At 70.1% G+C, this 55097-nt stretch carries 61 protein-coding genes, 1 tRNA gene and 2 pseudogenes (1 of these 64 running past the window's edge); 25 read left to right on the forward strand and 39 right to left on the reverse strand.

From position 1 onward, the window contains the following. Positions 1 to 110: 110 nt before the first annotated feature. From OTB20_RS11905 to OTB20_RS11990, 18 genes are all read right to left on the reverse strand, one after another. Positions 111 to 740: a phage portal protein gene (locus tag OTB20_RS11905; protein WP_267817145.1), complete on the reverse strand. Its 630-nt coding sequence runs from the start codon at positions 738 to 740 to the stop codon at positions 111 to 113. Then, entirely contained in the window at positions 737 to 901 is a 165-nt protein-coding gene (locus OTB20_RS11910) for a hypothetical protein (RefSeq protein WP_267817147.1), read from the reverse strand. Before OTB20_RS11910 ends, OTB20_RS11905 begins: the two co-directional genes overlap by 4 nt. 9 nt (positions 902 to 910) lie before the next feature. Further along, complete coding sequence (locus OTB20_RS11915) at positions 911 to 2455, reverse strand: terminase (protein ID WP_267817149.1); 1545 nt, start codon at positions 2453 to 2455, stop codon at positions 911 to 913. After that, positions 2421 to 2666 carry a hypothetical protein gene (locus OTB20_RS11920; protein ID WP_267817151.1) on the reverse strand — a complete coding sequence of 82 codons (246 nt, stop codon included), beginning with the start codon at positions 2664 to 2666 and terminating at the stop codon, positions 2421 to 2423. Before OTB20_RS11920 ends, OTB20_RS11915 begins: the two co-directional genes overlap by 35 nt. 601 nt (positions 2667 to 3267) lie before the next feature. Beyond that, on the reverse strand, positions 3268 to 3552 hold the full coding sequence (locus OTB20_RS11925) for an HNH endonuclease (RefSeq protein ID WP_267817153.1): 285 nt from the start codon (positions 3550 to 3552) through the stop codon (positions 3268 to 3270). A gap of 3 nt (positions 3553 to 3555) precedes the next feature. Further along, entirely contained in the window at positions 3556 to 3822 is a 267-nt protein-coding gene (locus OTB20_RS11930; RefSeq protein WP_267817155.1) for a hypothetical protein, read from the reverse strand. 139 nt (positions 3823 to 3961) lie between these two features. Beyond that, on the reverse strand, positions 3962 to 4225 hold the full coding sequence (locus OTB20_RS11935; protein WP_267817156.1) for a hypothetical protein: 264 nt from the start codon (positions 4223 to 4225) through the stop codon (positions 3962 to 3964). A gap of 164 nt (positions 4226 to 4389) precedes the next feature. Then, positions 4390 to 4569 (reverse strand): hypothetical protein, encoded by a 180-nt coding sequence (locus OTB20_RS11940; RefSeq protein ID WP_267817157.1) that lies wholly within the window; start codon positions 4567 to 4569, stop codon positions 4390 to 4392. A 14-nt stretch (positions 4570 to 4583) separates the two neighbouring features. After that, positions 4584 to 4841 carry a hypothetical protein gene (locus OTB20_RS11945; protein ID WP_267817158.1) on the reverse strand — a complete coding sequence of 86 codons (258 nt, stop codon included), beginning with the start codon at positions 4839 to 4841 and terminating at the stop codon, positions 4584 to 4586. 218 nt (positions 4842 to 5059) lie between these two features. Next, positions 5060 to 5704, reverse strand: coding sequence for a hypothetical protein (locus OTB20_RS11950; RefSeq protein WP_267817160.1), 645 nt, complete (start codon positions 5702 to 5704; stop codon positions 5060 to 5062). Between the two features lies 1 nt (position 5705). Next, positions 5706 to 6005, reverse strand: a complete 300-nt coding sequence (locus OTB20_RS11955) for a hypothetical protein (RefSeq protein WP_267817162.1) — start codon at positions 6003 to 6005, stop codon at positions 5706 to 5708. A gap of 10 nt (positions 6006 to 6015) precedes the next feature. Then, on the reverse strand, positions 6016 to 6180 hold the full coding sequence (locus OTB20_RS11960; protein ID WP_267817164.1) for a hypothetical protein: 165 nt from the start codon (positions 6178 to 6180) through the stop codon (positions 6016 to 6018). Between the two features lie 49 nt (positions 6181 to 6229). Then, positions 6230 to 6601, reverse strand: coding sequence for a helix-turn-helix domain-containing protein (locus tag OTB20_RS11965; protein WP_267817166.1), 372 nt, complete (start codon positions 6599 to 6601; stop codon positions 6230 to 6232). Then, positions 6595 to 6951 (reverse strand): DUF6907 domain-containing protein, encoded by a 357-nt coding sequence (locus tag OTB20_RS11970; protein ID WP_267817168.1) that lies wholly within the window; start codon positions 6949 to 6951, stop codon positions 6595 to 6597. Before OTB20_RS11970 ends, OTB20_RS11965 begins: the two co-directional genes overlap by 7 nt. After that, positions 6948 to 7166: a hypothetical protein gene (locus tag OTB20_RS11975; RefSeq protein WP_267817169.1), complete on the reverse strand. Its 219-nt coding sequence runs from the start codon at positions 7164 to 7166 to the stop codon at positions 6948 to 6950. Before OTB20_RS11975 ends, OTB20_RS11970 begins: the two co-directional genes overlap by 4 nt. Further along, positions 7163 to 7441: a hypothetical protein gene (locus tag OTB20_RS11980; protein WP_267817171.1), complete on the reverse strand. Its 279-nt coding sequence runs from the start codon at positions 7439 to 7441 to the stop codon at positions 7163 to 7165. Before OTB20_RS11980 ends, OTB20_RS11975 begins: the two co-directional genes overlap by 4 nt. After that, the gene (locus tag OTB20_RS11985) at positions 7438 to 7560 is read right to left on the reverse strand and encodes a hypothetical protein (protein ID WP_267817172.1); all 123 of its coding nucleotides are present in this window, start codon (positions 7558 to 7560) and stop codon (positions 7438 to 7440) included. Before OTB20_RS11985 ends, OTB20_RS11980 begins: the two co-directional genes overlap by 4 nt. A gap of 132 nt (positions 7561 to 7692) precedes the next feature. After that, positions 7693 to 8034, reverse strand: a complete 342-nt coding sequence (locus tag OTB20_RS11990) for an endonuclease domain-containing protein (protein ID WP_267817174.1) — start codon at positions 8032 to 8034, stop codon at positions 7693 to 7695. A 97-nt stretch (positions 8035 to 8131) separates the two neighbouring features. Between OTB20_RS11990 and OTB20_RS11995 the strand changes: the two genes are divergently transcribed. Next, positions 8132 to 8305 (forward strand): hypothetical protein, encoded by a 174-nt coding sequence (locus OTB20_RS11995; RefSeq protein WP_267817176.1) that lies wholly within the window; start codon positions 8132 to 8134, stop codon positions 8303 to 8305. An 11-nt stretch (positions 8306 to 8316) separates the two neighbouring features. On the opposite strand, the gene OTB20_RS12000 is transcribed toward OTB20_RS11995, so the two are convergent. From OTB20_RS12000 to OTB20_RS12050, 11 genes and pseudogenes are all read right to left on the reverse strand, one after another. Next, positions 8317 to 8964 (reverse strand): hypothetical protein, encoded by a 648-nt coding sequence (locus OTB20_RS12000; RefSeq protein ID WP_267817178.1) that lies wholly within the window; start codon positions 8962 to 8964, stop codon positions 8317 to 8319. After that, complete coding sequence (locus OTB20_RS12005) at positions 8961 to 9158, reverse strand: hypothetical protein (protein WP_267817180.1); 198 nt, start codon at positions 9156 to 9158, stop codon at positions 8961 to 8963. Before OTB20_RS12005 ends, OTB20_RS12000 begins: the two co-directional genes overlap by 4 nt. Beyond that, positions 9155 to 9379: a hypothetical protein gene (locus tag OTB20_RS12010; protein ID WP_267817182.1), complete on the reverse strand. Its 225-nt coding sequence runs from the start codon at positions 9377 to 9379 to the stop codon at positions 9155 to 9157. Before OTB20_RS12010 ends, OTB20_RS12005 begins: the two co-directional genes overlap by 4 nt. Positions 9380 to 9418: 39 nt before the next feature. Beyond that, positions 9419 to 9919, reverse strand: coding sequence for a single-stranded DNA-binding protein (locus OTB20_RS12015; protein WP_267817184.1), 501 nt, complete (start codon positions 9917 to 9919; stop codon positions 9419 to 9421). 50 nt (positions 9920 to 9969) lie between these two features. Then, positions 9970 to 11574, reverse strand: coding sequence for a DEAD/DEAH box helicase (locus tag OTB20_RS12020; RefSeq protein WP_267817186.1), 1605 nt, complete (start codon positions 11572 to 11574; stop codon positions 9970 to 9972). 369 nt (positions 11575 to 11943) lie between these two features. Further along, positions 11944 to 14622 carry a bifunctional DNA primase/polymerase gene (locus tag OTB20_RS12025; RefSeq protein ID WP_267817188.1) on the reverse strand — a complete coding sequence of 893 codons (2679 nt, stop codon included), beginning with the start codon at positions 14620 to 14622 and terminating at the stop codon, positions 11944 to 11946. Continuing rightward, positions 14619 to 14852 carry a hypothetical protein gene (locus OTB20_RS12030; protein ID WP_267817190.1) on the reverse strand — a complete coding sequence of 78 codons (234 nt, stop codon included), beginning with the start codon at positions 14850 to 14852 and terminating at the stop codon, positions 14619 to 14621. The genes OTB20_RS12025 and OTB20_RS12030 overlap by 4 nt, the downstream gene beginning before the upstream one ends. Continuing rightward, positions 14849 to 15046, reverse strand: a complete 198-nt coding sequence (locus OTB20_RS12035; protein WP_267817191.1) for a hypothetical protein — start codon at positions 15044 to 15046, stop codon at positions 14849 to 14851. Before OTB20_RS12035 ends, OTB20_RS12030 begins: the two co-directional genes overlap by 4 nt. Beyond that, positions 15043 to 15510 carry a hypothetical protein gene (locus OTB20_RS12040; protein ID WP_267817192.1) on the reverse strand — a complete coding sequence of 156 codons (468 nt, stop codon included), beginning with the start codon at positions 15508 to 15510 and terminating at the stop codon, positions 15043 to 15045. Before OTB20_RS12040 ends, OTB20_RS12035 begins: the two co-directional genes overlap by 4 nt. Next, positions 15507 to 16154, reverse strand: coding sequence for a DUF6907 domain-containing protein (locus OTB20_RS12045; RefSeq protein ID WP_267817194.1), 648 nt, complete (start codon positions 16152 to 16154; stop codon positions 15507 to 15509). Before OTB20_RS12045 ends, OTB20_RS12040 begins: the two co-directional genes overlap by 4 nt. Positions 16155 to 16273: 119 nt before the next feature. After that, positions 16274 to 16465 (reverse strand): annotated as a pseudogene (locus OTB20_RS12050) (helix-turn-helix domain-containing protein); the annotation flags it as partial. A 118-nt stretch (positions 16466 to 16583) separates the two neighbouring features. Here OTB20_RS12050 and OTB20_RS12055 point away from each other — a divergent pair. Then, positions 16584 to 17360 carry a helix-turn-helix domain-containing protein gene (locus tag OTB20_RS12055; RefSeq protein ID WP_267817196.1) on the forward strand — a complete coding sequence of 259 codons (777 nt, stop codon included), beginning with the start codon at positions 16584 to 16586 and terminating at the stop codon, positions 17358 to 17360. 89 nt (positions 17361 to 17449) lie between these two features. Further along, positions 17450 to 18124, forward strand: coding sequence for a helix-turn-helix domain-containing protein (locus OTB20_RS12060; protein ID WP_267817197.1), 675 nt, complete (start codon positions 17450 to 17452; stop codon positions 18122 to 18124). Here the strand turns inward: OTB20_RS12060 and OTB20_RS12065 are convergent. After that, positions 18121 to 19620, reverse strand: coding sequence for a recombinase family protein (locus tag OTB20_RS12065; protein ID WP_267817199.1), 1500 nt, complete (start codon positions 19618 to 19620; stop codon positions 18121 to 18123). The two genes, OTB20_RS12060 and OTB20_RS12065, sit on opposite strands and share 4 nt — an antisense overlap. Before the next feature lie 37 nt (positions 19621 to 19657). Between OTB20_RS12065 and OTB20_RS12070 the strand changes: the two are divergent. The 6 genes and pseudogenes from OTB20_RS12070 to OTB20_RS12095 form a co-directional block, all read left to right on the forward strand. Continuing rightward, positions 19658 to 20224: pseudogene (locus OTB20_RS12070) on the forward strand (ATPase, T2SS/T4P/T4SS family); the annotation flags it as partial. Then, on the forward strand, positions 20221 to 21105 hold the full coding sequence (locus tag OTB20_RS12075; RefSeq protein WP_267817201.1) for a type II secretion system F family protein: 885 nt from the start codon (positions 20221 to 20223) through the stop codon (positions 21103 to 21105). The pseudogene OTB20_RS12070 and the gene OTB20_RS12075, both read left to right, overlap by 4 nt. Then, on the forward strand, positions 21105 to 21881 hold the full coding sequence (locus OTB20_RS12080; protein ID WP_267817203.1) for a type II secretion system F family protein: 777 nt from the start codon (positions 21105 to 21107) through the stop codon (positions 21879 to 21881). The genes OTB20_RS12075 and OTB20_RS12080 overlap by 1 nt, the downstream gene beginning before the upstream one ends. A gap of 120 nt (positions 21882 to 22001) precedes the next feature. Next, on the forward strand, positions 22002 to 22199 hold the full coding sequence (locus OTB20_RS12085; protein WP_267751846.1) for a DUF4244 domain-containing protein: 198 nt from the start codon (positions 22002 to 22004) through the stop codon (positions 22197 to 22199). After that, positions 22186 to 22539, forward strand: coding sequence for a TadE family type IV pilus minor pilin (locus OTB20_RS12090; protein WP_267817205.1), 354 nt, complete (start codon positions 22186 to 22188; stop codon positions 22537 to 22539). The genes OTB20_RS12085 and OTB20_RS12090 overlap by 14 nt, the downstream gene beginning before the upstream one ends. 53 nt (positions 22540 to 22592) lie before the next feature. Then, entirely contained in the window at positions 22593 to 22898 is a 306-nt protein-coding gene (locus OTB20_RS12095) for an Rv3654c family TadE-like protein (RefSeq protein WP_420716377.1), read from the forward strand. Between the two features lie 230 nt (positions 22899 to 23128). Here the strand turns inward: OTB20_RS12095 and OTB20_RS12100 are convergent, their stop codons facing one another. Further along, positions 23129 to 25603, reverse strand: a complete 2475-nt coding sequence (locus tag OTB20_RS12100) for a DEAD/DEAH box helicase (RefSeq protein WP_267817208.1) — start codon at positions 25601 to 25603, stop codon at positions 23129 to 23131. An 81-nt stretch (positions 25604 to 25684) separates the two neighbouring features. On the opposite strand from OTB20_RS12100, the gene bldG reads away from it, so the two are divergent. From bldG to OTB20_RS12160, 12 genes are all read left to right on the forward strand, one after another. Continuing rightward, positions 25685 to 26026: an anti-sigma factor antagonist BldG gene (gene bldG, locus OTB20_RS12105; RefSeq protein ID WP_267751850.1), complete on the forward strand. Its 342-nt coding sequence runs from the start codon at positions 25685 to 25687 to the stop codon at positions 26024 to 26026. A gap of 101 nt (positions 26027 to 26127) precedes the next feature. After that, positions 26128 to 26568 carry an ATP-binding protein gene (locus tag OTB20_RS12110; protein WP_267817210.1) on the forward strand — a complete coding sequence of 147 codons (441 nt, stop codon included), beginning with the start codon at positions 26128 to 26130 and terminating at the stop codon, positions 26566 to 26568. A gap of 672 nt (positions 26569 to 27240) precedes the next feature. After that, entirely contained in the window at positions 27241 to 29652 is a 2412-nt protein-coding gene (locus OTB20_RS12115) for a sodium-translocating pyrophosphatase (protein WP_267817211.1), read from the forward strand. Between the two features lie 153 nt (positions 29653 to 29805). After that, on the forward strand, positions 29806 to 30372 hold the full coding sequence (locus OTB20_RS12120; RefSeq protein ID WP_267751853.1) for a small secreted protein: 567 nt from the start codon (positions 29806 to 29808) through the stop codon (positions 30370 to 30372). Positions 30373 to 30637: 265 nt separating this feature from the next. After that, positions 30638 to 32197 (forward strand): DUF7059 domain-containing protein, encoded by a 1560-nt coding sequence (locus OTB20_RS12125; RefSeq protein ID WP_267817212.1) that lies wholly within the window; start codon positions 30638 to 30640, stop codon positions 32195 to 32197. Between the two features lie 183 nt (positions 32198 to 32380). Next, positions 32381 to 32578, forward strand: coding sequence for a hypothetical protein (locus tag OTB20_RS12130; RefSeq protein ID WP_267817213.1), 198 nt, complete (start codon positions 32381 to 32383; stop codon positions 32576 to 32578). A gap of 498 nt (positions 32579 to 33076) precedes the next feature. Beyond that, positions 33077 to 35896, forward strand: coding sequence for a type I DNA topoisomerase (gene topA, locus OTB20_RS12135; RefSeq protein WP_267817214.1), 2820 nt, complete (start codon positions 33077 to 33079; stop codon positions 35894 to 35896). A gap of 265 nt (positions 35897 to 36161) precedes the next feature. Continuing rightward, complete coding sequence (tmk, locus tag OTB20_RS12140) at positions 36162 to 39368, forward strand: dTMP kinase (protein WP_267817215.1); 3207 nt, start codon at positions 36162 to 36164, stop codon at positions 39366 to 39368. A gap of 135 nt (positions 39369 to 39503) precedes the next feature. Continuing rightward, entirely contained in the window at positions 39504 to 40715 is a 1212-nt protein-coding gene (locus tag OTB20_RS12145) for a DNA polymerase III subunit delta' (RefSeq protein WP_267817216.1), read from the forward strand. A gap of 205 nt (positions 40716 to 40920) precedes the next feature. Beyond that, positions 40921 to 42492, forward strand: a complete 1572-nt coding sequence (locus OTB20_RS12150) for an alpha/beta hydrolase (protein ID WP_267817218.1) — start codon at positions 40921 to 40923, stop codon at positions 42490 to 42492. Between the two features lie 105 nt (positions 42493 to 42597). Further along, a tRNA-Thr gene (locus OTB20_RS12155) sits at positions 42598 to 42671 on the forward strand. 290 nt (positions 42672 to 42961) lie between these two features. After that, positions 42962 to 44188, forward strand: coding sequence for a DUF6236 family protein (locus OTB20_RS12160; protein WP_267751860.1), 1227 nt, complete (start codon positions 42962 to 42964; stop codon positions 44186 to 44188). 48 nt (positions 44189 to 44236) lie between these two features. Here the strand turns inward: OTB20_RS12160 and OTB20_RS12165 are convergent, their stop codons facing one another. Then, entirely contained in the window at positions 44237 to 45160 is a 924-nt protein-coding gene (locus OTB20_RS12165; protein ID WP_267751861.1) for an IS3 family transposase, read from the reverse strand. Continuing rightward, complete coding sequence (locus OTB20_RS12170; protein WP_267751862.1) at positions 45157 to 45660, reverse strand: transposase; 504 nt, start codon at positions 45658 to 45660, stop codon at positions 45157 to 45159. Before OTB20_RS12170 ends, OTB20_RS12165 begins: the two co-directional genes overlap by 4 nt. Here OTB20_RS12170 and OTB20_RS12175 point away from each other — a divergent pair. After that, positions 45586 to 47214 carry an IS4 family transposase gene (locus OTB20_RS12175; RefSeq protein WP_267751863.1) on the forward strand — a complete coding sequence of 543 codons (1629 nt, stop codon included), beginning with the start codon at positions 45586 to 45588 and terminating at the stop codon, positions 47212 to 47214. The genes OTB20_RS12170 and OTB20_RS12175 overlap by 75 nt on opposite strands. A 180-nt stretch (positions 47215 to 47394) precedes the next feature. On the opposite strand, the gene OTB20_RS12180 is transcribed toward OTB20_RS12175, so the two are convergent. Both OTB20_RS12180 and OTB20_RS12185 read right to left on the reverse strand, forming a co-directional pair. Further along, on the reverse strand, positions 47395 to 49011 hold the full coding sequence (locus OTB20_RS12180; protein ID WP_267751864.1) for a tyrosine-type recombinase/integrase: 1617 nt from the start codon (positions 49009 to 49011) through the stop codon (positions 47395 to 47397). Further along, the gene (locus OTB20_RS12185) at positions 49008 to 49667 is read right to left on the reverse strand and encodes a helix-turn-helix domain-containing protein (protein ID WP_267751865.1); all 660 of its coding nucleotides are present in this window, start codon (positions 49665 to 49667) and stop codon (positions 49008 to 49010) included. The genes OTB20_RS12180 and OTB20_RS12185 overlap by 4 nt, the downstream gene beginning before the upstream one ends. Positions 49668 to 49758: 91 nt before the next feature. Between OTB20_RS12185 and OTB20_RS12190 the strand changes: the two genes are divergently transcribed. Continuing rightward, complete coding sequence (locus tag OTB20_RS12190) at positions 49759 to 50049, forward strand: hypothetical protein (RefSeq protein ID WP_267751866.1); 291 nt, start codon at positions 49759 to 49761, stop codon at positions 50047 to 50049. Positions 50050 to 50249: 200 nt separating this feature from the next. On the opposite strand, the gene OTB20_RS12195 is transcribed toward OTB20_RS12190, so the two are convergent. The 3 genes from OTB20_RS12195 to OTB20_RS12205 form a co-directional block, all read right to left on the reverse strand. Then, entirely contained in the window at positions 50250 to 50579 is a 330-nt protein-coding gene (locus tag OTB20_RS12195) for a hypothetical protein (protein ID WP_267751867.1), read from the reverse strand. Between the two features lie 130 nt (positions 50580 to 50709). Then, the gene (locus OTB20_RS12200; protein WP_267751868.1) at positions 50710 to 51486 is read right to left on the reverse strand and encodes a hypothetical protein; all 777 of its coding nucleotides are present in this window, start codon (positions 51484 to 51486) and stop codon (positions 50710 to 50712) included. 237 nt (positions 51487 to 51723) lie between these two features. Further along, positions 51724 to 52746 (reverse strand): hypothetical protein, encoded by a 1023-nt coding sequence (locus OTB20_RS12205; RefSeq protein WP_267751869.1) that lies wholly within the window; start codon positions 52744 to 52746, stop codon positions 51724 to 51726. Between the two features lie 296 nt (positions 52747 to 53042). Here OTB20_RS12205 and OTB20_RS12210 point away from each other — a divergent pair, with 296 nt between their 5' ends. Both OTB20_RS12210 and OTB20_RS12215 read left to right on the forward strand, forming a co-directional pair. Further along, positions 53043 to 53216 (forward strand): hypothetical protein, encoded by a 174-nt coding sequence (locus tag OTB20_RS12210; RefSeq protein WP_267751870.1) that lies wholly within the window; start codon positions 53043 to 53045, stop codon positions 53214 to 53216. Between the two features lie 155 nt (positions 53217 to 53371). Next, positions 53372 to 54583, forward strand: a complete 1212-nt coding sequence (locus OTB20_RS12215) for a hypothetical protein (RefSeq protein WP_267751871.1) — start codon at positions 53372 to 53374, stop codon at positions 54581 to 54583. 130 nt (positions 54584 to 54713) lie between these two features. Here OTB20_RS12215 and OTB20_RS12220 read toward each other — a convergent pair whose 3' ends face one another. Then, on the reverse strand, positions 54714 to 55097 hold the 3' portion of the coding sequence (locus OTB20_RS12220) for a LuxR C-terminal-related transcriptional regulator (protein WP_267751872.1). The gene runs 90 nt beyond the window's last position; the window shows 384 of its 474 coding nt (coding positions 91-474); its start codon lies beyond the right edge, outside the window — the gene reads right to left on this strand; it ends in the stop codon at positions 54714 to 54716.

Here is a 55097-nt window from a genome sequence, read left to right on the forward strand (position 1 = left end):
CAGCCATGATGGCAGTACAGGCACAGGTCTCCCCGGTGATCACAGAGCGTCGCAACTCCATGATCGCCAAGACTTGTGCCTGCTCTGCTACCGAGATGGCGCCACCGCGCCTATCTGCGCGGCCTCTTAGCCGTGTTCTTCAGGTGCGCGCTGGGCACGGCCCCGTTGCCGAACCAGTCGAGTGCGAACTGCTGCACGGACAGGTACTCGCCGATGGACCACGCCGCGTAAGCGACCGGGGAAAGCCCGACCGCAAGACCAGCCATCGTGTACTGACGCTCGTGCCACACCTCGTCGGCCGTGTATACCTGCGACCCGATCCGGTAGGTGATCACGCCGTCGCGCTGCCGCACGGTCACGTCCGCGAGCGGCACTAGTTCGATGCGGGCCGGCAGGCCGAGACCGTCGCGCGCCGTGATCAGGCCGAAGCAGTTACCCGCACGGTCGAGATCGAACTGAGTGGAGTACAGCCACTCCATCATCCCGACCCGCTCGCCGCCGGGGTTAACCAGCACGGGGGGCTTGGGCACCTCCACCTTCATCTCACCGACCCGGCGGTACACATCCACCGGCATCGTCGACACCAGGTTGGCGCGCAGCCGCAGGCACGCCCACACCGCACTGTGGCGCAGCGCGGTCTCATCGGTCACAACCACCCCGCCCGCCCGTTGGGCTGGACGTGGGGGGATCAGCTCACCGGCCGTAGGACCCGCGACGCTGCGGCGCTTGAACAGGCTCATCCGCCATCACCCCTCGCCGACCACATCGAACCGGCAAGGATCACGGCGCCCGCGACCGAAAGCGCGAACCCTCCGATCCAAGGGGCCAGTCCCCACGCGGCTCCGGCCGCAAGGAGCAGCAGAGCGAGCGCGTCGAGCAGGGTCGTTACGACACTGCGCACGGCGCCTCCTCAGTAGATCGAATCGAGTACGTCGTAGTCCTCGCGCACCAGCGGCCCCCGGGTCAGCAGCGCCCACCGCGCCTGCACCGCAGCGACGAGCGGTGACACATCCGCCAGCGACTTGCGCCGGTCGAGGACCCACGCGTCACCCACCGGCCGGGTCATCGCCCCGTTCACCGCAGCGGTCAGCGGCGCCTGGTCGATGTGGCGGACGGTGCCCTGCGTCATGGCGTCGGCCATCTGCCCGGACGCCTCCACCATGTCGCCCGTGCGCATCACCACCAGGTGGCCCGGCGGCGGGTGCTCCTTCTCGTCACCCTCCGGCGCGCGGACGCCCGCGGCCACCAGGTCGTCGATCAGGGAGGACGAGGGGGAGCCGGTCGCCGAGATGGCCACGGCCACCGGGTCGTGCAGCTGCAGCAGCCGCACGACTGCGGGCACCACCCACGCCGTGCCGGCCCGCCGGTCGACGACCTCCAGGTGCACCCGCCCGTCGGCCCGCAGCCCAGCCATCGCGATCGTCGAGGTAGCCCGGTCCTGCGACACCTCGATCGCCAGGGCGAGCTCGGCGCCCGGCCGGGACTCCGCGTCGGCGAGCCCGGGCCACGCGGCCTTGGGCACGTTCGGGTCCGAGGGCGGCGCGGCCCTGCGCGTGCGGTTCAGGTAGGCCCGGTCGAACTCGCCGGGGTCGAGCTTGTCGAGCTCGCTGCGGATCACGGCCTCGGTGACCGTGTGGCCCAGAGCGGGCAGCGTCGCCGCCCACGTGGCCGGGTCGTCGCGCGGCATGTCGTCCGGGGCGAACCACTCGAAGTACGCCACGCTGGGCCGGCGCCCGGTCTCCCACATCTCTTCGACGAGGGCCCGCCCGGCGGCACGCTTCTTGTTCAGCCACACCGAGCGCTCGGTCCCGCCGGCGGACGCCCACCACAACTGGGCCATGGGCTTGGTCAGCATCGCGGGACTGAACGCCTGCTCCAGCCGATCGTCTTCAGCAGCGAAGGCCTCGTCGATGATGCCGAGATCCAACGGCGGTCCGTGCCCAGCCTTCTCCGTATTCGACGTGATGCCCAGCAGGCTGCGAGTGCTACCCCAGATGATGGCCTCGTTGCCCGTGGTCTTCCGCGGCCGGTACCTGCCGAACAACGACGACGCGTCCAAGGTCGCAAGGAACTCATCCTCCCAACGCTTCTTGGCCATCGTTCGGTTCTGCGCGGCATAGGTCACGTTCTGCCGTTCCCACGCCATGATCCGATGGACCATCACGGCGAGCATCTGCTGAGTCTTGCCTTGCTGGCGCGGGACGCTAAGCCCGACCTCGCGGTGCGCGAACACACCAGTCTCTGGGTCGATCTCCAGCCCCACGTCGAGGACGTACCGCTGCCACGGCATCGGCTCGAACCCGAGCCGGGACATGACCCTGGCTGCCTTGCCGCCGAGGGTAGGGAAGTCGGGGCGGCGAGGGGTACCCCAGTACGGAGCGCACTCCAGCCCGTACAACTCTCGCAGCTGGTCGCCGAATTCAGTCGGGGCTACCCAGATCTGCGAGGTCGTCATCTTCGTCCTCCGCTGGCCGCCCGTCGACGAGCTGCTTCAGCGTGGCCCGCAGCTCCTTGTTCAGCGCGGGCAGCAGGCGCCCGTCGTCGCCTCCACCCGCGTCCATGTCAGCCGCCAGGCGGTACGCCATTTCAGCGAGCGTCGGCTCGACACCGACCAGGCCGCCGATTGCGTCGATGTCCTCGCGGACGGCTGTCTCCACCGGGCCCATGGCGGCCTCCTCAAGATCACTAGTGAGGGTTTCGACCCTCACACGCAAAAATAAAAGCTGGGCGCGGGGCTGGGAAGATGATCTTCCCAAAAAATCGGGGCGGATCTGAGCGGAAATCTCGCATGATCTTGACGTTCTTGCTGGTCAGAGACCTAGAGATGGGCACGGTAAATCTGGCGTGGCATTTTATGTGTTGCGATGCTCTGACCTGCGGTTTTGTGCAGGTCGGGGCAAACGTGCAGGTCAGGGGCCCGCAAGTGGGGGCCTGTCGGGCTGCGCGGTGCGTGCAACGCTCTGACCTGCACGTTTGTCGGGAGTTGCGTAAACGTGCAGGTCAGAGCGTTGCAACTTGTCGCGCGAGTGCCCCGTTTCTGGGCGCCCGGGCATATGTGCACTCGGGCCCGAATCTGCACGCTTCTCGCGCGTGTTGCAGCGCTCTGACCTGCGCTTTTGTACAGTTGCCTGCAAAACCCCAGGTCAGGGGCCTGCCGGGCTGTCCGCGCTGAATGCCTGAATGCGCACCGCTCTGACCTGCGGTTTTGTCGAGAGATGCACATAAATGCAGGTCAGAGCGTTGCGGCTCCTGAAATCGGGGCCTGATTCATCCGCCCGCGTACCAATCCCGCGACGTCTTCAAGCCCTTGACCTGCGACGATGCGCCCTTCTCGCCGTTGCAGTTCCGGCCGCAGGTCGCACACCGGTTGACGCCGTGGGCGGGCATCCAGTTGTCCTGGTCGTCGGGGTCGGCGCCGGCGGAGACGGGCTGGACGTGGTCGACGACGTCGGCGCCGGGGTGGCCGCAGAGGTGGCAGACGTCGGACTCGGCGAGGAAGCGGGCGCGAGCCTTGCGGTACGCGTAGCCGGTGAGGTCGGCGCGCTTGGCCACGGCCTACTCCCTGTCGAGCGCTCGCTTGATGGTCTCTGCGAGGACCTCGCCAGCTCCTTCGAGCTGAACGGTGAAGGTGACAGGGCGCGCGAACGGGCCGTCGTGGGCGTGTGCCCGTCCGGTGTCGTGGGCCTCTTGGAGCGTGACGAAGCCGGTGTTGAGGCCGCATGGGCAGACGATGCAGGCCCTGCCGGTCTTCTCGGACCGGACCCATCCGTCTTCGGGCTCAAGGTCTCGGACCTCGGCAACGGCAACGATGTGGTGCTCCATGCTGCTCTCCTCGGCGGTTGGCGGGGTTGCCGCCCGGGGCCCTCGTCCCGGGCGGCTGCACCCCGCATCCACTCGCACCGAGTGGTCATGGGTGAGCCCGGCCGCGCGTAGGCGACGGCCGGGCTCGGGGGTGTGCTGGTTACTGGCGTCGGCGGAACAGGCAGATCAGTGCAGTCCGGTCGCCCGAGAGTGCCTTGCCTTCGGCGGCGGCCATATTGGTGAGGTGCCAGCCTTGGGCTTCGATGGCTTCGATCTGGTCGCCGACGCCAGTCATGAGCCCCGTGGCACGGTGGGCGGTGCTCGCCTCGATGATTTTGAAGGTGAGGATGTGGCGGCCCTGCTGGTACGCATCGGCTGCGGCCTTGGTGGCGACGTCGGCCTTGGCGTTGTTGATGAAGCCCATGGTGCCCCCTGGTGCGGTGGTGGAGCCGCATCGTTGCATCGGGGCGGTGGGGCTGTCTGGCGTGTGACGTACCCGTGACGCACGAAAGCCCCGCGCGTTGGCGGGGCTTCGGTGTTCAGGCACGCTGAACGTGCACCCACTGTTACACCTTGAACTATGTGTGGTCAAGCGGCCTGTTGGGCTTGGCGGGCTTGGAGTTCATGCAGGTCGACCAGCGTTCGGCCGGCCTTGTCGTGGCCGTGGTGGGTGAGGTGGCCGCGGTGGAGCCAGACGCGGATGGTGCCGGGTCGGATACCGGTGGCTGCGTGGGCGGCGTACAGGTCAACGGGGAGCGGTGCGGCCATGGCTCCAGTGTGGCTCAGAGGGGGAGTCCATAGGCGCGACAGTGGGCTTCGATGCGGGCGTGGATCTCATCGAGTCGTTCCCGCCCGCTGTCCTCGAGGCGCACGCTCATATCGTCCGCTTCCTCGTCGGTGTACTGGCCCGTGGCTACTTCCTCTTCGAGGGTCTCGCGGAGGGCGTCGTGAGCCTTGTTGGCCCGCCGGTACTCGTCCTTGAGCTCTTCGAGCCTGACCTTTTCCGGCGGGTCCTCGTCGGTTCCCAGCTCGTTCGTCACCGCGGCTCCTCCGGTTGGGGTGCCTGGATCGCACCACTCGCGATCCATCCTGAGTGATCACTGCCGGGTACGGAAGGCCGCATGTTCTCAGTGGGCGTGCGGCGGGTACCACCAGCCGCAGGTCGGGCAGTAGGTGTTGACGGTGGCGTTGCACAGCCTGTGGATGAGGGTGTGGATGTGGCGTCTCATGGGCTTGTCCTTGTGGTCTACGGCCCGCTCTACGGGCGGTCTACAGCCCCTTCCGGAGTGCGCTGACCTGCGTCTACATCTCCGGAAGGGGTGGGCGGGGTCTGGCAGGGGAGTAGAGGCTCAATGTCGGCGGCCTTGATGCCGGATCGGCCTGTGACGGCGCCGATGCGGATCTGGGCGATGGGGATCCCGCAGTGGGTGAGGAGCGCGCGGATTCGGGTGTCGTCAAGGTGCTGGCCGGCGGGGTGGGCTTGGAGGGTGTCGTACAGCTCGCGGAGGTGGATGCCGGGCCGGTCTCCGATCAGATCGAGGAGCGCCTCGAGGAAGTCGGCCCGCAGCTCCGCTGGGTCGGGCGGGACGGGGCGGCCGGCGCACCAGGCTGCGATGGTCAGGGTGGCGGCGGCCGCGGGCCCGGCGAGGGGCAGCTGCGGCAGGGCCTGACCGGCGACGCCGAGAGCGTAGGCGGCCGCCCCGTACCGAAGGGCGAGGCTCCCGAAGGTGTCGCCGGCCAGGCGGCGGCCGAGGTCTCGGGCGAGCTCTCGGCCACCGTCGCTGAGTTGCTGAGCGTGGTCGGCCCGTCGGTGGAACCAGCACAGGCAGTCAGGCCCGGGTGCCTCACGGAGCGAAGCGAGTTCGTCGGTGAGGTCGAGAGTGTCGTCCTCGGGCCCGATCACCTCAGGCGTTGCCGACGAACGTGGCGAGCATGCCGCCGACGCTTCCGAAGAGGCCGCCGACGAGCGCACCGACCTGTGTCCCGGAGAGCGACAGGCCGAGGCCGAGGCAGACGAACCCGGGGAGCAGGTGGAGCTTCTTGGTGTCCTTGCCGTGCTTGTGCATCTGCCAGGCCCAGAGGGCGAGGACGATGACGAGGAGGACGGAGATGGGTACGGATCCGCCCTGGCCCACGGGTGCGTTGGGGGCGGCCATGGTGTGGGCGCTGGCGGTGTCGATGGCTGCGAGCAGGCTGGTCTTCACGTGTGGTCCTTCAGTACGAGAGGGCGACGATGGCGACGATGCCAGCGAGGGCGCCGAGGGTGGCGTGGAAGAGGAGCCGGTGAGCGCGGCTCCCGGACGGCAGGAGTCGGAGGAGGGCAAGGGCAGCGGGGATGGTGAGGAGTCCCCAGTAGCCGAGCCCGTGGTAAGTGATCATGAATATTCACCTTGGGGCGCGTAGGTGGGCGGGGTGGCTCAGGCCTGGCTCAGCCGGTGGCGCACGGGTAGTAGTCGGCGAAGGCGTCGGCCTGCTCCGCGAGCTGATCTGCGGCCGCGCGGAGTGCGCCACACCAGCGGCGGGCGGTCTCCTCGTCGGTGAGGGTGTGCGCCGGCCGGGCTTCGGCCACGGCCTGAACTGCGGCGCATGCCTGGCTCACTGCCGTCTCGGCTTGCGTCGCCTGGTGCGCCAGGCGCTGAGCCAGCGGAGCGCGTGGATCACCCAGCTGGCTCAGGTCGCGCGCCACGGTGTCCTTGGAGATGCCGAGCTGGGTCGCGATCTGCCGGTTCGATGCGCCGGTCTGCGCCAGCTGGCGCACGGTGGTGCGCCGGGTGGCTACTTCCGTGGGGCTGGTCACCATGCACCCCCCGCGCGGAGCACGGCCAGGCGGTCGGCGAACTCGACGAGCAGGGCCGCCCGCTGGACGAGACCCGCGGCGAACGCCCGCAGGCCGTCCGGGTCGAGCGTGAGGCCGGGCGCGGTGAGCTCGACGTAGACGCTCGCCGGAACGGGCGTGGTGCCGTAGGGGTACTCGACGAGCTCGGCGTCTATGTCGACCAGGCCGTCGGGGACGGGGACGGGCGCCGCGTGGTGGAGGTCGGCCCGGTACTCGGCCGGGCCTTCGCGGTGGCCGGCGCACCAGGCCGGTTCGGGCAGGGTGACGTCGCCGTGGTCGAGGGTCGGCACCGTCACGGTGCGGGCCCCGGTCACCGTGCGCCCTCGGCGTCCAGCGCAGCAACGAGGCCGCGCAGGGCGTAGTCGAGGCCGGCGGCGGCCCTCACCATGTCGTTGTGGTCGTGGATGTCCGCGGAGGCGGTCCGGGCGAGAGCGTCGCGGGCGGCCCCCAGGGCGATGTCGACCGGCGGCGTCCAGCTCCGGCTGTCGCGCTCGGGGTCGTGGAGCGGTTCGCTGACGGCGGTGGTCATGCGGTCACCCCCCGGGCGGCGAGGCGCAGCTGGGCGGCGTACTCGTCGCGGGTGGTGCCGGGGCGGACCTCGGGGGCCCAGCCGAGGATCTGCCGTTCGGCCTCGTCGACCAGCGCGGCGTCATCGCCGAAGCGGGCGACGGCGAACTGTCGGGCGAGGAGCAGGCGGGAGGCTTCCCACATGACGTGGGCGGGGCGGGCCCGGGCCAGGTAGTTGGCGATGGCGACGAGGAGTTCGCGGCAGGCCTCGGTGGGCGCGTCGATGATCTCGTTCATCGGGCACCACCGGCGGAGGTGGCGCGGACGCGGCGCAGGGCCTCGTCGGGGTTCGGGTCGCTGTCGCCGGGGTGGTGGGGCGGGGGCGCACTGGGGTGCGTGGGCATGGCAAGATCCATGACTAGCCGACTCCTTGTTGTGATCAAGGGGTACGCCCGGCATGCCGGGCTTCGGTCAGGCCCTCGTTCGGTGTTAGTAGCACCGGCGAGGGCCGCATTCAGTTGTGAGTCAGACGCTCATGGGCCGGTGGTCTACCGGCTGCGGCGAGCCAGTCGCCTGCGCTTCACGTTCTGAGCGTGCCGCGCGTGGAGCACCTGGATGAACCATGCGTTGGCCTTGTAGCGAGAGGCGCGCTCGTCGTAACGCTGACCGCTGTCGACGTGGCGCATCAGGGTGTTGCACTTGGAGCAGAGCAGCCCGCGAACCGCGAACGGGCCGTACTCGCCTGCGTGGTCGATGTAGAGCTTGCCGCGAGCCGCATCGGTCGCAGGGGTGCGGCAGATTTGACAACTACCGCCAGCGTTATGCCACAGCTCGTCAAAGTCCTCGCACGTCAGCCGGTAGTTGTTGTGCTGGCATGTCTGGTGATGCACGGCGCTCCCTCCTCACGTTTCCGCTGGACTGGGTGGCTAGCCACCACATTACGCACAGCCGTGGACGGGTGGCAATACACCGTGCGAAGATTCCGGTATGCCCTCCGTCCACAAGAACCCCGCCAAGACGTTCCGGCCTGACCCCGAGCTGTACGAGCGAGCCAAGGCGGCCGTGGCCGAGGTGGGCTCGGACATGAACGGGCACCTGGTCGGCTTCCTGCGCTGGCTTACCCACGAGACCGACCAGCTCCCCGACCGCCCGGCGAAGTAGCGGCCCGACTGTCACGAGGCGATCGCCTGCTGCTCGTCGTGCTCTATCCAGGCCTTCAGCCCGGGCCAGGTCGCCGGGGGGTACGTGCACCCGCACCAGTCGCACGCCACTGCTTTCGTGTCCGGGTAGCGGCGCAGGATGGCTCCGCAGATCACCCCGCTGCTGTCCACGGCCGGGCACGCCCCGAGACGCGTACCCCGGTCGTCGCGGTCGCCGGGATCCACGATCGAGCTGATGTCACGGCCGAGGCTCCGGATCTCCTCGGCGAACAGGCCGGCGTCCGGCCAGGACACGGCGATCCACGGCATGTGGCCGACCAGCTCGCGCACCGCGGCGGAGAGACGGGTCGGCACCGCCCCGACCGGGACGGCCGGTTGCATGCGGCGGGCGGCCCGGACTGCGGCGACCCAGTCCTCGGCCACGCCGACGATTCCGCCGGGGCCGCGCAGGGTGAGCACGATCTCGGACACCGGCAGCGGCGCTGACACTGCGGCTGCCCGGCGGGTGGTGGTGCCGCCGTTCCCCGGAGTTAGGAACGGCAGCAGGTCGTCGTACAGGCCTGGCAGGGCGTGCAGCCGGCCGACGGTGGACTTGGTGCAGGCTGGGCAGAGATAGCTGCCGGTGTCGTCGTGCTGTTCGCACAGCAGGCAGGCGGTCACGGGACGTTCCGGGCGGCGAGCGCGAGGTACCAGTCGCCGGTGGCGGCGAACTTGCGGACCTGGGCGAGCGACTGCTCGGCGGCGCGTTGGTCACGGCGGGCGTCCACATAGAAGCCCACTAGGTAGACGAACACCGTGACCATGACGCCGGCGTTGACGCCGGTGACCAGCCAGGTGAGTTCCGAGGTCGTCACGGCAGGTCCCTTCGGCCGCCAGCGTCGAGCAGCTGCTGAACGCGGTCGGCGAAGTCGTTCTCGCCGACGGTGCGGGCCCCGTCTCGAAGCCGCTCCATGCCCGCGCGGTCGATGGCGAAGTCGGGCCGCCCAAAGGCGTCGGTCGTCGGTCGGGTCTCGACGCCGAGGGCGGCGGTGATGGACTTGAAGAGGGCGGCGTTGAAGGGCGGTGAGGAGGTCACTGCTGGCTCCCGTCGGTCCAGGCGGTCGTGGTCCATCGGCTAGAAGGGGGGCTCGTCGGAGTACCCGGCGGCCGCCGACGGCGCCGGGCTGGCCGAGGGCTGGGTACCCCAGCCGTCGGCTTGCGGGGCGGGAGCGGGCCGCTGTGGGGCCACCGGGGCGCCGGAGGACTGACCGGGCGGGTTCTTGGTGACGGTGGCGCTCGCGCGGAGGAGAGACGGGCCGACTTCCTCGACGTCAATCTCGTACAAGGTCCGCTTCACCTGCTCGCGGTCCTCGTAGGAGCGCTGCTTGAGACGGCCCTGGACGATGACGCGCATGCCGCGGGCGAGGGTGGCTGCGGCGTTCTCGGCGGCCTGGCGCCAGACGGAGCAGGTAAGGAAGAGGCCTTCGCCGTCCTCCCACTGGTTGGTGGTCTTGTTGAAGATGCGCGGGGTGGAGGCGACGCGGAACTTGCAGACCGCGGCGCCGGCCGGGGTGAAGCGGAGCTCGGGGTCGTCGACGAGGTTGCCGACGATCGTGATGATGGTCTCGCCTGCCATGCGGGATTCCTTCGTTCGGGCTGAGCGGGTCTTGCGGGACCGGGCTGGGGTCAGGCCGCCAAGGCCGAGTGGTTGTCCAGGAGGGTGCTGACTCTGCGGGCGGCCTGCAGGTCCGACACGTCTCCGGCTGTGGCGCCGGGTGGAACCTGCAGGCGGTTGTAGCGGCACCAGCCGCGTTGCCTGGTGCTCGGCGGTGCGGATCTCCAGGCTGCGGTGCGCTGGAAGAACGACGGGGGCGCGAGCTTGCGCGCGTGCGCCTCGGTCCAGCGCATCGCCACGTCCAGGGTTGCGTCCGGGTCCTGCTGCGGGGCCTTCACCCCCTCGGCGGCCGTCCATCGGCGGATGCGGAACAGGCCCGGCTGGGACCCGCGGACCAGGAACAGGAACAGGTCGTCCTTCAGCGGGACGAACCAGGTGCCGCGGCCGGTCTGCAGCCAGCGGATGGGCGAGCTGTGGAACAGGTCGACGTCCTCCCACTGCACGCCGCCCAGGGCGGCCGTCGCGGCCTCCTCGGCGGCGTCCACTGCCTCGGTGAGGTACTGGTCCTCCTCCGCCGCGGGGACCTCCCTGCCGGTGAGGTCGACGATCGACGCGAGCTTGTGGCGGGTGGAGGCACCCATCACGTCGAGGAGCAGGGCGTCCTTCTTGCCGTCCCACAGCCGGAGCGCACGGCCAGCCATCTGGCAGTACAGGCCAGCCGACTTGGTCGGGCGGGCGATGACCGCGCAGGACGTCCACGGTGCATCGAAGCCCTCGGTGAGCACCATGCAGTTGGTGAGCACCTGGACCTCGCCGCTCTTGTACCAGCCGAGGGCGGTCTGGCGGGCCTCTCGGCTCATGTCGCCCCAGATCGTGGTGGCCGCGATACCGATGTCGTTCAGGGCGTCGGCCATCGACTGGGCGGTGGCGACCGTGGGCGTGAAGACGACGCCCTGCCGGTCGGCGGCGAACTGCCGGTAGGCGTCGGCGACGACGTCGGCGGCGCCGGAGTCCTCGAGTGCCTGGGCGAGTTGGCTGTCCTGGAGGTCGCCGGCGCGGGTCTTGACCTTGTCGAGGTTGAGGCCGTCGACGACGACGCGCTTGCCGCGGACGTTGACGAGGTAGCCGTCTCGGATCATGTCGAGGATGTCGAGGGTGAAGACGACGTCCTGCCAGACGTCGGAGAGTCCGCCGTCGGTGCGGGTCATGGTGGCGGTGAAGCCAGCCGTGGGTATGCCGCGCCAGGCGCCGAAGTGTTCGAGGACCGTCATGTAGGTCTTGGCTGCGGCGTGGTGGCATTCGTCGACGACGATCATTCCGATGTCGCGGATGGCGTTGCGGCGCCGCTTGACGGCGAGGGTCTGGATGCTGGCGACGATGACGTCGGCGTCGTGGTGCTCGTCGCGCTCGGCCTTGACGATGCCGACTCGCAGCTGTGGCGCGACGGCGCGGATCTTGTCGGCGGCCTGCTGGATCAGTTCTTCGCGGTGCGCGATGACCAGCGTGCGGCCGGAGCGGGCCGTCTGGGTGGTGAGGATCAGGTTGGCGAAGACGACGGTCTTGCCTGCGCCGGTGGGGAGGACCACCGCGAGCCGGTTGTTCGGGCCCTGCCAGCCGGCGGCGAGGGCCTGGATGGCTGCGGTCTGGTAGGGGCGGGGGGCGAAGCTGCCGTTCATGGCGACCACCTCGTCATCGGGTGCAGGGGCTTTGCAGGGACTGCAGGGACCCGCAGGAAGGTGTGCAGGAACCGGTGGAGCGCATCAGGTGCTCTCTGACCTCGGTTTTTGCAGGAACGCAGGGACTTGCAGGGAGAAAGCCATATGCCTGCATGTCGGGGAGTTCGTCGAAGGCCGTCACGCATGTGTTGTGATGCGTGTTGCGTGATGTGAATGTGTGGCGCGCGCTATAGGGGAGGTAGGGGCCTGTCCCGGCAGCTCCCTGCGTCCCTGCAAGTCCCCAGGTCGGGACCTGTGCAGGGACCCGCCCAGGTCCCTGCAAAGGTCCCTGCCAGGTCCCTGCAGTTCCTGCTGGGGTCGCCTCGGCGGTCACTGCAGGGCCTGCTGAGTCGCGCGCCCGTGGATGTCGACGCGGTACGTGTTCTGGCAGCGGTGGGAGTCGTAGATCAGCTTGATCTTGCGGTCTCCGAAGTACCTGCCGTCCCGGGCCTTCAGCCAGTTACCCAGGACTTTCGCCGTGGGTGCCTCGCCGGTCTTGGCGTACCGGGGGACATACTCGGACAGGCTGGTGAGGGCAATCCCGGCCGTGACCACGTTGTCGTCGAGCTTTTCGCTCCACGCGATTAGGAACGCCGCCCACTCCTGGGTCTCGTCATCCTGCTGGATCGCGTCATCGCGGTCGCTCATCCATCCCGGTACGTCGAGGTAGCCGAGGAGGCCGGCGACGATCGTGGCCCACTCCGAGTAGTCGCCCTTGCGGGTGCGGATCGTTGGGGCGCCAGCGGCGACCCAGGAGCGGACCATGGTGACGAGTGCGGCAACGACGGTGGAGGCATTGGCCCGGAGCCACGGCCGGAGGTCGCCGACGCGGAAGCCGTCGCGCTGGTCCGGGTCGGGGCAGTTGGGATCGAGGCGTACCCACATGGCTCGGCGTCCGTTGTCGCCGCCGGTCCGCAGCCCGTTGCCCGTGACGATCCACAGCCGGTTGTTCGGCATGGTGACGGAGGCGGTGGAGCCGAGGACGCGGTCGCCCCAGTGCTCGGCGGTCAGGAGACTGGACAGGACGGGGGACTTGATGATGTGGCCGTTCGGCAGGTTGTCGAGGACAACGACCGGCTGGCCGGTGGTGTACAGCTGCGTGGTGATGCTCTTCCGCAGCTCGGTGTCGTTCTCCGGCCACGCGGTCTCGCTGATGCCGAAGCAGGCTTTGAAAATGTCCTTCAAGAGGCTCTTGCCGCTGCCGGGGGCGGTGGCGGAGACGATGAACATCGGGGTCGGTCCGTGGAAGTACGGGCGCAGGATCGGGGTCAGCAGGGCGCCGATGAAGTGCGCCCGGTCGGACGGCTGGGCCCAGGGGAAGTCGGCCAGCATCTGACCGAAGATGATCTCCTTGGCCTTTTCGAGGCTGGCGTCGGAGACGTGCGGCTGGAGCCGGCGCAGCGGGACCCGCGGTTGGAGGTACAGCCCGGTGGCCGGGTCGTAGCCGGGGGCCTGGAGCAGGGTTCCGTCGAGACGGATGACGGGGGACGTGACGATCCCTCGGAGCGGCGGGAGCGGCCAGTCCTTCCGGCCAAGGACGGTGCCGCAGGTCTTCGGCATGAGGAGCTCGCGGACTTCCTTGGTGCCGGCGGTCAGCGGGTCGGTGACGACCTGGTAGGTGGTGACGTGGTCGGCGAGGTAGGCGCGCAGGTTGTCGTTTCCCAACTGCTGCGTGAGCGGATTGCCGTTGTCGTCCTGATGGACCCAGCACGGGCCGCCCGAACGCTTGTACAGGTCAGGGAGGCGATCGCTGGCCATGATGGCGAGGAGGCCGTCGACGGCGTCCGCCTCGTTGGTGATGTCCAGCTCGGGCCGCGCGGGGTGTACGACGTGGAGTTCGGGCCCAGCCTCGAAGTCGGGCTCCGGCTCCTCTGCTGCAGCCGGGGCCAGCGCTGAGGACCCGTTGTTGAGCGAGGCCCCACCTTGCTGCGGTACGGAACTCAGCCGGCGCCGCGGTGCCTCCGAGCCGTACCCTCGCCGCCGCAGCTCGGCGGCGGCCTGCTTGAAGTTGTCGCTGCTGGTGCTGCCGTAGTTGAGCAGCGTGTACGCCGCGAACTTGTCGTAAGGGACCTCAACCTCGAAGGCGGTGGAGGTGCTGAAGACGTACAGCCGGTCCCGGTCGGCGGCGTGCCCGGTGGTCGCGGAGATGCCCTTCGTCTTGCCCTTGCGCCGCCAGTAGGTGGTGTTGCCGCGGGTGGTGACGGGGTCGAACTCGTCGCCGATGATCTCGGTCCAGTCGACCTTGTTCTCGAAGTCCTCGCCGGGGCGGACGGTGCCTGCGGGGAGCTCGCGGCGTGGCCGCGGCGCGGTCTTCGCCTTCTCCTCGCGGGGCAGGCTGTCGGCCATCCGGCAGACGTCGTGGATGGCTGAGAGGGTGTCCGCGTCAAGGGTAGGGATGGTGGCGGGCCCGCCGGCCAGCCGTAGGTACGGGCGGCCGGAGGCGTGGACGGTGCCGCAGGAGGGTTCGACGAGGCCGTAGCCGCCTTCACCGCGGGTCTCGATCTGCACCTGAATGATCTTGATGTTCGGCTTCTCCGCAAGCCTCTGCCGATCCTCGGCGGTGTACTCGTCCTCCCGGGCGAGGCGAGACGCGAGCTTGGCGTTGGGCGGCACAGGCGCACCCTCGACGCGGACGCGGTAGTGGCGGCCGCCGGACGGCGACTCGGAGGCCCAGCCGTTCAGCAGACTGTTCCACTCCTCGCCCAGGCCGGAGGCCTGCATGATCTCGGTGACCTCGTCGAGGACGCCTTCGGCGATGGCATGGCCCTCGAACTCGAGCAGCTCGATGTTGCCGGAGACGGCGCCGTAGACGACGGCGATGCCGCGCGGCCGCCGTCCGTTGAACCATTCGTCGTGTTCGGCGGGGGTGCTGCGGTTCACCTTGTAGGGGGTCCAGCTGCGGACGTCCGGGGCCTTGCTTCCGTCGGCCTTGATCGGGAGGAGACACAGGCCGGCGTCGTGCATCTCGCGGGCGTAAGCCCGGAGGTCTGGGGTCTGTGTGTCGCTCACGAACGGGGCTCCTGGGGGATGCAGCGGGCGTGGTGGTCGGTGCGGATGGTGGCGTTGAAGGCGATGACGTCTGCCTCTCCGAAGACGGGGCCTTCGGTGGTGCGGCAGAGGAGGCACTCGTAGCGGGCTCGGATGCCGACCATGTCGATGAAGAGGCCGCCGGTGAGGGCCCGGGCCGGCTGGCCGGGAGCGGTGCTCCCGGCCAGCGCGGTGTCGGTGGCGGCGGTCACGCCGCCTCCTGGCGATCGACCTGCTGGAAGATGCCGCGCAGTCGGATGCGCTGCATGTTGGTGAGGGGCGGGGCGGTGTCGACGATGGCGTCGATGCGCGCCCAGTAGGCGGCGTTGCGCTCGGGGTCCGGGTGCCGGACCGGCCGGCCGAGGAGGGTGGCCTCGGCCGACACGGTGGCGTGCTGGACGGTCACCGCTCGGCCTCGGCCAGGTTGATCAGCGCCTCGATGCTGTCGAGGTGGGCGCGGAGCTCGGTGACCTTGCCGTGGGCCTCGGCGGGGGTGAGGTCGAGGTCGAGGAGCCCGACCTTGACGCCGCCGCCCCACTCGATCAGGCCGGCCGGTAGCACCTCGCGGCCGTAGGCGTCCGGGCAGGTGGCCCAGATGCTGTGGCCCGTGTGGTCGTGGTGCTCGCCTGTCTCCGCGCACCAGCTGTATGCGGCGCAGGGGGTCGCGGTCTGTTCGTCCTTCGTGCGCTGGAGAGCAGTGAGGACGAAGTCGTATACGGCGTCCGGGTCACCGCTCTGCATGACCATGTCTCCGACTCGGCCGAGGACTTCCGCGACGGCCGGCTCGACCGTTCCCATGGCCTTCGTGATGTTGGCCATGGCGCGGATGGCCTTTGGACTGAGGCCCTGGTCGGTGATGGTGCTGCTCATGCGCTGGCCTCCGTCTTGGGCGCGCGGGCCTGGCCCATGACGCGGTGCAGGTGGCGAAGGCCGTCGACGAACTCGCCGAGCTCGTTGATGACCTTGCCGAGCTCGTCGGAGTGGAAGGCGAGCCCGTCGGCCTTCCCCGCGGCCATGAAGACCTGGGCGCGGCCGTCGATGAAGTTCTCGTCGCTGCCGAGCTCGGCCCAAAGCTGGATGGTCTCGGCGCCGTCGGTTACGTCGGCCTCGTACCGCGGACCGTGGTGTTCGGTGAGTACTTCGCCGTCGTCGAAGCGTTCCGGCGTGCAAGCGCTGGTCACGCACCAAGGGTGGTGGCCGGGCTGGACGGTGGGGGTGGCCAGCGCTTCTGCGGCTTCGCGGGCGGCGGTCAGGGGGGTGCCGGTGACGATGTGGTCGATGACGCGGTCGAGGCAGTCGAAGAAGGGGCGGACGCCGTGTCCGTCCTGCTCCTTCACACTGGCCGTGGCGGCCTGGTAGACCTGGCCAGCGGCCACGGCCTGTACCGCTTCGTCGATGACGGCCTGGTCGATGCCGCCGGCGGCGAGGGTCCGCCGGACGGTGGCCAGAATCGGCCCGCCCAGCTGACCGGGCTCCACCTTGGTGGCTTGTGGCTGGTCTGCGATGATGGTCATTGAGGTGCTCGCTCTCTCTGCTGCTAGGCGGTCTGAGTGAGGTGCTCGCTCGAAGCCGTTGGGGCTGGACCCCCGACGGCTTCGCCGTTTTTATCCCCCATTGCGGCAGTCGCTTTGGCGATGAGCTCCGCATCGAAGCGGCGGATCTCCGCTTCCGGGTAGAGGTAGCGCCGTCCGACTCGTGTCCCTCGCGGGCCGAAGCCGATGTGACGCCAGTAGCGGACGGTGCCGGCGACGGTGCGATACCGCTCCGCGACGTCGTCCGTAGTGAAGAACCGTTCGAGCGGCTGCGTCCGGGCAGCGCTTTCCATGGCAATCCCTTCTGGATTGGTCGGTGATCCGACATGCATCAGTAGAGCAGCGGTGGACAGCGTGAGTCAATCCGGTCTAGCCTCTGATTCATGATGAATAGCGTTGGGAGGCGTTGACGTGGCTGCTAAGCGCCAGAGGGGCCCAGGCCAGCTCGCTGGCGAGGCCAACGTCGCGGCTCATGTCCAACTGGAGCGGGAGCTGCGAGGCTGGAGTACGGCGGAGCTAGCTCGGCAGGTGACTGCTGCGGGCTGTCCGCTGAGTCAGTCCGCTGTCTGGCGCATTGAGAACGGGGAACCGCCGCGCAAGATCTCCGTTGATGAGTTGGTGGCGTTTGCCAAGGTCTTCGGGAAGCCGATCGAACAGCTCTTGGAGCCGGTCGACGAGGGGGTGGTCGATCCGTTGATCAGGTTGTTTTTGCGTGAATGGATCGTCGCCAAGAAGGCCGAGATGGATGCAGGCAACGATCTGTTCTCGAAGCTGCAGACGGTGCTCTCCGCCTACTGGGACAACCCCGCGGCGCTCCAACGGCTGGAGGATGATCTCTCTTCCCTAGTGGCGGAGCGGCGAGTTTCGTGGATGCATGAGTTTTTGATGGAGGACTTCCGGGCCGGCATGGCGGAAGCGAAAAAGCTGGGGCGTCCGCAGTTCGGTCCAAACGCGAGAGAGATCATCATCGGGTATCGGGCGCTGGGTAAAACGGACGTGGAGATCCTGGATGAGGCAGCTCGATGGGGGATGGTCGACGAAGTCACCTTCGCTCTCGACTCAGGGAAGGTGCGAATGGGTGTAGGTGGGCAGCTGTATTCGGTGCCGCTCGCGGAGCTGTTCGTGGACGACGGGGTGATCGTCTGGCCTAGCGGGCCTCGACCGGAAGCGCTGCTGATCGGTGACTAGTGGTTCCATTTTGCGAACGCTAGGGCGCCTTCTGGGAACAGCTTGGCGGGGGGTTGCTTGTTCGTCAAGCGCCAACTAACGTTTCCAACATGGAATCAACGCCCAAGGTTGGCGATGTAGGTAAGCGCGTAGCCAAGGAAGTGGCTCGGCTCCGAGGCCGCGTCCCCGTCCGGGAGTTCTCGACTCGGCTCGCCGCGTTGGGTCGCCCGATCCTGCCCTCTGGCATCACGAAGATCGAACAAGGGCAGCGGCGCATCGACGTCGATGACCTTGTGGCTCTGGCTGTCGCGCTGGAGGTCACGCCGACTCGACTTCTCCTCGGCCCCCCGCCCCCGGACATCGACTGCGAGAAGCCCGAGCTCGACGAGCTCTGCGAAATCGGAGAGCTCGGTGTCGCCTATCTCCGCCTCTTGCCTAATCTGGCCATGGAGGTGTGGGACGCCTGGACATGGGCCGTTGGTGAATGTCCGCTGGGCGAGTGGTGGAAAGTGCTCGAAGGGGAACCCGGGGAGATCGTTGAATCCCCGCCGGGGTTGCAGGCGCGATTCAAGGCGGAGAACTCGCTGCCGCCCATTCGAATGCACATCGGTCAGGCTGAGGATGTGCAGGAGGCTATCCGCGATATCGGTAATGTCGTCCAGGGTGCGCTTGATCAGGGGCTCACCGATGATCAGATCGAGCAGATTGTGAGACGCGCTACGGTGAAGTGGCGGTCCGATAGGGACGTCACCCGGGAGAACGAGGAGAAATATCGGAGAGGCTAGGAGCCAGGCTTCCGAAGCCAGTCAAATTGGACGGCGTCGTAGTCGAAGCGACTGCCGTCGGGCATGGGGCCGAGACGCGGCGGCGTCAGCGTCACCGTGACGAGCTCGCGGAGTACTACCCGCTTCTCCTCCAGCGGCAACGCGTGCCAGGCCTTGCCCACGTCCTTCGCTCCGACGAGCTTCACCAGCGGGTCTTTCACGGCGGCCCGGGCCATCTGCTGCTGGACCCCCTCCAACTGGGCACGCGCGACGTCCGAGCCCTCGGTGAACTGCGCCATCTCGATCCGCCCGGCGCCGAACATGCCGGCGAGGTCCTTGAGGCGCCGGCTGATCTGCTCACTCTCCACCTGCAGGGCAGCGACATTCACATTGGACGGTCCGGGCAGCAGCAGATCCGCAGCGTCTGGGCGTGACAGTCGGGCGATGACCGTGTCCTGGACGTACTCGTCGACCTTCGCGGCCTGGCGGCCGCCACCGTGTGCGGTCTTGCAGCGGTAGCTCGGGTATCGGCGACCCCCGGACTGGGTGACGTACACCGTGTGCGTGCACTCGCCGCGGCCGCACCGGTACAGCAGGGATCCAAGCCACTTGGGCTGAGCGCCGGGCGTGGTCCGCCGGTTCGGGTCCATGAGGACGGCCACGACGGCCCTGTGCTTCTCCTCGGGGATGATTGCGGCCCAGTTCCCCGGGCCGATCTCTGCGCCCTTGTAGACGGCGATGCCGGCGTTCCTCGCGCGCATCAGCATGTCCCGGGCCTCGACGTGCCCGACTGGGTTCCCTCGGCTGGTGGTCAGCCCCTTGTCGGCCAGCCATCGGCACCAGGCTTTGATCGACCCGCCCGACAGGATCATGTCGATGCCGACCTCGATGGCGGCGGCCTCCTCGGGGACGAGCTGCTCCATGTCGAGCACGGGCACCTCGGTCTCCTCGCCCGTCCTCTTGTTGACCTTCTTGCGAGTGTCGCCCGTGGGCACACCCCACCCGAATGGCCTGATGCCCCCGCCCCATTCGCCAGCCCTGGCCTTCTGTAGGCGAACCCTGGCTACTCGCTCTCCCTTGTGCTCTGACTCGTGCCGGGCTACCGCTCCGTGGATGCGGGCAGTCATCCGTCCCGACGAGGTCGACAGGTCGAGGTCACCAGCCTGCACGGTGTGGGTGTCGACCCCGCGCCGCTGGCTGATCTCGATGTACTCCTCCAGCTCGGTGGGGGAGCGGTGCAGCCGATCGGTGTGCCAGGAGATCACGACCGTTGCGATGCCCTGCTCGAGGTCGTCGAGCATGCGCCGATAGTCGGGCCGGCGCTTGCCCGAGAAGGCGGATACGTCGTTGTCGACGTAGACCTCCATGACTTCCCAGCCGTGACGCTCGGCTAGGGCCCGGCAGTCCTCGAGCTGGCGGTCGACGCCGAGGTGCGCGCCCGTTCGGTCCTGGGAGATGCGGACGTAGATCACGCTGCGGCGAATGCGCTGCGTGACATCGGAGTTCGTAGGCCTCATTGCCCAAGTCTGGCACCACGGAGGCGTCTTAGTCCTGACCACATTGCTCAGCGCCCTGCTGGGACTGGTCGGTCCCGGGGAGCGGATCGTGCTCGCGGAGGACTCGGCCGAGCTGCGCCCCGACCATCCGCACGTGGTGCGACTGGAGACCCGGCCGGCCAACCAGGAGGGCGCGGGTCTGGTCACCCTCGCCGACCTGGTTCGCCAGGCGCTGCGGATGAGGCCGGACCGCCTCGTCGTCGGCGAGGTCCGGGGCGCCGAGGTCGCGGACCTGCTGGCCGCCCTCAACACGGGCCACGAAGGCGGGTGCGGCACGGTTCATGCGAATGCCGCCGCTCACGTCCCGGCCCGGCTGGAGGCCCTCGGGACGGCCGCCGGGCTCGACCGGGCCGCCCTGCACAGCCAGCTGGCGGCGGCCCTGACCCTGGTGATCCACCTCGTACGGGACCGGGACGGCCGGCGCCGGGTCGCCGAGGTGCACGTCCTGGAGCGGGATCCCGCCGGGCTGGTGGTCACCGTGCCGGCCCTGCGCTGGGCCGCGCGGGGATTCGTACGGGACCGGGGCTGGGAGCGGCTGAGGCCGCTGCTCGGAGGTGCCCGGTGAGCGCCGCGGCGGTGGTGCCGCTGCCGGTGTTCGCCGGGGTGCTGTGCGCCGGGGCGGCCGCCTGGGCGCTGGCCGGGGCCGACCGGGTGTCCCGGCGGGCCAGGACGGTGCTGGCCGGGGCGGGGTCACCGGTGCCGACCGGGCCGGCGGCCTGGGAGCGGCTGGTGGCCGGAGTCCGGGTCCGGGCCGCGCACCGCCGGGAGTGGGCCTGCCTCGTGGCCGGGCTGGCGTTCGCACTGCTGGGCGGGTCGGTGATCCCGCTCCTCGCGGGGGCTGCCGCGGTGCCCCTGGTGCGCCGGTGGCTGCGGTCCAAGGAGCGGACGCGGGCCCGGACGGCGCGGGCCGCCGAAGTCGTGGCGCTGTGCGGCGCGGTGGTGGGCGAGCTGCGCGCCGGTGCGCAGCCCGGCCGGGCGCTGACCGAGGCGATGCGCCGGACGGTGTCGGGCCCCGGCGGGCCGGGAGCCGCGGAGGCGGGGGTCCTGGCGGCGGCGGCCTTCGGCGGGGACGTGCCGGGGGCGCTGCGGCAGGCGGCGCGGGAGCCCGGCGCGGAAGGGCTGGCGGCGATGGCTGCCTGCTGGCGGGTCTCGGTGGACGGCGGCGCGGGCCTGGCCGCCGGACTGGACCGGCTGGAGGGGGCCCTGCGGGCCGAGCGGGACCGGGAGGAATCACTGCGCGCCCAGCTGACGGGGGCGAGATCGACGACGGCGGTCCTCGCCCTGCTCCCGGGGGTCGGCCTGCTGATCGGTACCGGGCTGGGGGCCGATCCGCTCCGGGTGCTCCTGCACACGCCGGTGGGGTGGGGCTGCCTGCTGGCGGGCGCGGTGCTGGAGGCGCTGGGGCTGCTGTGGTGCCGGCGGATCGTACGGGTGGGGGAGCGGTGATGGACGGCTCCGCTATCCACAGGCTGGGGATGGCCCTGTGCCTCGCGGCGGGGGCGCTGTGCGCGGCGTCGGCGGTGGCGGCGCGGATCCGGGAGCGGGCGGCCCGGCGCCGGCTCGTGCGCCTGCTCGCGGTGGAGGCCGAGCGGCGGCGACCGCTGCCCGGGCCCCGGGTGCGCGCGGCCGTGGCGGTGTGGGCCGGGCCGGCCGGAGCGCTGGCGGCGGCCTGGGTGCTGATCGGCGGCGTCCCGGGCGTGCTGGCCGGCTGCGCGGCGGGCTTCGCCGTCCGCAAGTGGCTCGCCCGGCGGCGGCCGGCGGCCGGGGCGGACCTGGGGGAGGCCGAGCGTCAGCTCCCGTTCGCCGCCGACCTGTTGGCCGCCTGTCTGGCGGCCGGAGCCGGGCCGGTGGACGCCGCCGAGGCGGTGGGGGAGTCGCTGGGCGGCCCGGTGGGCGAGCGGCTGGCGATGGCCGGGGCGGAGCTGCGGCTCGGCGGAGAACCGGGGGCGGCGTGGGGGAGGTTGGCGGAGATACCGGGAGCCGGCGCGCTGGCCGAATGCCTGGAGCGCTCCGCGCGTACGGGGGCGCCCGCCGCGGAACCGGTCTCCCGGCTCGCGACGAGACTCCGGGCGGACCGCGTGCGCGGGGCCGAGGCCCGGGCGCAGCGGGCGGCGGTCCTCGTCACCGCTCCGGTCGGCCTCTGCTTCCTCCCCGCCTTCCTCGCGCTGGGGGTGGCGCCGGTGGTGATCGGAATGGCCTCCGGTCTCCTCTCCGGCACGTGAATGGCCGCCTGATGGCCGCCTGATGCCGGCGTGGATGCCCCACCTGAATGGCCATCCGAATGGCCACCTGAAATGACCATCTGAGATCACGTCAAAAAGCTGAATCAACAGGAGGTTGTCATGTCGATCATCTGGCTTCGCGTACGAGCGGTACTGAGGGGCCGCGGGGGCGACGAGGGAATGTCCACATCCGAATACGCCATGGGCACTATCGCGGCCTGTGCATTCGCGGCCGTTCTGTACAAGGTGGTGACGAGTGAAGTGGTCTCGACGGCTCTCCAGTCGACCATCGGGAAGGCACTCGATGCGCCGTTCTGACCGGGGGTATGTCACCGCGGAGGCGGCCTTGGTGATTCCGGCGCTGGTGCTGTTCGCGGCGCTGCTGGTCTGGGCGCTGATGGCGGCCGCTGCGCAGATCCGGTGTGTCGACGCCGCTCGGGCCGGCGCCCGGGCGGCGGCCCGGTCGGAGCCGGCCGGCGCGGTGGTGGCGGCAGCCGAGGCCGCCGCCCCGCCCGGGGCGCGGGTGGAGCTCTCGCGAACGGGCGACCTGTGGCGGGTCCGCGTCTCGGCCCCCGCACCGGGCCCGGCGGCCCTGCCGGTCCGCCTCACCGCTCTGGCGGCCGCCTTGGCCGAGGACACCGTGGGGCCGCCGCCGTGACCGGGGCGCGTTCGGACGGGCGCGATCGGGGATCGGCCACGGTGTGGGGGGTCGTGGTGGCGACCGTACTGGTGGCGGTGTTCGGCGGGGTGCTCCTGCTCGGGCAGGCGGTGGTCTCCCGGCACCGTGCCGCGGCGGCCGCCGACCTGGCCGCCCTCGCGGCGGCGGCGAGCTGGTCCCACGGCCCGGAGGCGGCCTGTGCCACGGCGGTACGGGTGGCGGTGGCACAGGGCGCGCTGATCACCGAGTGCGTGGTGACGGGTGAGGTCGCGGAGGTCACGGCCCGCGCGCCGGCGGGCCCCTTCGGACCGAAGCTGCGCTCCCGCGCGGGCCCGCCGCTGCCCGGGGAGCCCAGGTGAGGGGGCCGCCGCACGGCCGGGTCCCCCGGATCCGCTGCCGCGCGGGCCGCGGGTGACCAGGCGGCCCGTCCGGGCGGGGCCGGGAAGCGGGGTGTGATGCGAGTCGGCTGCTGCGGCCCGGGTGCCTACAGGGGCGAAATCAAGCCAATCGGTGGCGAGCCCGCGGACCTGGATTCCGTCCCGGCGGCCGAGCAGGGCCCGGTTGCCCGGTCCGGGCGGTCGGGAGGTGCTCAGGGGGCTGCCGGTGGGGCGGGCGGCGGCGGGGATTCCGAGAGGAGGTGGGTGAGGAGGCGGATGGCGCCGCGTTTGTGCAGGGGGTCGTTGCCGTTGCCGCACTTGGGCGACTGGATGCAGGAGGGGCAGCCGGCCTCGCACTCGCAGGCGGCGATCGCGTCACGGGTCGCGGTGAGCCAGGCGCGGGCCGTGTGGAAGGCGCGCTCGGCGAAGCCGGCGCCGCCCGGGTGGCCGTCGTAGACGAAGACCGTCGGGAGGAGGGTGTCGGGATGCAGCGGGACGGAGACCCCGCCGATGTCCCAGCGGTCGCAGGTGGCGAAGAGCGGGAGCAGGCCGATGGAGGCGTGCTCGGCGGCGTGCAGGGCGCCGCCGAGGATCTCCGGATTGATCCGCGCCTCGTCGAGCTGGTCCTCGGTGACCGTCCACCACACGGCCCGGGTGCGCAGGGTGCGGGGCGGCAGGTCCAGTTTGGCCTCGCCGAGGACCTCGCCGGTGATCAGTTTGCGGCGCAGGTAGGAGACGACCTGGTGGGTGACCTCCACGGAGCCGAAGCAGAGCCTGCCCCGGCCCCAGGCGATCTCCGTCTCGGTCTCCAGGACGGAGATGGCGGTCGTATCGCGCGCCGTGGTGGAGAACGGCGGGTTGGCCTCCTCGACCAGGGCGACCGAGTCCTCCAGGTCCAGGTGCTTCACGAGGTACGTACGGCCCTGGTGGAGGTGGACGGCCCCGTCGTGGACGGCGGAGTGGGAGGCCTCCTCGTCGACCGTGCCCAGCAGCCGGCCCGTGGACGCCTCGACGATCTGGACCGGGCGGCCGCCGCCGCCCCGGATGTCGGTGAGGTCCGAGGCCCGTTCCCGGCGGGTCCAGTGCCAGGCCGTGGCCCGGCGGCGCAGCAGTTTCGCCGCCTCGAGCTGCGGGAGCAGCTCGCGCGCCGCGGGGCCGAACAGCTCGAGGTCCGGCTCCGTCAGCGGCAGCTCGGCCGCCGCCGCGCACAGGTGTGGGGCCAGGACGTACGGATTGTCGGGGTCCAGGACCGTGGCCTCCACCGGCTGCTGGAAGAGGGCCTCGGGGTGGTGGACCAGGTAGGTGTCCAGCGGGTCGTCGCGGGCGACCAGGATGGCCAGCGCGCCCTGGCCCGAGCGCCCGGCCCGCCCGGCCTGCTGCCACAGGGAGGCGCGGGTGCCCGGGTAGCCGGTGATCAGGACGGCGTCGAGGCCGGAGACGTCCACGCCCAGTTCCAGGGCGGTCGTCGCGGCCAGTCCGAGCAGGTCGCCGGAGTGCAGGGCCCGCTCCAGGGCACGGCGCTCCTCGGGCAGGTAGCCGCCGCGGTAGGCCGCGACCCGCCGGGGCAGTGAGCGGTCGACGGCGGCCAGCCGCTCCTGGGCGATCACCGCGATCAGCTCCGCGCCGCGCCGGGAGCGGACGAAGGCGACCGTACGGACGCCCTGGACGACCAGGTCGGTGAGGAGATCGGCGGTTTCGGCGGTGGCCGTACGGCGTACGGGTGCGCCCCGCTCGCCCTTGAGGTCGGTCAGGGGCGGTTCCCACAGGGCGAAGACGACCTCGCCGCGCGGGGAGGCGTCGTCGGCGACCTCCACCACCGGCAGGCCCGTCAGCCGGGACGCCGCGGTCGCCGGGTCGCTCGCGGTGGCGGAGGCCAGCAGGAAGACGGGATCGGAGCCGTAGCGGGCGCACAGCCGGCGCAGCCGCCGCAGGACCTGGGCCACGTGGGAGCCGAAGACGCCCCGGTAGGTGTGGCACTCGTCGATGACGACGTAGCGCAGGGCCCGCAGGAAGGAGGCCCAGCGCGGGTGGGCCGGGAGGATCCCGCGGTGCAGCATGTCGGGGTTGGTGAGGACGTAGTTGGCGTACTGGCGTACCCATTCCCGCTCCTCGAACGGGGTGTCGCCGTCGTACACGGCGGGCCGGACGGCGTTGCCGAGGGGGCCGGCCAGCTCCCGTACGGCGCGGCGCTGGTCGGCGGCCAGGGCCTTGGTCGGGGCCAGGTACAGGGCGGTCGTGCCGCGCCCGTTGGGGGCCTCGGCCCCGTTGGCGAGGGCGGAGAGCACGGGTGCGAGGTAGGCCAGCGATTTGCCCGAGGCCGTGCCCGTGGCGACGACCACGGACTCCCCGTCGAGGGCGTGCTCGGCGACCCTGGCCTGGTGCTCCCACGGATGGTCGATCCCGGCTGCCGCAATCGCGGCCACGACATCAGTTCGGATGCGATCGGGCCAGACCGCATGACGACCCTCCCGAGGGGGCAAGTGCTCCGTATGGGTGATGCGCGCAGCTCGGGAAGACCCCCGTGACAGCCGGTCCAGGACCGTGCCGGGGGTGGGTCTGACGTCCTCGGGTGCCGTGGGCGGACCGGGACGGTGAGTGTTGGCCATTGGAACCGAGTGTGTCACCGGCGTGCGGGACAATGGACCGAAGGCGTCGTGCGCGCCTGCCGGTAAGTGATTGAATGCCATCGCGGCAGCCAATCCCTCTCCTACCTCCGGGTAGGGAGGCCCCTGGGGGGCGCCGCTCGATAGCAAGGTGCTGGAGGATCCGTGGACCTGTCCCTGTCGACTCGCACTGTCGGCGACCGTACGGTCGTGGAGGTCGGTGGCGAGATTGATGTGTATACCGCGCCCAAGCTGCGCGAGCAGTTGGTCGAGTTGGTGAACGACGGCAGCTACCACTTGGTTGTCGACATGGAGCGAGTGGACTTCCTCGACTCCACCGGGCTTGGTGTGCTCGTGGGAGGCCTCAAGCGCGTCCGCGCGCACGAGGGCTCGCTGCGTCTGGTGTGCAACCAGGAGCGCATCCTGAAGATCTTCCGAATCACCGGTCTGACCAAGGTGTTTCCGATCCACACGTCGGTGGAAGACGCAGTCAGCGCCACCGACTGACGGCGCTCGGCGGCGAAACGGCCGAAGATGGAGCGGGGGGTACCGGGCCACACGCGGTCCGGGCCCCTGTAAGGCACGCCCGTAGTCCGAGGGGGACGCGCATGGCCACCGTTGAACTGCGCTTCAGCGCCCAGCCCGAACACGTCCGGACGGCCCGCCTGGTCGCGGCCGCCGTGGCGCGCCGGGCCGGTGTGGAGGAAGCCGTCCTCGACGAGGTCCGCCTCGCCGTGGGCGAGGCCTGTTCGCGCGCCGTCGGACTACATCACAGCAACGGGCTGACCGCGCCCGTCCGGGTGGTGCTGACCGATGAGGAGAAAGTCTTCTCCATCGAGGTCAGCGACGAAGTACCCGGACCGGCCGGTGGTCCGGCTGTCGCCGTGCCCGGAATCGACGCCGTCCTGGACCCCGACATCGAGGGCGAGGACGAGATGGGCCTGGCCGTGATCAGCGGCCTGGTCGACGACGTCGAGGTCATCAGCGGGGAGAGCGGCGGGACCATCCGGATGAGCTGGCCCGTGTCCGGGATTTCCGAACTGCCATAGTCGTAGAGCGGTAGCGGGCGGCTCCGGCCGTCTGCCCGGCCGCCCGGCCGCCCCGGCCTTCAGTCCGCCCAGCCGTCCGACAGCCCGGCCGTTCGTGTCCGCCGGGTGGCTATGCCGCCGGGCGGGGCTTCGTGCTGCCCTGCGGGCCCTCGGAATCGCCCGGTGGGCTCTCGGATCGCCCTGCGGGTCGTCGGTAGTCCTTGGGGTTCGCCCGGGTGGGTCCAGCGCGTCCCGTGGGCGACTTCCGATGGTGTCCGGCCGGGCCGTGTGCTCCCGGTCGGTCTCCGTCGCTGTCGGTTCTCGGAGCCGGCCCGCCTGGCGACGGGGGACCGGGCGGGTGCCGGTAAGGCGTGGAAGTGCCGAGTGCGTGTGCCCCGGTGATGTTCCGCCGCGCGGGTGCCGACGTATCTTCTGATCTTATTCAAGGCCCTGCCGAGCAGGGCCTTTCGTATGCCCGTAGATCGATTCCGTGATCATTTTCCGTGGGTTTTCCGGATCGGCGGTCAGGCGTCAATGCCTTTGCCCCGTTACTACTTTCGGGGGTAATGGAGTGACCGGATCTATTGGTGAGGAGCAAGTGCAGGCCAATTCCGTTTCCTGCGCACTGTTTTGATCGGGTCGCGCTCCCTACAATCCGTCCACATCTTGAGCTCATCGCGTCAAGGAGGACGAATGACGGGGCTCTTCACCCCTATCGCGCCCGGTCGCACCACTGACCTGGCATCAGCAGTACTCACGGATGACAATCGGCTCATCGTGATCGTCATCGCGGCCGTGGCCGTGGCCGCGCTCGTCGTCGCGCAGATCCTGGTCCGCCAGGTCCTCGCCGCCGACGAGGGAACCGACTCGATGAAGGAGATCGCCGCCGCGGTCCAGGAAGGCGCCAACGCCTACCTCGGCCGGCAGCTGCGCACGCTCGCCGTCTTCGCCGTGGTCGTGTTCTTCCTGCTGTTCCTGCTCCCCGCCGACGACTGGACGCAGCGGGCCGGACGTTCCGCCTTCTTCCTCGTCGGCGCCCTCTTCTCGGCCGCCACCGGCTACTTCGGCATGCGCCTCGCAGTCCGTGCCAACGTCCGTGTCGCCGCTGCGGCGCGCGAGGCCACGCCCGCCGAGGGCGAGCCCGCCAAGGACCTGACCGAGGTCTCTCACAAGGCCATGCGGATCGCGTTCCGCACCGGCGGCGTGGTGGGCATGTTCACCGTCGGCCTCGGCCTGCTCGGCGCTTCCTGCGTCGTGCTCGTCTACGCCGCCGACGCCCCCAAGGTCCTTGAGGGCTTCGGACTCGGCGCCGCGCTCATCGCGATGTTCATGCGTGTCGGAGGCGGCATCTTCACCAAGGCCGCCGACGTCGGCGCCGACCTGGTCGGCAAGGTCGAGCAGGGCATTCCGGAGGACGACCCGCGCAATGCCGCGACCATCGCCGACAACGTGGGCGACAACGTCGGAGACTGTGCGGGAATGGCCGCCGACCTCTTCGAGTCGTACGCCGTCACCCTCGTGGCGGCCCTCATCCTCGGCAAGGCCGCCTTCGGCGACCTGGGCCTGGCCTTCCCGCTGATCGTCCCCGCCATCGGGGTCGTCACCGCGATGATCGGCATCTTCGCGGTCTCCCCGCGACGCACCGACCGCAGCGGAATGACCGCCATCAACCGCGGTTTCTTCATCTCCGCCGCCATCTCGCTGGTCCTCGTCGCGATCGCCGTCTACGCGTACCTGCCGGGCACCTACAAGGAGCTCGTCGGCGTCGATGACGCCGCGATCTCCGGGCACTCCGGTGACCCGCGGATCCTGGCGCTGGTCGCCGTCGCCATCGGCATCGTGCTCGCGGCCCTGATCCAGCAGCTCACCGGCTACTTCACCGAGACCAACCGGCGTCCCGTCCGGGACATCGGCAAGTCCTCCCTCACCGGCGCCGCCACCGTCATCCTCGCGGGGATCTCCGTGGGCCTGGAGTCCGCCGTCTACACGGCGCTGCTCATCGGCCTCGGCGTGTACGGGGCGTTCCTGCTCGGCGGCACCTCGATCATGCTGGCGCTCTTCGCCGTGGCACTGGCCGGTACCGGCCTGCTCACCACCGTCGGCGTCATCGTCGCCATGGACACCTTCGGCCCGGTCTCGGACAACGCCCAGGGCATCGCGGAGATGTCCGGGGACGTCGAAGGCGCCGGCGCGCAGGTGCTGACCGACCTGGACGCGGTGGGCAACACCACCAAGGCCATCACCAAGGGCATCGCGATCGCCACCGCCGTACTCGCGGCGGCCGCGCTCTTCGGCTCGTACAACGACGCCATCGCGAACGCGGTCAAGGACGTCGGCGCCAAGGCCGGGGAGATGAACCTCAGCCTGGACATCGCGCAGCCCAACAACCTGGTCGGGCTGATCCTGGGCGCGGCCGTCGTGTTCCTGTTCTCCGGCCTCGCCATCAACGCCGTCTCCCGGTCGGCCGGCGCGGTGGTCTACGAGGTGCGACGGCAGTTCCGCGAGCACCCCGGGATCATGGACTACACCGAGAAGCCCGAGTACGGGCGCGTCGTGGACATCTGCACCAAGGACGCGCTGCGCGAACTCGCCACGCCCGGGCTGCTCGCCGTCCTCACCCCGATCGCGGTCGGGTTCTCGCTCGGGGTCGGCGCGCTGGGATCCTTCCTGGCCGGCGCCATCGGCACCGGCACCCTGATGGCGGTGTTCCTCGCCAACTCCGGTGGTGCGTGGGACAACGCGAAGAAGCTCGTCGAGGACGGGCACCACGGCGGCAAGGGCAGTGCCGCCCACGAGGCGGTCGTCATCGGCGACACGGTCGGCGACCCCTTCAAGGACACCGCGGGTCCCGCCATCAACCCGCTGCTCAAGGTCATGAACCTGGTGGCCCTGCTGATCGCTCCGGCGATCGTGCAGTTCAGCTACGGGGCGGACGCCAGCGCGACGGTGCGTGCGATCGTCGCGATCCTCGCCATCGGCGTCATCGTCGGCGCGGTGTACGTCTCCAAGCGCCGCGGCATCACCGTGGGCGACGACGAGGCGGACGAGGGCGCCACCGCGGAGCGGGTGGCGCAGCCCGGCGACCCGGCGGCGGTCTCCTCCTGAGACGGGGACCGCGGGCCTGACTCGGCCCGACTCGACCGTACGCCCGAAAGGCGGACGGGGGGCGCGGACTGACGCGCCGTCCGTCCGCCTTTGCGTTTCCCCGTGGGTGGGCGTGTATCTTCCGGGCCGAGAGCCTTCGAAGGGACCAATCCGGTGAACAAGAAGCTTGCGGCCGCGGTATCGGGCGCTGCGGTGCTGATGCTCGTCCTGTCCGGCTGCGGCGGGGACGACGGCGACAAGAAGACCGACGCCTGGGCCAAGAAGGTCTGCGACAGCTGGCAGCCCGAGCTGAAGAAGATCGAGCAGGCCAACTCCGACATCAAGCGGGTGGCGACCGAGAGCAGCAAGCCCGAGGAGGTCCAGTCGACCGATTCGGCGGCCTTCGGGACCATGTCCGAGTCGTACAAGGCGATGGGTACGGCCCTCACGGGCGCGGGTGTTCCGCCGGTCAAGGACGGCGAGAAGACCCAGGCCGCCGCGGTCATGGGCTTCGAGTCGACGGCGCAGGGTTACGCCACGCTGAAGACGAAGATGGACGCCCTCGACGCGAAGGACCAGGGCAAGTTCGCCGAGGGCCTCAAGGACGTGGCGAGCGGCCTCGAGGAAGCCACCAAGGGCGGCAAGGAAGCGCTCGACCAGCTCAAGTCGGGCGGTCTGGACAAGGCGATGAACGGGCAGAAGGGCTGCCAGGTGACGACTCCGTCACCGGCGAACTCCTAGCGCGCACCGCCGCCTTGCGGGCGGCGCAGCACGAACCGGGCGGCCGGGATCCTTCGGGACCCCGGCCGCTCCGGCGTGTGCCGGAGGCGCGGCGGGCCACGGGCGCGACGGCCCCGACGACCGTGCACGCCGTACGGAACTGCGCCCGGCCGGGGCCCGGCCCCGGGGTGCGACGCCCGGGCGGGAGCTCGCGGGGGGCGACGGGCGCCCACGCCGAAGGCCGTGGGGCGCGGGCAATGACGGCGGCAGCGGCCACAATGGGCGGGTGAGTACCACCAGCCTTCCCTCCGGTCTGCCCGCCCGCCTCCCCTCGTCGGCCCGCGCGGCCGAGCTCCGCGCCGCGCTGCTCGCCGCGGGCTTCACCGCCGACGGACTGCTCGACCTGCTCGGCGCCCCGGCGTACGCCGCGCTGGCCCGCAGCGAGACGGTCCCCGCCCTGCGCGCCACGCGCAACCATGGCGACGGGCCGCTCGCCGGCCTGACCCGGCTGTTCCTGCTGCGGCAGCCGGTGCCGTACGTGCACGCCGCGGCCGCCCTGCCCGTGGACACGGCGCTGGCCGACGGCTGGCTGCGGCGCGAGGGCGATGAGGTGCACGCCACCGTGGACGTACGCCCGTACGGAGGTCCGGACGGCGAGGACTGGTTCATCGTCTCCGACCTCGGCTGCGCCGTCGGCGGGGCCGGCGGCATCGGCAGCCGTGAGGAGGGCGTGGTCCTCGGAGTGGGCGGCGCCTCCACCACCCTGGCCGGGATCACCGTGCGCACACCGGTCGGTTCAGCCCTCGACGTCGGCGCCGGATCCGGGATCCAGGCGCTGCACGCCGCCCAGCACGCCACCCGGGTCACAGCGACCGACGTCAACCCCCGGGCCCTGGAATTCACCCGGTTGACGCTGGCGTTGTCGGGGGCCCCGGAGGCCGAGCTGCTCACCGGGTCGCTGTTCGAGCCGGTCGGCGAGGCCACGTACGACCTGATCGTGTCGAATCCGCCCTTCGTGATCTCACCCGGGGCCCGGCTGACGTACCGGGACGGCGGGATGGACGGCGACGACCTGTGCCGGACCCTGGTCCAGGAGGCCGGGGCCCGGCTCAACCAGGGCGGATACGCGCAGTTCCTGGGCAACTGGCAGCACGTGGACGGCGAGGACTGGCACGACCGGGTACGGGCCTGGGTGCCGCGCGGCTGCGATGCCTGGATCGTGCAGCGTGACGTACAGGACGTGACGCAGTACGCGGAGCTGTGGCTGCGCGACGCGGGCGACCACCGCGCCGACCCCGCCGAGTACGAACGGCTGTACGAGGACTGGCTGGACGAGTTCGAAGTCAGCAGGACCAAGGCGGTCGGCTTCGGCTGGATCACGCTGCGGCGCAGCGACGCGGCCGAGCCCTCGATCGTGGTCGAGGAGTGGCCGCACTCGGTGGAGCAGCCGCTCGGGGAGGCCGTAGTCGCCCACTTCGCGCGACAGGACTACCTGCGCGACCACGATGACGCGGCCCTGCTCGCGGGCTACTTCCAGCTGACCGAGGAGGTCGTGCAGGAGCAGGTCGGGGCGCCCGGCGCGGAGGATCCGGAACACGTCGTGCTCCGGCAGAACCGGGGCATGCGGCGCGCCACCAAGGTCGACACGGTCGGGGCCGGCTTCGCCGGGGTGTGTGACGGATCACTGAGCGCGGGGCGGATTCTGGACGCCATCGCCCAGTTGGTGGAGGAGGACCCGGTGGTCCTGCGGGACCGCACGCCCGAGGCGATCCGGATGCTGGTGGAGCAGGGGTTCCTGGAGCCGGTGACGGTGACGGTGGTGGAATCGGGAGCGGCGGGGGAGTAGGGCCGAGGCAGGCCGTGCGCCGACGCGCCCCGGCACCGTCGGGCGGCCGGGGAGTCGGCTTGTCGGCCCGTCGGCCCCAGGATGTAACCCCGGGTTCGTCTGGTGTCTCCTCCCGGCTGGAATGCTCCGGTCATCGGGATCCGGGGGGATCCCGGGAGCGGCCCAGGGGATGTGGGGAACGGCATGGAAAACGGTCCGGCGATCTTCGCGGCGGCCGTTTTCCTGCTGTTCGGGGCCGCTCTGCTGGCCTGGACGGGGGCGCGCGCCCCACGAGGCGCGCCGGTGGCCGAGGGCGTGCGCCCCGTCGTGGCCGTACCGCTGGCACTGCTCGCCGGCGGGGTGTCGCTGGGCCTCGGGGTCTGGTGCCTCGGAGGGCTGTGACGCCCGGGGCGTGGCGCCTGGGCTCGTGGCAGCACGGCGCGTGGCGCCACGGCTCGTGACGCCGGGGCGTCCGCCGGCCGGGTTCGCAACGCCGCAGCGGTGATCTTCCGGCGGCGCCGTCCCGGCGATGGCGCCGTCCCGGTGGTGGCGCCGGCTCCGGTCCTGCGGGGGCGCCGCTCCCGGTCGGCGAATGGGCCGGATACCGCCCCGGCGCCGGCGGCGCGCCGGGTTTCGCCCGCTCGTTCCGGATGCGCGCAGGACCGTAAACGCCGACGTGAGGAGGGGTCCGGGGGTGGGGCCAGACGGCCCTTCGGCCACTCTGCCCGGTGAGTGCGGAGGGCTTGCCGCGGCATCCGGGCGGCAGAAATGGCACTTGTCGGGTTACCGTTCGAGTGGCCGTTGCGGGCTTCTGCCGTTTGACACGGGGGCGGGTTGTACCGTCACACTCCGCAGCGTCGCCGTACTGCGACCGAGTGCCGACCGGAGAGAAGAGCCAAGTTGTCCCCGACTAGCGAGACCGCAAAGGGCGGCCGCCGACTCGTCATCGTCGAGTCCCCTGCCAAGGCGAAGACGATCAAGGGCTACCTCGGCCCCGGATACGTCGTCGAGGCGAGCGTCGGGCACATCCGCGACCTCCCCAGCGGCGCGGCCGAGGTTCCCGACAAGTACACCGGCGAGGTCCGTCGCCTCGGTGTGGACGTCGAACACGACTTCGCGCCGATCTACGTCGTCAACGCCGATAAGAAGGCCCAGGTCAGGAAGCTCAAGGAGCTGCTGGCCGAGTCCGACGAACTCTTCCTCGCCACCGATGAGGACCGCGAGGGCGAAGCCATCGCGTGGCACCTGCAGGAAGTCCTCAAGCCCAAGGTCCCGGTCCACCGGATGGTCTTCCACGAGATCACCAAGGACGCGATCCGCGACGCCGTCGCCAACCCGCGCGAGCTCAACCAGCGCATGGTCGACGCCCAGGAAACCCGCCGCATCCTCGACCGCCTCTACGGCTACGAGGTCTCGCCGGTCCTGTGGAAGAAGGTCATGCCGAAGCTGTCGGCGGGCCGCGTCCAGTCGGTGGCCACCCGCATGGTGGTCGAGAAGGAACGCGAGCGCATCGCCTTCCGCTCCGCCGAGTACTGGGACCTGACCGGCACCTTCGCCACCGGCCGCGTCGGCGACGCCTCCGACCCCTCCACGCTGGTCGCCCGCCTGAACACGGTGGACGGCAAGCGCATCGCGCAGGGCCGCGACTTCGGCTCGACCGGCAAGCTCAAGAGCGAGGTGCTGCACCTCGACGAGGCGAACGCACGGGCGCTGGCCGCCGCGCTGGAGCAGACCTCGTTCGCCGTCAGGTCGGTCGAGTCCAAGCCGTACCGCCGCTCCCCGTACGCCCCGTTCCGTACGACGACGCTCCAGCAGGAGGCCTCGCGCAAGCTCGGCTTCGGCGCGAAGGCGACGATGCAGGTGGCGCAGAAGCTGTACGAGAACGGCTTCATCACCTACATGCGTACCGACTCCACGACGCTGTCGGAGACCGCCATCAAGGCGGCCCGTGCGCAGGTCACGCAGCTCTACGGGGCCGAGTACCTGCCGGAGAAGCCGCGCGTCTACGCGGGCAAGGTCAAGAACGCGCAGGAGGCGCACGAGGCGATCCGCCCTTCGGGCGATCGTTTCCGCACCCCGGCCGAGACCGGTCTGACCGGCGACCAGTTCCGCCTGTACGAGCTCATCTGGAAGCGGACCGTCGCCTCCCAGATGAAGGACGCGGTCGGCAACTCGGTGACCGTGAAGATCGGCGGCCGTTCCTCGGACGGCCGGGACGCCGAGTTCTCGGCATCCGGCAAGACGATCACCTTCCACGGCTTCATGAAGGCCTACGTGGAGGGCGCCGACGACCCGAACGCGGAGCTCGACGACCGCGAGAAGCGTCTCCCGCAGGTCGCCGAGGGCGACGCGCTGTCGGCCGACGACGTCACGGTCGACGGCCACTCGACCAAGCCGCCGGCCCGCTTCACCGAGGCCTCGCTGGTCAAGGAGCTGGAAGAGCGGGAGATCGGCCGCCCGTCCACGTACGCGTCGATCATCGGCACGATCCTGGACCGCGGGTACGTCTTCAAGAAGGGCACGGCCCTCGTGCCGTCCTTCCTGTCGTTCGCCGTGGTCAACCTGCTGGAGACGCACTTCGGGCGGCTCGTCGACTACGACTTCACCGCAAAGATGGAGGACGACCTCGACCGCATCGCGCGGGGCGAGGCCCAGTCCGTGCCGTGGCTGAAGCGGTTCTACTTCGGCGCCGAGGACGCGACCGAGGTCGTTCCGGCCGACGGTGACGCGCTGGGCGGTCTGAAGGAGCTGGTGACCGACCTGGGCGCGATCGACGCCCGGGAGATCTCCTCCTTCCCCGTCGGCGAGGGCATCGTGCTGCGCGTCGGCCGCTACGGGCCGTACGTGGAGCGCGGGGAGAAGGACACCGAGGGCCACCAGCGGGCGGACGTCCCGGAGGAGATGGCCCCGGACGAGCTCACGGTCGAGTACGCGGAGGAGCTCTTCGCGAAGCCGAGCGGCGAATTCGAGCTGGGCAAGGATCCGGTCAGCGGGAACGAAATCGTCGCGAAGGACGGTCGCTACGGGCCGTACGTGACGGAGATCCTCCCCGAGGGCACGCCGAAGACCGGCAAGAACGCGGTGAAGCCGCGGACGGCCTCGCTGTTCGCGTCGATGAGCCTGGACACCGTCACCCTCGAGGACGCCCTGCGCCTGATGTCCCTTCCCCGGGTCGTGGGCGAGGACGCGGAGGGTGTGGAGATCACCTCGCAGAACGGCCGCTACGGCCCGTACCTGAAGAAGGGCACGGACTCGCGGTCCCTGGAGACCGAGGACCAGCTGTTCTCGATCACCCTGGAGCAGGCGCTCGCGATCTACGCGCAGCCCAAGCAGCGGGGGCGCGCCGCCGCGAAGCCGCCGCTGAAGGAACTGGGCACGGACCCGGTGAGCGAGAAGCCGGTGGTCGTCAAGGACGGCCGGTTCGGTCCGTACGTGACGGACGGCGAGACGAACGCGACGCTGCGGCGGGACGACGACGTCGAGACGATCACCCCGGAGCGGGGCTACGAGCTGCTCGCGGAGAAGCGCGCGAAGGGCCCGGTCAAGAAGACGGCCAAGAAGGCTCCCGCGAAGAAGGCCCCGGCGAAGAAGGCGACGGCGACGAAGACCGCTGCCGCCAAGAAGACGACCGCGGCCAAGAAGACGACGGCCGCGGTGAAGAAGACCACGGCCAAGAAGACGACGGCGAAGAAGACGGAGGCCGCCCCGGCGGCCGAGTAGCCGACGCGCGGCAGTAAACGGCAGGGCCCGTGCGATACGCACGGACCCTGCCGTCGTGTTGAGCCCGATTCCAGCCGTCCGGCGTCTGAGGAGCGGGGCGCGGGGCCCGGGGGTGGCTTCCGGGGTGGACCGGTGCCTGCCGGGGCGGGCCGGAGGGCGGCCCGGAGGGCGCACCGGCACGGGTCCCGGACGATGGGTCGGGGGTCACATCGGACCTTGTCCACAGGCCTCCGCGCCCGCCCAGCGCAGCGGATAGGCTGGGCGGATGACGCGAGCCGAGCAGCCGACGGTCGTGACCGCCACCGACACCGACACCCCTACCTACGACGAAGCCCTCGCCGCGGATTCCCGCGAGCGCGCGGTGCGCGCCCTGCTGCGCACCCCCGGACTACGCCGTTTGTGGAGTGCGCAACTGGTGAGCGGCATCGGCGATGCCCTCGCCCTGCTGGTACTGGTGCTGCTGGTCTTCCAAGCAGCCATGGAGCAGGGGTCCTTCGGCGGTGGTTACACCGGCTGGGCCCTCGCCATCGCCGCCGTCTTCGGCGTCCGGGTGGTGTCCACCGTCCTCTTCGGCGCCGTCCTCCTCGGGCCGCTGGCCAAGCTCACCGCCGCCGGCGGCAAGCTGGACCGCCGCTGGACGATGATCGGCGCCGACGGGGTCCGGCTCGGGCTCTTCGTCGTGGCCCCTCTGTGGCTCGACTGGATCGGTCCCAACGCGCTGACCGCCCTGCTCGCCACCGTCTTCGTGTCCGGGGCCGCCGAGCGCCTGTGGGCGCTGGCCAAGGACAGTGCCGCCCCCGGGCTGCTGCCGGCGCCGCCGCCGGAGGGGGCGACCGTACGGCCGCTGCCCGATCACCTCGACGCGCTGCGCCGGCTGAACCTGCGTACCTCCTTCGCGGCCCTGCCGATCGCCGCGGCCGCGCTGCTCGCCGCGACCCTGGTCGGCAAGGCCCTCGGCCTTGGCATCGGCTGGTTCGCCGAGAACCAGGCGGCGCTGGGCTCGTACGTGGCCTCCGGGCTCTTCGCGGCGTCCGTATCGCTGCTGCTCCCGCTGGTGCTGCCCGCGACGAAGACCCCGCGTCCGCGTTCCCCGATGGAGGGTCTGCGCGCTCCCAGGACGGGGGACCGGCCGGAGAAGGGGCGCACGGGGGCCATCCCGCTGCTCGTCCTCGCCTGCGCGGCCGTCGCCGGAGCCGTCGCCTCCGCCGCCGCCGTGGCCGTCCTGCACGCCACCGACCTGGGGGGCGGAGCGGCCGCGTTCTCGCTGTTCGTACTGGCCCTGCTCGGCGGCACCGCACTCGGCATCCGCGCCACCCAGGCCGGCAAGGTCCTCCCCGCCCTGTCCCGGCGCCGCCTGCTGGCACTGGCCGTCGCGGTGGCCGGACTGGCACTGCTGCTGACCGGGCTGGTCAGGGACACCTCGACGGTGGTGTTCCTCTCGCTGCTCGCCGGCAGCGCCGCGGGCGTCGCCGCCAACACCGGGCACACACTGCTCGACCAGGAGACCGAGGAGTTCCGCAGGTCCCGGGTCACCGAGCACCTGCAGGCCGTCGTCCGGGTCGCCGTGGCCGTCGGGGCCGTGGCCGCGCCGCTGCTGGCCGCCCTGATCGGACCGCACCAGCTGGCCGGCGGCGAGGTCGTCTTCGCCCGCGGCGGCGCGGCCTTCACCCTGATGCTGGTCGGCGCCCTGCTGCTGCCGGTCGCCGCCGTCGTCCTGGCCAAGGCCGACGACCGCAGCGGCGTACCGCTGCGCCGCGACCTGCGCGAGGCGCTGCGCGGCGGAGAGCCGGTCCAGGCCGCGTCCGACGCGGGATTCTTCATCGCCCTCGAGGGCGGCGACGGCGCCGGCAAGTCCACGCAGGTGGAGGCGGTGGCCGACTGGATACGGGCGAAGGGCCACGAGGTCGTCGTCACGCGAGAGCCCGGCGCCACGCCGGTCGGCAAGCGGCTGCGTTCGATCCTGCTCGACGTGTCCTCCGCCGGTCTGTCGAACCGCGCCGAGGCCCTGCTGTACGCGGCCGACCGCGCCGAGCACGTGGACACCGTCGTACGGCCCGCCCTGGAGCGCGGAGCGGTGGTCATCACCGACCGCTACATCGACTCCTCGGTGGCCTACCAGGGCGCCGGCCGGGACCTGTCCCCGACCGAGATCGCCCGCATCTCGCGCTGGGCCACGAGCGGCCTCGTACCGAATCTGACCGTGCTGCTCGACGTGTCGCCGGAGCGGGCCCGGGAGCGGTTCACGGAGGCGCCGGACCGGCTGGAGTCGGAGCCGGCGGAGTTCCACCAGCGGGTGCGTGCCGGATTCCTGACGCTGGCCGCGGCCGATCCCGGGCGCTACCTGGTCGTCGACGCGGGCCAGGACCCGGAGTCGGTCAGCACTGTCGTGCGCCACCGCCTGGACCGGATGCTCCCGCTGTCGGAGGCCGAGGTGGCCGCGCAGGCGGAGGCCCGTCGGCGCGCCGAGGAAGAGGCCAGGCGCAGGGCCGAGGAAGAGGCGGCGCGCAAGGCCGAGGAAGCCCGGCTGCTCGCCGAGGAGGAGGCCCGCAAGGCCCGCGAGGCCGAGGAGGCCCGCATCGCGGCCGCGGCCGAGGCCGCTCGCAAGGAGCGCGAGGAGCGGCTGCGCGCCGAGGAGGAGGCCCGTCAGCGGGCCGAGGCCGAGCGGCTGCGGCTGGAGGCCGAGGAGAAGGCCCGCGCGGTGGAGCAGGAGCGGCTGCGCAGGCAGGCCGAGGAGGAGTCGCGGCTGCACGCCGAGGCCGAGGAGCGCCGGCTGGAGAAGCAGCGGCGGGCCGAGGAGGCCCTGCTGAAGGCCGAGGAGGCGCGGCGGCTGGCCGAGGCCTCGGCGGCCGAGGCTGCGGCGAAGTCCGCGGCTGCTGCTGCCGCGGCATCGACTCCGGCCGCTGCCCCGGCTGCGGCTCCCGCACCCAAGGCCGATCTGAGCAAGGACCCGCGCCACGACGAGGCCGTGACGATCGAAACTCCGATCGTCAAGCACGTCGTGCAGCCGGACGACGTCACCCAGACGGTCCCGGTCCCGCAGGCCGATCCGGCGGCGGAGACCTCGGTGCTGCCGCCCGTCAGGGCGACGGGCCCGGCGGACGAGACGGCGGTCATGCCGGCCGTACGCCCCGCGGACGCGGGTACTGGTTCGGGTACTGGTCCGCGTGCGGGCGAGGCGCCGGCGTCGCGGCCGGCAGCGCCCCGTGCCCCCTACTCCGCGTCGCGTCCGACGGCACAGCGACCCGAGGAGAACCCGGCCGACCGGGTCCCGCCGGGCATCTTCCGCGACTCGGGCAATGACGCGACCCGTGAACTGCCGGTCCCCGGCGCGGACGGACGGCCGCCGCGCCGGGCCCGCTCGGACTGGGCGGAGGAGACCCCGCTGGACGATCTGCCGACGTTGGCGGACGAGCTGCTGGGACGGCGCGGGGACGACGAGGACGACCGGGGCCAGGGGCCGCGCTGCCGCTGACGGCTGCGGTGGCCGCGGTGGCCGTGGTCACCTCGGCCGCGGCCGCGGTGACCGGCTGACGGGGATTGTCAGTGGGAGCCGCCACACTGGGTGAGCAGGTACGGGCGGTACGCGAGGGGAAAGGTGGTGGGCGGGATGCCCGTATGGGACGACCTGGTGGGTCAGGGGCGGGTCCAGACGCAGCTGGCCGCCGCCGCCGTCGATGCCGACGCCCTGGTCACCGCCAACCAGTCGGGCACGGTGCCGCCGTCTTCCTCGAAGATGACGCACGCCTGGCTGTTCACCGGACCGCCCGGCTCCGGGCGGTCCACCGCCGCCCGCGCCTTCGCGGCCGCGCTCCAGTGCACCAGCCCGGACCGCGCCCTCGGCGGCGAACCGGGCTGCGGGTTCTGCGACGGCTGCCACACCACTGTGATCGGCACGCACGCCGACGTGGAGATCGTCCGTACCGACCAGCTGTCCATCGGCGTGAAGGACACCCGCGCCCTGGTCCGCCGGGCGCAGCTCTCACCGGCCGTCGGACGCTGGCAGGTCATCGTCCTGGAGGACGCCGACCGCCTGACGGAGGGCGCCGGCAACGTGCTGCTCAAGGCCGTGGAGGAGCCCGCTCCGCGGACCGTGTGGCTGCTGTGCGCCCCCTCGCTGGAGGACGTGCTCCCCACCATCCGTTCCCGCTGCCGGCACCTGACGCTGCGTACCCCGCCCGTGTCCGCCGTCGCCGAGGTGCTGGTGCGGCGCGACGGCATCGAGCCGTCCGTGGCCCAGGCCGCCGCCCGGGCGACCCAGGGGCACATCGGCCGGGCGCGCCGGCTCGCCACCGACGAGGCGGCCCGCTCCCGGCGGGCCACCGTGCTGAGGCTGCCCCTGCGCGTGGACGACGTCGGCGGCTGCCTGAAGGCCGCGCAAGAGCTGGTCGATGCCGCCGCCGAGGACGCCAAGCAGGTCGCGGAAGAGGTCGACACCAAGGAGACCGAGGAGTTGCGGGCCGCCCTCGGCGCCGGAGCGGGTACGGGCGGGCGGATGCCGCGCGGTACGGCGGGCGTGATGAAGGAGCTGGAGGACCGGCAGAAGCGTCGGCGCACGCGCACGCAGCGCGACAGCCTCGACCTGGCGCTCACCGACCTCACCGGCTTCTACCGGGACGTGCTGGCCCTGCAGTTCGGCTCCTCGCTGGCCATCGCGAACGAGGAGATACGCCAAGACCTGGACCGGATCGCCCGGGAGTCGGGCCCCGAGCGCACGTTGCGGCGCATCGAGGCGATCTTCGCGTGCAGGCAGGCGCTGGACCGCAACGTGGCCCCGCTGCTCGCGGTCGAGGCGATGACGATGTCCCTGCGCGCCGGCTGACTCCGGCTGGCTCCGGCTGCCTCGGGCGACGCCGTTTCGACGCCGGTCGACTTCGGTTGACGGCCTCACCCGTTCGAGGGGTCCGCGCGGCGCGCCGGAGACATCGCCGGTCCGTGCGGGGCGCCGCCCCGCGCCCGGGCGGCCGCCCGCCGCCCGGCGCGGGTGCCTTCGCTCCTGGTATGCCCGCAGGCCGTAGGCTCCGGGGATGGACACCAGTCGCCTGCTGCGCACCACCGGGACCGTGATCGCCGCCGCGGGACTACTGCTCTCCGGGTGCACCTCGGGCGGTTCGGGGACACCCCCCGCCGCCGCGTCGTCCGGCGGGGCTTCCGAGGCGCCGTCGGCCTCGCCGGACGTCGTCCCGGCCGCGCTGCGCCCGTACTACGACCAGAAGCTGAGCTGGCGCGAGTGCGGTGTCCCCGGCTTCGACTGCAGCACCATGAAGGTCCCGCTGGACTACGAGAACCCCGGGGCCGGCGACATCGACATCGCGGTGGCCCGCCGCAAGGCCACCGACCCAGCCAAGCGGCTCGGCTCGCTCGTGGTGAATCCGGGCGGCCCGGGCGGCTCCGGCATCGGCTACCTCCAGGCGTACGCGGGCATCGGATACCCGGCCCCGGTCCGCGCCGCGTACGACATGGTCTCCTTCGACCCCCGCGGCGTGGACCGCAGCAGCCCCGTGGAATGCCTGACCGGCCCGGCCATGGACAAGTACACGCAGGTGGACCAGACGCCGGACACCCCGGCGGAGCAGGCCCTGCTGGTGGCCGCCTTCAAGGAGTTCGCGGCCGCCTGCCAGGCACACTCGAAGCGGGTCCTGCCGCACGTTTCCACAGTCGACGCCGCCCGCGACATGGACGTACTGCGTGCGGCGCTGGGCGACGAGAAGCTGTCGTACGTCGGAGCCTCGTACGGCACCTTCCTGGGGGCGACGTACGCCGACCTCTTCCCGGGCCGGACCGGCCGGCTGGTCCTGGACGGGGCGATGGACCCCTCCCGGCCCGCCGTCGACCTGAACCGGGATCAGACGGAGGGCTTCGAGACGGCCTTCCGGGCCTTTGCCGCGGACTGCGCGAAGCAGGCGGACTGCCCGCTCGGCCAGGGCAGCCCGGAGCAGGTCGCGGAGCGCCTGAAGGAGTTCTTCCGCAAGGTCGACGCACAGCCGGTCCCCACGGCCGACCGCTCCCGTACCGCGCTCGGGGAGGCGCTGGCGACGACCGGGGTGATCGCCGCGCTGTACGACGAGAACGCCTGGCCGCAGCTGCGCGAGGCGCTCGGCGCCGCGATCAACAACGACGACGGCAACGGGCTGCTGGCCCTCGCCGACAGCTACTACGAGCGCGAGCCGGACGGCAAGTACGCCAACCTCATGTCGGCGAACGCCGCCGTCAACTGCCTCGACCAGCCCCCGGCCTTCGACGGCCCCGCGGCGGTGGACAAGGCGCTGCCCTCCTTCGAGAAGGCCTCCCCGGTCTTCGGCGCGGGCCTGGCCTGGGCCTCGCTGAACTGCGCGTACTGGCCGACGAAGGCCACCGGCAAGGCCCAGGCTCTGCAGGCGAAGGGCGCCCCGCCGATCGTGGTGGTCGGCACCACCCGCGACCCGGCGACCCCGTACAAGTGGGCCCAGGCCCTGGCCGGCCAGCTCGACTCGGGCGTCCTGCTGACCTACGACGGAGACGGCCACACGGCGTACGGCCGGGGCAGCGACTGCATCGACTCGGCGATCAACCGCTACCTCCTGGAAGGCACCGCTCCGACGGACGCAAAGAAGTGCTGACCACGGCCGACGGCCCCTGTCCGGGGCACCCCGTTTAACCCTGTAGACTTGGCGCCGCTGCTGATGAGAGCCTCCCACCAGGGAAATTCTTGTCTTCCCAGCGGTGCCGCCTTAGCTCAGCTGGCCAGAGCAACGCACTCGTAATGCGTAGGTCTCGGGTTCGAATCCCGAAGGCGGCTCGGATTAGCCCCAGGACTCACTCGCCGTGACCTGGGGCTTTTTCATGCCCTTTACGTTCAGTCGGGGATTCGTCCCCGCGCTGGAAGCTCCCTGATCGCCCCCGGTGGACGCTCGGTGGACATTCGTGCAACGAACGTGCACGGCGGTGGACGGCACGCCGGAGGACCGGTAGAGACTCACGGCGGCGGTTCTGTGGGAACCAGACAAGGTGTCAGTCCGCCTCGACCGCGCTGGTGGATGATGATCCATACAGATGATCAGGCTGGAGCGGACGAGGGTAGTGGGAAGCATGCGGCAGACCGGGTTGTACTACCCGTACGTGCACGTTCAGGACGACATCTGGATGAAGACGGCGGCCTTGTACTGGTCGCAGTTGGCCCGCGTGGTTCCCCGGGACTACCCCGTCCGGGATTCCGAGACGGGCAAGGCCCTGGCCGACGGACTCGACTTCTTCGTCCCGGTGGAGCCCGGTGCCGCCCCCGCAGCCGTTGAAGCACCCTTCCTTGAGGTCATCAGGGAACACCCCGGGACGCTGCGCCGGTACTACGAGATCCGCGAATGGCAGATCCGCGAGAGCACCGTCGTATCCCCGTCATTGCGACGTACCAACCTATACGTCCCGAACGGCTACAGGAGTAATCACTCCGACGGCCGTCCTGGGGGGTACATCGCGCATTTGTACTGGCAGGAGGTCTCGCCAGCCTTGCGCGAGGCGTTGATCGCCGAAGGGTTGGCAGTCAACGCGGACCGCCCAGGGTCCGAAGGACGGGAACCGTACGGCACGTGGATATCCATGGACCCGATGCTGGCCTGGGTCTACAAGTGCGCGCTGACCGACGAGCTGGCGCGGCGCAACCGCCTGGTGCCGACGACGGACCAGATGGCGGCGCACCGGGCGAGCCAGGAGTGGGACACCGAACGGGTCAGAGCCGTTCTGCTGCGAGGCCGGCAACCGCGTGCGGACCAGTCAGTGTCCGCAGTTCTGGGAGAGTTGGCCATCCAGATGGTCCTCCCAGCCGACCTGGCGAACGTGCCCGTCGACAAGGTGATCGAACTCCGGCGGAAACACGAGGCCGAGTTCGACACCTTCATGGACGAAGTCGACAGCGTCGCAAGTGAGATGCAGGAACAGCTCCTGGAGATCGAGGATCGCGAGGTCCTCGCCGCCCACCTGCGGCAGTTGCACCGGTCCCGCTTCGAGCGCCCGCTCAATGACCTCAAGGCGGCGATGAAAAGCCTCAAGATCGACGCGGCTACAGGTGTGCTCAACGTCCAGACGGAAGCGCCTGCGGTTCTCGGAGCCGTGGGTGGCTACGCGGCAGGAGGGCTGCCCTACGCCTCGGCTCTTGGCCTCGCCTTCGGCCTGGTGGGGTACCGGCGGCAGATCAGCAAGCAGCGCGACGAAGCCCTCAGCAACTCCCCGGTATCCTTCCTCCTTCAGGTGGAGGACGGTCTACGGCCTGCGAGTGTGATGCGCCGCCTCACCCATCGCGCCCCACGTGTGCTCGGCACCTGACGACGGCTTGGCGCCGCTGAGGTTCCCCCGCTGTGCGGGAGTGGTTGACTAGCTGGTCAGGGCGGGTTGGCGGGGTTTCAGGTTCACTGGTTCGGTGGCTGCCTGGTTGGCGTAGTGCTTCTCTTCGAACTCGATGGGGCTGAGGTAGCCGAGCCGTTTCTGGATGCGGCGCGGATTGTAGAAGCCTTCGATGTACTCGAAGAGCGCGAGGTTCGCCTCGGCCCGGGTGGTGAAGACGCGGCCGCGGACGCACTCGGTCTTGATCAGCATCCACAGGTTCTCGGCGAGGGCGTTGTCATACGAGTCCCCGACCGATCCCATAGACGCTTGGATTCCCGCTCTGACCAGGCGCGTTGTGAGCTTGATGGCCGTGTACTGGCAGCCGTGGTCGGCATGATGGATGAGTTTGCCGGGCTCGACTTCGCGGCTGGCGAGGGCGTACTCCAGCGAGGACAGGACCAGGTCGGCGTCCGCGCGGGCGGAGGTCTCCCAGGCCACCACGCGCCGTGAGAAGGCGTCACGGATCGCGGACAGCCACAACGGCCCCTCATCCGTTGCGATCATCGTCAGGTCGGTGACCCACAGCCGGTTCGGGCCCTCGGCGGTGAAGTCACGGTTGACGAGGTCCGGGGCGAGGGTGGCCGCGGGGTCGCGGCGGGTGAAGCCCTTGCCGCGTGGGCGGGGGCTGATGCCGTGCAGGCCGGCCTCGCGCATCAGCCGCTCGACCCGCTTGCGGCCGACCGCCTCGCCCTCACGTTTGAGGACGGCGTGAACGCGCGGGGATCCGTAGATCCCGCCGGACTCCGTATGGATCTCCTTGATCCGCCCGGTCAGCCCGGCATCGCGGCGTCGCCGCTCGCAGGGCTCCCGCTCGGCCAGGCGCCATCGGTAGTAGGTGGAGGAGGCGATGGACAGTTCCCGAAGGACGGGCTCGACCCCCAGATGCGGATGCTCGTCGAGCAGTCCTGTCACCTGGGCCGGGTCGGGTCGAGCTGTGCCGCGAAAAAAGCCGAGGCCGTCCGCAGGACCTCGTTCGCCCGCTTGAGCTGCACGTTCTCCTTGCGCAGGACGGCCAGCTCCTCGCGCTCAGCCGTGGTCAGCACATCACCGCGCTCGCCGGCGTCGGCCTCGGCCTGCCGGATCCAGTTCCGCAGGGCCTCGTGGTGCACACCGAGATCCTCGGCCATACGGCGGATCACGGGCTTCGGCTCGGCAGTCCGGTACATCCGCACCGCACGCTCACGCAACTCCAGCGGGTACTTCCAAGACCACGGAGTTAGAGCCGATCCGCGGCTGTCAACCGGATCAGGGTATTTCGAGGAAGCGCAGGTCAGGGCAACGGGGCTCCTGGTAGAGCAGGGAAGCCGACCAAGGTCTTCCCACTCGAAGGAGCCCCGTTGCCCGTTGAGTGTTCCACCGTCACGCTCACGTCGTCCATTACCGTCGCCGATGGCATCTTCGCTCCGGGGCATCTCGGTGAGTTGACCCGGCAGTTGCCCTTCGAACTCATCGATGACGTGCTGAAACGCGTCGGTGGCGCCCAGCAGAGGCTGCGGCTGCTGCCCTCGAGGGTGGGCGTGTACTTCGTGCTGGCACTGGTCCTCTTCCCGACGCTGGGGTATGTGCGCGTGTGGGACAAGCTCACCGCCGGGCTGCGCGGGCTTCTTCTCCAGAGCCCCTCGGAGAAGGCACTGCGAGAGGTCCGTCGGCGGCTGGGGGTCGCGCCGCTTCGGTTGCTGTTCGAAACGCTGGCCGGCCCCGTGGCACAGCCGAACACGCCCGGGGTGCGATATCGATGCTGGCGCACGGTCGCCTTCGACGGGTGCAGTTCCACCAAGGCCCCTGACCGGCCGCGTGTCATCGCGTGGCTGGGCAAGCACAAGCACCGCTACGGCACGGACGGATACCCGATGCTGAAGATCATGGTGCTGTGTGAGACCGGGACCCGGGCCCTGCTCGGCGCGGTCTTCGGACCGACGCCTGAGAAGGAGACCGGATACGCCGAGCAACTGCTGCCACTGCTGGACGACGGCATGCTGCTGCTCAACGACCGGGGCTTCGACTCCGATGACTTCCTCGCGAAGGCCGCGGCCACCGGCGCGCAGCTGTTGGTACGGCTCAAAGGAACCCGGACACCCGCCCGCTGGGCACTACTGCCGGACGGGTCGTTCCTGACCAGGATCAACGGGACCCAGCTGAGGATCATCGACGCGCACATCACGGTGACCACTGCCAAAGGGCTGCGGCTGGAAGGCCATTACCGGCTGGCCACCACGCTGACCGATCACCGCCGCTACCCCGCTGCCGAGCTCGTGGAGCTCTATCACGAGCGCTGGGAGATCGAATCGGCGTTCTACTCGCTCCGTCACACCTTGCAGCGCGGCCTGGTCCTGCGCTCCCAGAACGCGGCCGGTATCCAGCAGGAGCTATGGGCTCACCTGACCGTCTACCAGGCACTGCGCCGGGCGATGGTCGAGGCCGTCGAAACCGTCCCCGGCGCCGACCCGGACCGCGCTTCCTTCACCGTCGCCCTGGAGACTGCGAAAGACCAGGTCATCGCCGCCGCCGATGTCCTGCCCGAGACCGGACCGGGCCAGATCGCATCGGCAGTGCTGCACAATCTGCTCCCGCCCCGCCGGGCGCGTGTCAACCCCCGCCGCGTCAAGTGCCCGATCTCCCGCTACGCCGCCCCGCCTGACCAGGCGCAAGTCCTGGGCGCCTCCAGGATCACCAGCGTCGACATCACCGTGCACTCGGCCGCCGGACTGGGCGCCGACGGACGTCGCGACCGCACGCTGCAACTCCTGCGCACTGACCCGTTCCGCCCCTGGCGCGCATGCGCAATCGCCAGAGGTATCGGACTGGAGGACGCCCGCGGCCTACGCGCTGAACTGGGACGCTGGGTCCGTGAAGGCATCCTCCGCCGCACCGGACGCGGAATCTACGCCCTCGAACATGAGTGGATCACGCCCGACCTCCACCGGTCTTCGGATTCAGGCCGGTTGACAGCCGCGGATCGGCTCTAACTCCGTGGTCTTGGGGTACTTCCTCGGGGCAGCCATCGTCTGGGTTCCTCTCATGAGACCCATCTGACCCCCTGTCACCCATCCCCGCATCTCGGGGGAACCTCACGCCGCGACGTGTCGACCACATGCCGGAGCCCCGGTCAGATTCCAGCTGACCGGGGCTCCTCCTCTTTTGTGTACTCAGGCAGTCCGCTCCGCCGCCGCCGCCTCGGTCGACTTGCGGGGCGGGGTCAGCCTCGGAAGCCGACGGGGTGCCGGGGCGTCTGCGTCGGCGACGACCGACAGATTCGGGCGGGCTCGGGGCACGAGCTGCACGACCTTCTCGGCCGCGTCACGGGCGAGATCGTCCAGGACCGCCTGGTAGATATCGCGAGTGACCCGGGTATCCGAGTGCCCCAGAGTCTCGGAGACGACCTTGATGTCGACTCCGGCCGCGAGCATGAGCGTGGCGGCGACGTGGCGAAGGTCGTGCAGCCGGATAGGCGGCAGTCCGGCGGCCTCCACCAGGCGCTCGAAAAGGTCGGACACCTTGCCCGGATGGAGAATCGAGCCGTCCTCTTGGGTGAAGATCCGGCCGGTATCGACCCAGCCATCGCCCCAGTCGATCCGCTCCTGCTGCTGACGGGCCTTCTGGACGTCGAAGAGCTGGTCCGTCTCGTCATCGAGGGCGATCAGACGGACGCCGGAGTCTGTCTTGGGGGCGCCCTCGTGGATCTCCCAGCCGTCCTGCACCAGCTGGGTGGCGATGGCGACGGACTTCGTGGCGGCTGAGCGGTCCTCCCACCGAACACCGCAGGACTCACCGCGCCTGGTGCCACGGAAAGCGATCATCCGCCAGAACACGTACAGGCGATCCTCGGCGACGAAGTCGAGGAACTGCCCGGTCTGCTCAGGTGTCCAGACCATGACTGGCGAAGGCTTCTCGCCAGTCTCCTTCCACCGGGCGATCCGCTCGTCGGACCAGACGAGGGCCTTCGGCTTGGTGCCCGGCAGCAGCTCGACGTGAGCTGCTGGGTTGAAGGCCGGCATCACCTGCTGGGCGATGGCGACGTTGAGCGCCGCGCGGAGGGTGTCGCGGATGTGCGGCTGAGTGTTGAGTCCGGTGATCCGCCGGAACGGTGGCATGGTTTCGAGCTGAGCCTGCATCCACTTACGCCGAGCCCGGTTCTCGGAGCCCTTCCACGGTGTCGCGTTCAGTTCGTCGCGCACCGCGCGCCGCTGGGCGTTTTGTTCCTGGACCTCGATGTTGCGCTCGTTGATCGCGTCGAACATCGCGTTGATGTGGTGGACTCGCAGCTTGTCCAGGCGTAGATGGCCCAGATGGGGCTTGAGATGGACGCGGATATCGCACTCGTAGCGCTTGACCCCGCCGCGCCGCAGCCGTTTGCGCCCGGCGAGCCAGGTATCGAGCCACTCGCCGACGGTCATTTTGATGTTGAGAGACTGCCCAGTCTTTATTCGCCGACGGATGTCGTCGTAGTCCGGCAGTGGCTCCTTCTCCTTGAGGCAGCTCTCGACGAGATCGCTGATCTGGAGCTTGCCCCAGGCGTCGTCCTCGTCCGGTATCGCCAGCAGGGCGCGAACCTTGTCCAGCTCCTCCTGGGCCTTCGTCGAGGTCTCGAAGCCCCCGCGACGGAACCGGCGCCGACGGCCCTCCTGATCCGGCTCCAGTTCCTGAAACACCGACCAGACGCCGTGCCGCCGGGAGGACTTGAGTTTGGGGCAGGAGGCTCCGTAATCCTTGCTGGTGGACGGGTCGGTGCATCGGCACCGGCGGGAGACTGTTCCGTTCTTCACTCTCTGTCCTCGGGGTGGGGCTCGGCTGCGGGCTGGTCGACGAAGGCAAGCTCGTCGGGAAGGGCCGGGGGTACGAGGTCTCGCCGGCACATCCGGGCACGGAAGGCGCGCAGTTCTTGGCAGTCCTCGAAGGCGTGCTCCTCGTAGCCCTCGGCGCGCTGCAGGAGAGAGGCTCTGCGAACCCGGTCAAGGGTGGTGCTCGCCGCGCGCCTCCGCTCCTTGGCCAGGTTGGTCGAGGCCATCGCGGCGGCCACGAGGTCGCCGTGGCTGCGGAAGACGTCGAGTACGTCCCGGGCGGTGTCCTCGGGGGCGGGCTGGTTCATGGGCGTCTCGCCGGTGAACCACGCGAGCGCGTCCCAGGTGGAGATGGTGTTGCCGGGAAGCACCTCCACCGTGGCGGCAGAGCCGAGCGGGAAGAGAAGGGACACCGGAGGAACGCCGAGGACATCGGAGAGGACGACGAAGTCGGCGATCGTCATGCTCGCCTTGCGCCCGGATTCCAGATTCTTCACGGATTGTTCGGTGATCTCCGTCAACCCGCGGTCGGCGCAGCCTTGGGCTACGTCCCCCATGGTGAGGCCGGCGGCCCGACGTGCCTTGCGCATCTCCAGGGCGACCCGGGCCGTGAACGCTGCTGGCCACTGCTCAAGGTTCATGGCTGCACTTTAGTGTGCAAATAGGTGCGGCTGCAACTTGGTGATACATCTAAGGCCGCAGTGCAGCACCTGAGATCGCCAGGAGGGCATCATGAAGGCACCAGTTCGTGCGCGTACCGTGCGAGGGTTGACGAGTGACGAGCTGCTCGCTCTCCCGGTGGTAGTCGACCTCGACACCGCCAACAGGGCGCTGATGATCGGCCGCTCCAGGGGTTACGGCCTTGCCAAACAGGGGGGGTATCCGGTCAAGGTTCTGAGGCTCGGTAACGCCTACCGTGTAGTCACTTCCGAGCTGCTCAAGCTGCTCGGGCTGGAGCGCGAGCGGCCAGGGGACGGTCAGCCTGGGAGCGGACCCGGTGAACACCACAGCCTGTGTGCGTAGAGGAGTACCTGGCCCTCGGTGCGACACCAGTAGAACGACGGCGGGACCGCGGGGTAAGTGTGTGCGCCCTCGTCGAGATCCTCTCCCAACGGCTTCGAGGCAGCGGTCGCGAAGCCGAAGGCGTCCACCGGCCGCGTGTGGAGGATGGTCCCCGCGTGACCATCCGCGACAGGCTGCACGGTGCCGTCATCGCGGAGTGGTCAGTTCGCGATGCCGAGGACATCACCCGCTGCCGTGCGGAAGCTCTTCACTGCTTGGTAAAGGAGGTGCTTTCGCTCGGTGGCCAGAGCGCCGTCCGTTGCCTGGCCGGAAGGGTCGCCTGCGTGCGCTTCCCGCACCATCCGCCGCATGACCTCGGAGAGGTTGCTGGATGCGTGGGCCACCTGCTCGGCTGCTTCCACCACGGAGGAGGGTCCTTCAAGAACGACGATTTCGACGGCACGGTGGACCTCCCGCGCCAGCGTGACGAAGCGTTGAACCTTCTCGTCGACATCCTGCAGGTCAGGAGTGTCCGGCTGGAGTGCATCCAAGACCGCGTCCATGGCGATGTCGCGGTCGTGAAGAGCGCCGAGGTACTTCGCGTAGGCGTCCCTGCGGTGCTGCCTGCGCCACTGGCCGAACTGCGAGCGTGCCGCCGCACGCCCATGACCTCTGCGGCCTCTAATCGATGACCCCTAGGGTGGTCCGTGCCTCAAGGATGAAGGCACCCAAAGCTTCCTCGTGTCGGCGGTTCAGGCGTCCGCGATGAGAAGCCAGCGAGGGCATCAAGCAGTCGATGACCAACTCAGCGCGGTCAGCCGAATCGAGTTCAGATATTTCGCAAAGAATCGCTGTCACTTCTCGGTGCTGGGGCGTCAGGTAGCCATCATCTGCCGCTTGACAGGAGGCGCGAAGGGCGGCCAGCGCAGCATTTGCCCGGGAGACGTTGGCGTTCGTCAGATTCTCGATCTGATTCAGCTTGCTCTGCGCCCGAGCAGCGGCTGAGCGCCTGTCGGCTGCCTCTGCAATGTCCTGTGCAGTTTCCACCACGCGAGCACCGGCAGATACAAGGTTGGCCGGGGCCACGATTTCAACGATGGCCTGGGCGTAAATGAAGTCGTCGTGAGCCTGGTCGACTCCGCCGGCGTCTGAATGGGCGTACAGCCTGTTCACGGCCCGGGTATACGCACGGACGGTGCGTAGCAGCCCAGTCACCGCAGCGGATCGCTGGTCGCGCAGGACCGTGAAGTGGGCGGCTTCAGCCGTGCGGTCGGCCTGCTCGCGCACTGCGCCGAGCGTAGCAGCAGCGGCTGTCTCGGCAGCCTCCATGGCTGCCTTAGCCTGTGCGAGACCAGCGCTGGCTTGAATCTTCGACGCCAACCAAGTGCCCCCGAAAGCAGCCAGCAACGTCAGGAGAAGGGTAAATAGCGCTTGATGGGCCTTTAGGAAATCGATCACTCCCTGATCCTGCCGCCTGCTAGGGCTCGGCGTACGGCAAATCTTGTGTCAGCTCGTGGTCAGCCGGCCCGGGGACGCGCCGCGGCTACGCATCCTGTCGGGCACCGGGTTTTGGCCACGGCGACTCGTGGTTGGCAGCGGACCGGGAGCGGACCGCCGCCAACCCTGCATCTTGTGGGGCTCAGATGCCAGTCAGCCGGCCAAGCCCGGGGGTGGGACACGGTAGCGGCCGCCAGGCTAGGGCGACTCCTCGATCATCTGCAGCTGCCTCCGGTGAACTGCCTGCTTCTCTAGATCTCGCTGTCGGATAGTGAGCTCTCGAAGACACACTTCCATCGCATCGTGACGAAGCGCCTGGTTATCTACTTGCCACCGGTTCGGCTCGTATCGCTTTCGGCGATTAGGGACGAGGAACCCTGCATGAGGGAGGTGTATCAAACCGAAGCTGTGCAGGCGCTGGCATCCATCCTCCCAAGCATCGCGTTTGATCCCGAACTTGTTGACCCTGGCGCGCCCGTATAGGTACACGCCGCGGTATGCATGGGTATTGGCTGCCCACTGGCTGAGGTATTGCAGAATGAGCCAGGTAGCGATCTCGGAGGGGTTTAGGACCTGGATCCAGCCATTCAGGAAGAATTCAGAGGGCACCGCAAACGTAGCCTCGGCAGGCTGGCCAGTTGTGGGCACGCTGTAGACATCTGGTGTCTGATGCACCCCCCGGCCGGACTCTTTCATGAGAGCGAACTCTTGGAACAGACGCCGTCCGCTTCGGTCTCTCGGCACTGTCACAAGTGCCTCTGACGGTCCTAGGCCCTCAAGGGTGGTCAGCGCAGACTTGATTTGCCTCAAGCGGAGGTCGCTGCCATCCCTGATCTGCTTGGTCTCCGGCATGTACGAGCGGGACTGCCCGTCGTAGGCGCCATCGATGGCGACGAAGTCCGACCAGCAGCCACGCTGCCCCGAGAGCGGACGCCGATTCGTCCATGAGGACCCGGGGACTAGGCGGCAATGCGCATCGAAGATCGCCAGTAAGTAGAATCGCAGCGCGACGCCTCGGGGCAGGACCAACCGGGACAGCAGTGATCGTCCCTCGACAGAGCCTTCCACGAAGGGTCTGGTTCGCAGTGCGATCGAGTCGGGTCCGTGGTGCATGGTGTGCTGGAACTTGAGGCCGGCGCTCGCCGCCGTGACTGCTCCGCAGCGGTCCATCTCCCTTAACCGCCGGAGCCTGCGCATATTCGATTCGCGGGCGTCCGCCACGCTCCCCCTCCTAATTCAAACGTTTTGCTCCGCACGGTGGGTGCGTCGCTGTCAGAGACAACGTTTTGATCCTGACGCTTTGATCCGCAAATAAGGGCAGGTGTTGCGTGAGAGAAAGGTGCTGCGGATCAAAGCGTTTTCCCGACCCCCGGGAGCCCCGGTTCGCTGGCTCCAAGATTGAGATTGCAACCCCCTCAAGGGGGAGTAGCGGCACCGCCGTTCGTGTCCAAAAGCGAACGGCCCCGGGGTCCATCCGGAGCCGCTCAACGTGCAGAGCCTTCAACAAGGAGCCCTACATGCCCAACCGTACAACTCAGGATGAGCGCCCCGAGCGGCTGTCTCACCGCTGGGCACTCATCCTGACCGCTGCCGGCCTGGTAGGCGCGGTCGTCCTCAGCATCGGCGGCCCCCTGGCGGCACTCGGCGCCGCTGGCGCCTCCGTACTCGGGCTGGACCAGGTACTGAGGTAGTCAGGGGACGAACGTTCCCGCAGGCCCTTCGACATAGCGGCAGCCCGGCAGAAACATCACACCCCCGTACGCCTCGGCGTACGGGGGTTTCTCGCGACGGGGCACGTCGTTCAACCCGGTACGGGCACGTGTGCCCGGATACGGGAGATGTGCGGGTGTACGGGGAGCTGTGGGCATGGGCGGCGGAGCAGCCGGCGCGGGCGGCGGTCGCCGCCGCGCTGGTCGGCCTGTCGGCGGTCGGCGCGCTGGCCCAACAGCGGCAGAAGGACCGGGCACAGCCGGGCGCCCGGCCCGCCTCGGCGACACCGAGCCGGCCCGGAGACGCGCTGCTGCTGCGCTTCCTGTCCGGCCGGGACCTGCGCCCCGGTGAACCGTCGTCGTCGGCCAGCTGGTGGCGCGCGGGGGTCGAGGTGGACCGGGAGCGCACGGCCGCCGACCTCGCCGCCGACCCCGGGGAGTTCGACAAGCCGGCCGAGCCGGGGACGCTGCGCGCGGTGGCGGCCGGGGCGGTGCGATGGTCCTGCTGGCCGGGCGTTGCCCGCACCACGGTCCGCCTCGCCGTGCCCGTCGTCGCCCTGGCCGTCGGGCGCGACTGGTGGCCGGTGGCGGCCGCCGTGACAGGACCGGCGGTGCTCGGGTGGTGGCGACCGCGGCCGGCCTCGGCGGACCTGGTGCACGGCCCCGGCATGTGGGCGGCCCTGCGGCCCGTCCTCGGGGTCGAGGAGACGGAGCAGCGCGCGAAATGGCTGCACCTGCCCGAGGACGTCACCGTGCCCGGGGTGCGGGTCGTGCTCCGCCTGCCTGCGGGGGTGGGTCGGTGGGGAGGTCGGGACGCGGGCGGTGGACGCGATCGTGACCGGCCGGCTCCCGGGGGAGTGGACCGCGCAATGGCGCCGTACGGTCGCGACGCCTACCTCGGCGACGACGAGGCGTTGCAGCAGTCAAGGACCCAGGTGGTCGCCGGAAACGGCTATCACCTCTACCTGCACAGCCTTCAACCCGACATCGAAGTACAGGTCACCATCAGGGTCTGGGACACCCCCCAGAAGCCCCCGGTAGACGCTGAGGGCACGGTCCCTGTCTCCCTGGAATCAGAGACGGGCCAACTCGTCGTCAACCAGCTCACCTTCGGGCCGGCGGGCATGATGGACCTGCCCCGACCCGGGGTCTACGACGGGCACGCGGCATGGAGCGGACGCGACGCCACGGCCGCCTATTACGACACGTGCCTCCAGCGCGCTGTCGATGAGCAATGGGGCGCGGAACAGATCGGAGCAGCCTGGAAACAGTGCTCCACGGCTGAGCAGTACACCCTCGACCTCTGGTTCGTAAGGGAATCCGAACCCGAGGACGAGGACGACGAATAGCCTTGGGGACTGCTCCCCCAAACGCCAGATGGGGCCCGTTACTTCCGTCCAACCGCGCGGGAGCCATTGGCCTCTTGTTGTGTGGGGGATTAGCTTGCCAAGGGCCACTGACAACGTGGCCGGTCTGGAGCTATGTGACCTGGTGGCCGCCGGTTCCGTGGGAGGCGTCGAGTACGCCGAACAGCCAGCCGAGGGTAATCAGGTGCGGGTCGTGCTCGGCGCCCCAGCGCGCCCGCAGCGCTCGGATCCGCTTCTTCATCGCGTCGTGGGAGAGGCCGCAGTGCTCTGCGATCTCGGCGTACGTGCCGTCCAGAGCGAGCGACCAGAGGATCTTGGTCTCGATGTCGTCGATACCGCCGGGCGGTGGTGTTGTCGGCTCCGGCATGGGCAGCTGCTCGGTGACGTAGCACGCGTGGACCAGGGCATGACGGTGGCGTACTCCGGCCCGCCGGTTCCCGTGCGACATCTGGATCGCGACAGTGCCCTCGGACAGGCCCAGTTCGGCTGCCGCCTT

Source organism: Streptomyces sp. H27-H1 (assembly GCF_026627445.1).
Classification (GTDB): Bacteria; Actinomycetota; Actinomycetes; order Streptomycetales; family Streptomycetaceae; genus Streptomyces.

What these genes read in the sequence shown, in the direction of transcription:
- OTB20_RS11905 (WP_267817145.1), bottom strand. Translation starts at nt 740, where the DNA reads ATGAGCCTGTTCAAGCGCCGCAGCGTCGCGGGTCCTACGGCCGGTGAG.
- OTB20_RS11915 (WP_267817149.1), bottom strand. Translation starts at nt 2,455, where the DNA reads ATGACGACCTCGCAGATCTGGGTAGCCCCGACTGAATTCGGCGACCAG.
- OTB20_RS11920 (WP_267817151.1), bottom strand. Translation starts at nt 2,666, where the DNA reads ATGGGCCCGGTGGAGACAGCCGTCCGCGAGGACATCGACGCAATCGGC.
- OTB20_RS11930 (WP_267817155.1), bottom strand. Translation starts at nt 3,822, where the DNA reads ATGGAGCACCACATCGTTGCCGTTGCCGAGGTCCGAGACCTTGAGCCC.
- OTB20_RS11935 (WP_267817156.1), bottom strand. Translation starts at nt 4,225, where the DNA reads ATGGGCTTCATCAACAACGCCAAGGCCGACGTCGCCACCAAGGCCGCA.
- OTB20_RS11940 (WP_267817157.1), bottom strand. Translation starts at nt 4,569, where the DNA reads ATGGCCGCACCGCTCCCCGTTGACCTGTACGCCGCCCACGCAGCCACC.
- OTB20_RS11960 (WP_267817164.1), bottom strand. Translation starts at nt 6,180, where the DNA reads ATGATCACTTACCACGGGCTCGGCTACTGGGGACTCCTCACCATCCCC.
- OTB20_RS11965 (WP_267817166.1), bottom strand. Translation starts at nt 6,601, where the DNA reads ATGGTGACCAGCCCCACGGAAGTAGCCACCCGGCGCACCACCGTGCGC.
- OTB20_RS11975 (WP_267817169.1), bottom strand. Translation starts at nt 7,166, where the DNA reads ATGACCACCGCCGTCAGCGAACCGCTCCACGACCCCGAGCGCGACAGC.
- OTB20_RS11980 (WP_267817171.1), bottom strand. Translation starts at nt 7,441, where the DNA reads ATGAACGAGATCATCGACGCGCCCACCGAGGCCTGCCGCGAACTCCTC.
- OTB20_RS11985 (WP_267817172.1), bottom strand. Translation starts at nt 7,560, where the DNA reads ATGGATCTTGCCATGCCCACGCACCCCAGTGCGCCCCCGCCCCACCAC.
- OTB20_RS11995 (WP_267817176.1), top strand. Translation starts at nt 8,132, where the DNA reads ATGCCCTCCGTCCACAAGAACCCCGCCAAGACGTTCCGGCCTGACCCC.
- OTB20_RS12015 (WP_267817184.1), bottom strand. Translation starts at nt 9,919, where the DNA reads ATGGCAGGCGAGACCATCATCACGATCGTCGGCAACCTCGTCGACGAC.
- OTB20_RS12020 (WP_267817186.1), bottom strand. Translation starts at nt 11,574, where the DNA reads ATGAACGGCAGCTTCGCCCCCCGCCCCTACCAGACCGCAGCCATCCAG.
- OTB20_RS12040 (WP_267817192.1), bottom strand. Translation starts at nt 15,510, where the DNA reads ATGAGCAGCACCATCACCGACCAGGGCCTCAGTCCAAAGGCCATCCGC.
- OTB20_RS12045 (WP_267817194.1), bottom strand. Translation starts at nt 16,154, where the DNA reads ATGACCATCATCGCAGACCAGCCACAAGCCACCAAGGTGGAGCCCGGT.
- OTB20_RS12060 (WP_267817197.1), top strand. Translation starts at nt 17,450, where the DNA reads ATGGAATCAACGCCCAAGGTTGGCGATGTAGGTAAGCGCGTAGCCAAG.
- OTB20_RS12065 (WP_267817199.1), bottom strand. Translation starts at nt 19,620, where the DNA reads ATGAGGCCTACGAACTCCGATGTCACGCAGCGCATTCGCCGCAGCGTG.
- OTB20_RS12080 (WP_267817203.1), top strand. Translation starts at nt 21,105, where the DNA reads ATGGACGGCTCCGCTATCCACAGGCTGGGGATGGCCCTGTGCCTCGCG.
- OTB20_RS12085 (WP_267751846.1), top strand. Translation starts at nt 22,002, where the DNA reads ATGTCGATCATCTGGCTTCGCGTACGAGCGGTACTGAGGGGCCGCGGG.
- OTB20_RS12090 (WP_267817205.1), top strand. Translation starts at nt 22,186, where the DNA reads ATGCGCCGTTCTGACCGGGGGTATGTCACCGCGGAGGCGGCCTTGGTG.
- OTB20_RS12100 (WP_267817208.1), bottom strand. Translation starts at nt 25,603, where the DNA reads ATGGCATTCAATCACTTACCGGCAGGCGCGCACGACGCCTTCGGTCCA.
- OTB20_RS12110 (WP_267817210.1), top strand. Translation starts at nt 26,128, where the DNA reads ATGGCCACCGTTGAACTGCGCTTCAGCGCCCAGCCCGAACACGTCCGG.
- OTB20_RS12115 (WP_267817211.1), top strand. Translation starts at nt 27,241, where the DNA reads ATGACGGGGCTCTTCACCCCTATCGCGCCCGGTCGCACCACTGACCTG.
- OTB20_RS12130 (WP_267817213.1), top strand. Translation starts at nt 32,381, where the DNA reads ATGGAAAACGGTCCGGCGATCTTCGCGGCGGCCGTTTTCCTGCTGTTC.
- tmk (WP_267817215.1), top strand. Translation starts at nt 36,162, where the DNA reads ATGACGCGAGCCGAGCAGCCGACGGTCGTGACCGCCACCGACACCGAC.
- OTB20_RS12145 (WP_267817216.1), top strand. Translation starts at nt 39,504, where the DNA reads ATGCCCGTATGGGACGACCTGGTGGGTCAGGGGCGGGTCCAGACGCAG.
- OTB20_RS12150 (WP_267817218.1), top strand. Translation starts at nt 40,921, where the DNA reads ATGGACACCAGTCGCCTGCTGCGCACCACCGGGACCGTGATCGCCGCC.
- OTB20_RS12160 (WP_267751860.1), top strand. Translation starts at nt 42,962, where the DNA reads ATGCGGCAGACCGGGTTGTACTACCCGTACGTGCACGTTCAGGACGAC.
- OTB20_RS12170 (WP_267751862.1), bottom strand. Translation starts at nt 45,660, where the DNA reads ATGCCCCGGAGCGAAGATGCCATCGGCGACGGTAATGGACGACGTGAG.
- OTB20_RS12185 (WP_267751865.1), bottom strand. Translation starts at nt 49,667, where the DNA reads ATGAACCTTGAGCAGTGGCCAGCAGCGTTCACGGCCCGGGTCGCCCTG.
- OTB20_RS12190 (WP_267751866.1), top strand. Translation starts at nt 49,759, where the DNA reads ATGAAGGCACCAGTTCGTGCGCGTACCGTGCGAGGGTTGACGAGTGAC.
- OTB20_RS12210 (WP_267751870.1), top strand. Translation starts at nt 53,043, where the DNA reads ATGCCCAACCGTACAACTCAGGATGAGCGCCCCGAGCGGCTGTCTCAC.